Origin of the sequence: Chryseobacterium formosum (genome assembly GCF_026460885.1) — a bacterium.
In the GTDB taxonomy this organism is placed as follows: Bacteria; Bacteroidota; Bacteroidia; order Flavobacteriales; family Weeksellaceae; genus Chryseobacterium; species Chryseobacterium formosus.
Window position 1 is genome coordinate 1 of the sequence record NZ_JAOVZW010000002.1, and the last position, 57,671, is coordinate 57,671.

51 protein-coding genes (1 of these 51 running past the window's edge) are annotated in these 57,671 nt (G+C 33.5%); 17 read left to right on the top strand and 34 right to left on the bottom strand.

Translation table 11 applies throughout. From position 1 onward, the window contains the following. Window positions 1-51: 51 nt before the first annotated feature. From trpS to ileS, 7 genes are all read right to left on the bottom strand, one after another. Window positions 52-1,020: a tryptophan--tRNA ligase gene (gene trpS, locus OF897_RS03045; RefSeq protein WP_267264221.1), complete on the bottom strand. Its 969-nt coding sequence runs from the start codon at window positions 1,018-1,020 to the stop codon at window positions 52-54. Between the two features lie 171 nt (window positions 1,021-1,191). Then, complete coding sequence (locus tag OF897_RS03050) at window positions 1,192-1,836, bottom strand: SanA/YdcF family protein (protein WP_267264222.1); 645 nt, start codon at window positions 1,834-1,836, stop codon at window positions 1,192-1,194. Window positions 1,837-1,877: 41 nt separating this feature from the next. Beyond that, window positions 1,878-2,516, bottom strand: coding sequence for a lipoprotein signal peptidase (locus OF897_RS03055; RefSeq protein ID WP_267264223.1), 639 nt, complete (start codon window positions 2,514-2,516; stop codon window positions 1,878-1,880). Then, window positions 2,516-2,710, bottom strand: coding sequence for a DUF2683 family protein (locus tag OF897_RS03060; RefSeq protein WP_267264224.1), 195 nt, complete (start codon window positions 2,708-2,710; stop codon window positions 2,516-2,518). Before OF897_RS03060 ends, OF897_RS03055 begins: the two co-directional genes overlap by 1 nt. A 61-nt stretch (window positions 2,711-2,771) precedes the next feature. Continuing rightward, on the bottom strand, window positions 2,772-3,017 hold the full coding sequence (locus OF897_RS03065) for a DUF6576 domain-containing protein (RefSeq protein ID WP_267264225.1): 246 nt from the start codon (window positions 3,015-3,017) through the stop codon (window positions 2,772-2,774). Window positions 3,018-3,103: 86 nt separating this feature from the next. After that, complete coding sequence (locus OF897_RS03070) at window positions 3,104-3,484, bottom strand: TraR/DksA family transcriptional regulator (RefSeq protein WP_129535779.1); 381 nt, start codon at window positions 3,482-3,484, stop codon at window positions 3,104-3,106. Window positions 3,485-3,543: 59 nt separating this feature from the next. Further along, window positions 3,544-6,933, bottom strand: coding sequence for an isoleucine--tRNA ligase (gene ileS, locus OF897_RS03075; protein WP_267264226.1), 3,390 nt, complete (start codon window positions 6,931-6,933; stop codon window positions 3,544-3,546). 356 nt (window positions 6,934-7,289) lie between these two features. Here ileS and OF897_RS03080 point away from each other — a divergent pair, with 356 nt between their 5' ends. Then, a complete protein-coding gene (locus OF897_RS03080) occupies window positions 7,290-8,582 on the top strand; it encodes a phenylacetate--CoA ligase family protein (RefSeq protein ID WP_267264287.1) in 1,293 nt (430 codons plus the stop codon). 88 nt (window positions 8,583-8,670) lie between these two features. Then, window positions 8,671-9,264, top strand: a complete 594-nt coding sequence (locus OF897_RS03085) for a hypothetical protein (RefSeq protein WP_267264227.1) — start codon at window positions 8,671-8,673, stop codon at window positions 9,262-9,264. A gap of 36 nt (window positions 9,265-9,300) precedes the next feature. Here OF897_RS03085 and OF897_RS03090 read toward each other — a convergent pair whose 3' ends face one another. Further along, window positions 9,301-10,545, bottom strand: coding sequence for an NAD(P)/FAD-dependent oxidoreductase (locus OF897_RS03090; protein WP_267264228.1), 1,245 nt, complete (start codon window positions 10,543-10,545; stop codon window positions 9,301-9,303). An 85-nt stretch (window positions 10,546-10,630) separates the two neighbouring features. Between OF897_RS03090 and OF897_RS03095 the strand changes: the two genes are divergently transcribed. The 9 genes from OF897_RS03095 (at window position 10,631) to OF897_RS03135 (ending at window position 22,484) form a co-directional block, all read left to right on the top strand. Then, entirely contained in the window at window positions 10,631-12,151 is a 1,521-nt protein-coding gene (locus OF897_RS03095) for an HAL/PAL/TAL family ammonia-lyase (protein WP_267264229.1), read from the top strand. A gap of 44 nt (window positions 12,152-12,195) precedes the next feature. Continuing rightward, a complete protein-coding gene (gene fabG, locus OF897_RS03100) occupies window positions 12,196-12,927 on the top strand; it encodes a 3-oxoacyl-ACP reductase FabG (RefSeq protein ID WP_267264230.1) in 732 nt (243 codons plus the stop codon). 74 nt (window positions 12,928-13,001) lie between these two features. Next, entirely contained in the window at window positions 13,002-14,222 is a 1,221-nt protein-coding gene (locus OF897_RS03105) for a beta-ketoacyl-[acyl-carrier-protein] synthase family protein (RefSeq protein ID WP_267264231.1), read from the top strand. A 4-nt stretch (window positions 14,223-14,226) separates the two neighbouring features. Further along, window positions 14,227-14,481: an acyl carrier protein gene (locus tag OF897_RS03110; RefSeq protein ID WP_267264232.1), complete on the top strand. Its 255-nt coding sequence runs from the start codon at window positions 14,227-14,229 to the stop codon at window positions 14,479-14,481. A 105-nt stretch (window positions 14,482-14,586) separates the two neighbouring features. Further along, the gene (locus OF897_RS03115; RefSeq protein WP_267264233.1) at window positions 14,587-15,471 is read left to right on the top strand and encodes an LpxL/LpxP family acyltransferase; all 885 of its coding nucleotides are present in this window, start codon (window positions 14,587-14,589) and stop codon (window positions 15,469-15,471) included. 371 nt (window positions 15,472-15,842) lie between these two features. After that, complete coding sequence (locus tag OF897_RS03120) at window positions 15,843-17,387, top strand: phytoene desaturase family protein (RefSeq protein ID WP_267264234.1); 1,545 nt, start codon at window positions 15,843-15,845, stop codon at window positions 17,385-17,387. Next, complete coding sequence (locus tag OF897_RS03125) at window positions 17,371-19,128, top strand: C45 family autoproteolytic acyltransferase/hydolase (protein ID WP_267264235.1); 1,758 nt, start codon at window positions 17,371-17,373, stop codon at window positions 19,126-19,128. The genes OF897_RS03120 and OF897_RS03125 overlap by 17 nt, the downstream gene beginning before the upstream one ends. 231 nt (window positions 19,129-19,359) lie before the next feature. Further along, the gene (locus tag OF897_RS03130) at window positions 19,360-20,454 is read left to right on the top strand and encodes a hypothetical protein (RefSeq protein WP_267264236.1); all 1,095 of its coding nucleotides are present in this window, start codon (window positions 19,360-19,362) and stop codon (window positions 20,452-20,454) included. A gap of 14 nt (window positions 20,455-20,468) precedes the next feature. Next, window positions 20,469-22,484 carry an FG-GAP-like repeat-containing protein gene (locus tag OF897_RS03135; protein ID WP_267264237.1) on the top strand — a complete coding sequence of 672 codons (2,016 nt, stop codon included), beginning with the start codon at window positions 20,469-20,471 and terminating at the stop codon, window positions 22,482-22,484. 54 nt (window positions 22,485-22,538) lie between these two features. Here the strand turns inward: OF897_RS03135 and OF897_RS03140 are convergent, their stop codons facing one another. From OF897_RS03140 to OF897_RS03225, 18 genes are all read right to left on the bottom strand, one after another. Then, window positions 22,539-23,720, bottom strand: coding sequence for a DUF2062 domain-containing protein (locus OF897_RS03140; protein ID WP_267264238.1), 1,182 nt, complete (start codon window positions 23,718-23,720; stop codon window positions 22,539-22,541). Between the two features lies 1 nt (window position 23,721). Next, a complete protein-coding gene (locus tag OF897_RS03145; RefSeq protein ID WP_267264239.1) occupies window positions 23,722-24,207 on the bottom strand; it encodes a hypothetical protein in 486 nt (161 codons plus the stop codon). Window position 24,208: 1 nt separating this feature from the next. Continuing rightward, window positions 24,209-24,583, bottom strand: a complete 375-nt coding sequence (locus OF897_RS03150) for a hotdog family protein (protein ID WP_267264240.1) — start codon at window positions 24,581-24,583, stop codon at window positions 24,209-24,211. A 1-nt stretch (window position 24,584) separates the two neighbouring features. Continuing rightward, the gene (locus tag OF897_RS03155) at window positions 24,585-25,232 is read right to left on the bottom strand and encodes a hypothetical protein (RefSeq protein WP_267264241.1); all 648 of its coding nucleotides are present in this window, start codon (window positions 25,230-25,232) and stop codon (window positions 24,585-24,587) included. Continuing rightward, window positions 25,198-25,824: a LolA family protein gene (locus tag OF897_RS03160; RefSeq protein ID WP_267264242.1), complete on the bottom strand. Its 627-nt coding sequence runs from the start codon at window positions 25,822-25,824 to the stop codon at window positions 25,198-25,200. Before OF897_RS03160 ends, OF897_RS03155 begins: the two co-directional genes overlap by 35 nt. Next, entirely contained in the window at window positions 25,817-26,572 is a 756-nt protein-coding gene (locus OF897_RS03165; RefSeq protein WP_267264243.1) for a polysaccharide deacetylase family protein, read from the bottom strand. Before OF897_RS03165 ends, OF897_RS03160 begins: the two co-directional genes overlap by 8 nt. A 173-nt stretch (window positions 26,573-26,745) precedes the next feature. Continuing rightward, window positions 26,746-27,807 (bottom strand): beta-ketoacyl synthase N-terminal-like domain-containing protein, encoded by a 1,062-nt coding sequence (locus OF897_RS03170; protein WP_267264244.1) that lies wholly within the window; start codon window positions 27,805-27,807, stop codon window positions 26,746-26,748. Then, entirely contained in the window at window positions 27,804-29,003 is a 1,200-nt protein-coding gene (locus OF897_RS03175) for a beta-ketoacyl-[acyl-carrier-protein] synthase family protein (RefSeq protein WP_267264245.1), read from the bottom strand. Before OF897_RS03175 ends, OF897_RS03170 begins: the two co-directional genes overlap by 4 nt. A gap of 72 nt (window positions 29,004-29,075) precedes the next feature. Then, on the bottom strand, window positions 29,076-29,333 hold the full coding sequence (locus OF897_RS03180) for a phosphopantetheine-binding protein (RefSeq protein WP_267264246.1): 258 nt from the start codon (window positions 29,331-29,333) through the stop codon (window positions 29,076-29,078). A 97-nt stretch (window positions 29,334-29,430) separates the two neighbouring features. Beyond that, on the bottom strand, window positions 29,431-29,970 hold the full coding sequence (locus OF897_RS03185; RefSeq protein ID WP_267264247.1) for a 3-oxoacyl-ACP synthase: 540 nt from the start codon (window positions 29,968-29,970) through the stop codon (window positions 29,431-29,433). A gap of 229 nt (window positions 29,971-30,199) precedes the next feature. Next, the gene (locus tag OF897_RS03190; RefSeq protein ID WP_267264248.1) at window positions 30,200-31,111 is read right to left on the bottom strand and encodes a hypothetical protein; all 912 of its coding nucleotides are present in this window, start codon (window positions 31,109-31,111) and stop codon (window positions 30,200-30,202) included. A gap of 171 nt (window positions 31,112-31,282) precedes the next feature. Beyond that, window positions 31,283-32,422, bottom strand: coding sequence for a beta-ketoacyl synthase N-terminal-like domain-containing protein (locus OF897_RS03195; RefSeq protein WP_267264249.1), 1,140 nt, complete (start codon window positions 32,420-32,422; stop codon window positions 31,283-31,285). Then, entirely contained in the window at window positions 32,419-32,853 is a 435-nt protein-coding gene (locus OF897_RS03200; RefSeq protein ID WP_407648268.1) for an acyl-CoA thioesterase, read from the bottom strand. Before OF897_RS03200 ends, OF897_RS03195 begins: the two co-directional genes overlap by 4 nt. After that, window positions 32,828-34,090 carry an ABC transporter permease gene (locus OF897_RS03205; RefSeq protein ID WP_267264250.1) on the bottom strand — a complete coding sequence of 421 codons (1,263 nt, stop codon included), beginning with the start codon at window positions 34,088-34,090 and terminating at the stop codon, window positions 32,828-32,830. Before OF897_RS03205 ends, OF897_RS03200 begins: the two co-directional genes overlap by 26 nt. Then, window positions 34,080-34,832 carry an ABC transporter ATP-binding protein gene (locus OF897_RS03210; protein ID WP_267264251.1) on the bottom strand — a complete coding sequence of 251 codons (753 nt, stop codon included), beginning with the start codon at window positions 34,830-34,832 and terminating at the stop codon, window positions 34,080-34,082. Before OF897_RS03210 ends, OF897_RS03205 begins: the two co-directional genes overlap by 11 nt. 1 nt (window position 34,833) lies before the next feature. Beyond that, window positions 34,834-35,829: a BtrH N-terminal domain-containing protein gene (locus tag OF897_RS03215; protein ID WP_267264252.1), complete on the bottom strand. Its 996-nt coding sequence runs from the start codon at window positions 35,827-35,829 to the stop codon at window positions 34,834-34,836. Between the two features lie 2 nt (window positions 35,830-35,831). Then, window positions 35,832-36,236, bottom strand: a complete 405-nt coding sequence (locus OF897_RS03220) for a hypothetical protein (protein ID WP_267264253.1) — start codon at window positions 36,234-36,236, stop codon at window positions 35,832-35,834. A 178-nt stretch (window positions 36,237-36,414) separates the two neighbouring features. Beyond that, window positions 36,415-36,618, bottom strand: a complete 204-nt coding sequence (locus tag OF897_RS03225) for a hypothetical protein (RefSeq protein WP_267264254.1) — start codon at window positions 36,616-36,618, stop codon at window positions 36,415-36,417. A 110-nt stretch (window positions 36,619-36,728) separates the two neighbouring features. Between OF897_RS03225 and OF897_RS03230 the strand changes: the two genes are divergently transcribed. Then, window positions 36,729-39,641, top strand: coding sequence for a M16 family metallopeptidase (locus OF897_RS03230; protein ID WP_267264255.1), 2,913 nt, complete (start codon window positions 36,729-36,731; stop codon window positions 39,639-39,641). Between the two features lie 41 nt (window positions 39,642-39,682). Here OF897_RS03230 and OF897_RS03235 read toward each other — a convergent pair whose 3' ends face one another. The 7 genes from OF897_RS03235 to OF897_RS03265 form a co-directional block, all read right to left on the bottom strand. Next, window positions 39,683-40,141 carry a hypothetical protein gene (locus OF897_RS03235; RefSeq protein ID WP_267264256.1) on the bottom strand — a complete coding sequence of 153 codons (459 nt, stop codon included), beginning with the start codon at window positions 40,139-40,141 and terminating at the stop codon, window positions 39,683-39,685. Window positions 40,142-40,209: 68 nt separating this feature from the next. Continuing rightward, window positions 40,210-40,476, bottom strand: a complete 267-nt coding sequence (locus tag OF897_RS03240; protein ID WP_267264257.1) for a hypothetical protein — start codon at window positions 40,474-40,476, stop codon at window positions 40,210-40,212. A gap of 92 nt (window positions 40,477-40,568) precedes the next feature. Then, window positions 40,569-41,009, bottom strand: coding sequence for an ABC transporter permease (locus OF897_RS03245; protein ID WP_267264258.1), 441 nt, complete (start codon window positions 41,007-41,009; stop codon window positions 40,569-40,571). Window positions 41,010-41,042: 33 nt separating this feature from the next. Further along, window positions 41,043-41,474, bottom strand: coding sequence for a hypothetical protein (locus OF897_RS03250; protein ID WP_267264259.1), 432 nt, complete (start codon window positions 41,472-41,474; stop codon window positions 41,043-41,045). Then, window positions 41,474-42,613, bottom strand: a complete 1,140-nt coding sequence (locus tag OF897_RS03255; RefSeq protein WP_267264260.1) for a beta-ketoacyl-ACP synthase III — start codon at window positions 42,611-42,613, stop codon at window positions 41,474-41,476. The genes OF897_RS03250 and OF897_RS03255 overlap by 1 nt, the downstream gene beginning before the upstream one ends. Before the next feature lie 2 nt (window positions 42,614-42,615). Then, window positions 42,616-43,530 (bottom strand): dialkylrecorsinol condensing enzyme DarA, encoded by a 915-nt coding sequence (locus tag OF897_RS03260; RefSeq protein WP_267264261.1) that lies wholly within the window; start codon window positions 43,528-43,530, stop codon window positions 42,616-42,618. Between the two features lie 42 nt (window positions 43,531-43,572). After that, window positions 43,573-47,226, bottom strand: a complete 3,654-nt coding sequence (locus tag OF897_RS03265) for an MMPL family transporter (RefSeq protein ID WP_267264262.1) — start codon at window positions 47,224-47,226, stop codon at window positions 43,573-43,575. Window positions 47,227-47,407: 181 nt separating this feature from the next. Here OF897_RS03265 and OF897_RS03270 point away from each other — a divergent pair, with 181 nt between their 5' ends. From OF897_RS03270 to topA, 5 genes are all read left to right on the top strand, one after another. Then, window positions 47,408-48,397 (top strand): hypothetical protein, encoded by a 990-nt coding sequence (locus OF897_RS03270; protein ID WP_267264263.1) that lies wholly within the window; start codon window positions 47,408-47,410, stop codon window positions 48,395-48,397. After that, entirely contained in the window at window positions 48,398-49,537 is a 1,140-nt protein-coding gene (locus OF897_RS03275; protein WP_267264264.1) for an EpsG family protein, read from the top strand. It begins immediately after the preceding gene. Between the two features lie 277 nt (window positions 49,538-49,814). Then, on the top strand, window positions 49,815-53,270 hold the full coding sequence (locus OF897_RS03280; protein ID WP_267264265.1) for a T9SS type A sorting domain-containing protein: 3,456 nt from the start codon (window positions 49,815-49,817) through the stop codon (window positions 53,268-53,270). A gap of 167 nt (window positions 53,271-53,437) precedes the next feature. Next, entirely contained in the window at window positions 53,438-54,583 is a 1,146-nt protein-coding gene (locus OF897_RS03285) for a hypothetical protein (protein WP_267264266.1), read from the top strand. Window positions 54,584-54,629: 46 nt separating this feature from the next. Continuing rightward, entirely contained in the window at window positions 54,630-57,200 is a 2,571-nt protein-coding gene (gene topA, locus OF897_RS03290) for a type I DNA topoisomerase (protein ID WP_267264267.1), read from the top strand. A 174-nt stretch (window positions 57,201-57,374) separates the two neighbouring features. Here the strand turns inward: topA and OF897_RS03295 are convergent, their stop codons facing one another. After that, a protein-coding gene (locus OF897_RS03295; protein WP_267264268.1) for a DUF6705 family protein crosses the window boundary here: on the bottom strand, window positions 57,375-57,671 show its 3' portion. The gene runs 279 nt beyond the window's last position; the window shows 297 of its 576 coding nt (coding positions 280-576); its start codon lies off the right edge, out of view — the gene reads right to left on this strand; its stop codon occupies window positions 57,375-57,377.

Here is a 57,671-nt window from a genome sequence, read left to right on the forward strand (position 1 = left end):
GGCGGCACCTTTGGTGCCGCCGAAACGTTATTTATTAGAGCATATCCAAAATTAAATTCCCAAACTTTCTCTCACTCTCTTAATGGTTTGTGTAGCAATTGCTCTTGTTTTTGCAGCTCCTTCCTGAAGTTTTGCTTCTAATTCATCAAGATTATTCATGTAGTAAGAAAATAATTCTCTTTCTTTTTCAAATCTTGTTAAAATTAAATCTAAAAGTTCTTTTTTAGCATGACCGTAACCGAAATTTCCGGCTACATATTTTGCTCTTAATTCTTCGGTTTGTTCGGGAGTTGCAATTAATTCGTAAATCGCAAACGTCTTATCTGTAGACGGATCTTTTGGCTCTTCTAAAGATTTAGAATCACTTTCGATGCTCATTACCTGTTTTTTCAATTCCTTTTCAGGTAAGAAAATATTGATGATATTTCCTCTGGATTTAGACATTTTGTGTCCATCAACTCCGGGAACATATTTTGTGTCTTCCTGCAATTCAGCTTGAGGTAAAACTAAAACTTCACCCATCTGATTATTGAATCTTGAGGCAACGTCACGGGCAATTTCCAAATGCTGAAGCTGATCTTTTCCTACAGGAACGATTTCAGCATCATACAATAAAATATCTGCAGCCATCAAAATTGGATAGGTAAACAAACCGGCATTCACATCCTGCAAACGGTCTGCTTTATCTTTAAATGAATGCGCTAAAGTCAATCTCTGATAAGGAAAAAAACATGATAAATGCCAAGAAAGTTCACAGGTTTCAGGGATGTCGCTCTGTCTGTAAAAAAAAGTTTTTTCGGTATCTAGTCCACAAGCAAGCCAAGCCGCAGCAATTTCGTAGGTGTTATTTTTAAGTTCTTTTGCGTCTTTAATCTGTGTAAGAGAATGAAGATTCGCAATGAATAAAAATGATTCATTTCCTGACTGCTTAGAAAGCTCTACTGCAGGAATAATTGCACCCAATAAGTTTCCAAGGTGCGGAGTTCCGGTGGCTTGAATGCCGGTAAGAATTCTTGACATTTGTTTAAGATTATTTTAAAAATTAATGAATTGCAAATTTACTGAAACTATTTAAGTTTGTTTATACAGAAAGTATATTTACTCTGTTTGTCATCCTGAAAGGATCTCAGCATTCTTTTAAACTTAAACTGTCTAGATTCTTTCAGAATGACAAAAGAGAGTTTAAAATTTTTAAGGAATCAAAATTTTCTCCCCACCAAACTTCGGTTCAACTCCAAAAATAAAATCCCAGAAAACCTTCGCTCTTGCTAGTTTCTCTCTTGCATTGGTTTTTATTCCGGCATATTTGTTTACATCTGCAGCATTGTAACCCCAAGCTTCAATTCCGTTTTTTCTTGCAAGGTAAACTGCTCTTTCATTATGAAATCTTTGAGAAATAATGATGTATGAATTTTGCCCAAATATTTCTTTGGCTCTTAAAACAGAATCCAAAGTTCTGAAACCTGCAAAATCTTCAAAAATTTTATCGGTAGGAACTCCGGCTTTGATGAGCTCGTTTTTCATTTCTTCAGGTTCATTGTAATCTTTGTTGGAATTATCTCCACTTACAATAATATTCTGAATTTTTCCTGATCTGAATAATTCTGCAGCTGCTTCAATTCTGTTAAAAAAATAAACATTTGGTGCTCCGTTTGATAGAGTTTTGCTTGTTCCTAAAAGAAGTCCGGTTTTTTGGATCGGTAAAGTTGAAATATTAGAAGTTATGTAATCTTCCGATTGATCTTTAATGGTAAAGTTTGACCAAACGATAAAAATAATTCCTGCCACTAAAAGTAACAGGAAAATTTTGATTGTATTTTTTATAAATTTTCTCATACATTTAAAACCCTGAAGGTTTCATAAAAGTATGAAATATTTTAAAATTCAAGTCCGTTCGGGAAAGCTTTTTTTCTGAAAATTAATAACAAAGCTGCTCCAACTGTAATAGCAGAATCTGCTACATTAAAAATGTATTTAAAAAATTCAATATGTTTTCCACCAATCAAAGGCCAACTTTCAGGAACATACCAATCTACTAAAGGAAAATGAAGCATATCAACAACGCAGCCTTTCATAAAAGTAGAATAACCTTCACCGAAAGAAACAAGTTTAGAAACTCCGCCATAACCAATCCATTGGTTTACGCTTTCGTCATAGACCATTCCGCTGTCGAAAATTAATCCGTAAAACATTCCGTCAATTAAATTTCCAATCGCACCCGCAAAAATAATAGACATAGGGATAATCAGATAATTAGATTCGCCTCTTTTAAGCCATTTATTAAACAGGTAAATCATTCCTCCAATCAGGAAAATGCGAACGATAACCAAAAAATATTTACCAAGCATTCCGCCGAAATGAAAACCGTAAGCCATTCCAGGATTTTCAACAAATGTTAATTTAAATCCCGGAAAAACAGAAATACTGTCATTAAGATTGAAATTCGTTTTAATATAAATTTTTGATGCCTGATCAATCAATAAGATAAGAAAAGTGATAAGTACAATCTTCTTCATTACAAATTCGGCTTTGGTTTGTCTTTGAAATTTCTTGCAGGTTTTTCCTTATTTGCAGGAGTTCTAGGCTCGAAGGTTTGAGTTTTTGCGCCTCTAGTGTGAAATTTTTCGTAACGAATTCCCATGTCTTTCATTACACTTTTCAGTGCATTCAGCTCCATTTGATTTTTTGGGTGTACAATTAATGCTTCCATTATAGTTGGTTTGTAATCGAAGTTTTAACTTAATAAAGCTTTAACAACGATTTTATTTAAATTAATGTTTAGAAAGTTCGTCGAGTCTTTTTCTGTCTTTTGCAGACAAATCGTTGATTCCGTTTTTGCCCATTTTACTCAGGAGGTGATCGATTTCCTTTTCTCTTTCTCTCTTTTCTGAATTAAATTTATCGTCAATTGTATAGTTTTTTTCCTTTTCAGGAAAGAACTTCTGCTTTATTTTTTCTCTGTTGAAAAACCATAAAACAGCAAGTACAGTCACCGCTAAAATTAAAAATTCGGTCATAGATATAATTAAAAATTAGGTTTATAAAATGTCGTAAAACAAATTATAAACCCAATTAATTATTTACAAAAATAAGATAAAAATAATTATCTCTGCATATTTTTAGCTTCAATGCTCAAAGTAGCGTGCGGAACTGCCAAAAGTCTTTCTTTCGGGATCAGTTTTCCGGTTACTCTGCAAACACCGTAAGTTTTGTTTTCGATTCTGATTAAAGCATTTTTCAGATCTCTTACAAATTTCTCCTGTCTTCCTGCCAAAATAGAGTTTTGCTCTTTGCTCAGCGTTTCAGCACCTTCTTCAAAAGCTTTGAAAGTTGGTGATGTGTCGTCAGTTCCATTGTTTTGATCGTTGATGAAACTTTCTCTAATCAACTGCAGATCTTTCTCTGCTTTTTCTATTTTATCTTTGATTAACTTTTTAAATTCCTGTAAATCAGAGTCGTTATATCTTACCCTTTCGTCTTGCATTGTCTTTTTCTTTTTTAATAAATTTATGAAATGGAATTTGAAAAAACAACAACTATATGTTAATTTTTTTCAACATTTACTTTAAAATTAAGGTCATCGATGTCGATTTCATTAAAATTTGAAAGTGAAGATACAATTTCTATTTTATTTGACAAGACCTCAGATGAAATATATTCTTCATTTTGTTTGATTTGCTCCAAAAACGGGGAGTTTTCTTCCAAAATAATGCTTATTCTATCTGTTAATTCAAAATCTTTCTCTTTTCTAAGATTCTGGATCCTGTTAATAAACTCTCTTGCGATACCTTCAGATTTTAATTCTTCTGTTAGCGTCAAATCTAATGCCACAGTTGTTTTACCATCAGAAGTTACAGTCCATCCCGGAATATCTTTTGTAGAAATTTCTACATCGTTCATAGTAATTTCATATCCTTGAATTTCAATGCTTCCATTTTTCTCTAAAGAAGAAATCTGCTCTGTTGAAAAATTAGTAATTTCATTACCAACAACTTTCATGTCTTTTCCAAGTCTTGAACCTAAAGTTTTGAAGTTTGGCTTAATCTGTTTTACAATTAAATGAGAAGCTTCTTCAGCATTAATCAATTGTAATTCTTTAACATTAACTTCTTGTTTAATTAATTCTGCAACTGCTAAAATCTGCTCTTCAGTTTTAGAATCCAACACAGGGATTAAGACTTTTTGTAAAGGTTGACGCACTTTTATATTTTCTTTCTTTCTTAGAGAGAAAACCATACTTGTAATGTTTTGCGCTAAATGCGTTTTTTCAACCAAATCCTGATCGATCAAACTTTCGTCAGCAACCGGAAAGTCTGTTAAATGCACAGATTCTGCGCTGTCATTTCCTGTAACTTTGTTTAAATCCTGATATAATTGATCCATAAAGAACGGAGCAATTGGTGCAGATAATTTGGCAACAGTTTCAAGACAAGTATATAAAGTTTGGTAAGCAGAGATTTTGTCATCAGAATAATCTCCTTTCCAGAAACGTCTTCTGCATAATCTCACGTACCAGTTACTCAAATTGTCGTTCACAAAGGTGCTGATTGCTCTTGCAACTCTTGTTGGCTCGTAATCTTCGTAGAATGCTTTTACTTCTTTAATTAAAAGGTTTAATTCAGATAAAATCCATCGGTCGATTTCCGGTCTGTTTTCAACGTCTTTTTCAGAATAATTAAATCCGTCAACATTCGCATATAAAGTGAAGAAAGAATAGGTATTGTAAAGCGTTCCGAAGAATTTTCTTCTCACTTCGTCAATTCCATCTTTGTCGAATTTTAAATTTTCCCAAGGATTAGCATTTGAAATCATGTACCAACGCGTCGCATCCGGGCCGTAATCTGAAAGCGTTTCAAACGGATCAACCGCATTACCTTTGGATTTTGACATTTTTACCCCGTTTTTATCCAAAACAAGTCCGTTACTCATTACATTTTTATAAGCGACTGAATCAAAAACTGCTGTTCCAATTGCATGAAGTGTATAGAACCACCCACGAGTTTGGTCAACTCCTTCAGCAATGAAATCTGCCGGGAAAGCTTTATGATTATCTATTAATTCTTTATTTTCAAAAGGATAGTGCAACTGTGCATAAGGCATTGAACCTGAATCAAACCAAACATCAATCAAGTCACTTTCGCGGTTCATTGCCTGTCCTGAATCTGAAACTAAAACGATTTTGTCTACAATGTTTTTATGTAAATCAACCAAAGAATAGTTTTCTTCAGACATATTTCCGATTTCAAAACCTTTGAACGGATTTTCTTTCATCAATCCTGCTGCGATAGATTTCTCAATCTCATTGTATAATTCTTCTACAGAACCAATGATGATTTCTTCTTTTAAATCTTCTGTTCTCCAGATTGGCAACGGGATTCCCCAATATCTTGAACGGGAAAGATTCCAGTCGTTTACATTTTCAATCCAGTTGGCAAAGCGACCTTCACCTGTAGATTTTGGTTTCCAGTTAATTTCTTTATTTAATTGTACCAACCTGTCTTTTACAGCGGTCATTTTCACAAACCAAGAATCCAATGGATAGTATAAAACCGGCTTATCAGTTCTCCAACAATGAGGATAACTGTGAACATATTTCTCTACTTTGAAGGCTTTGTTTTCTGTTTTCAACAAAATTGCCAATTCTACATCCCAAGATTTTTCAGGTGCAGTTCCTTCGTCGTAATATTCGTTTTTAATATATTTTCCAGAGAATAATTCAGGAACATTATTTCCTTTGATAAATCTTCCTTGAAGATCAACAAGCGGAACTAAATTATCGTTCTCGTCTTTGATCAACATTGGTGGAATTTCATTTTCCTTCGCAACTCTCGCATCATCGGCACCAAAAGTTGGAGCAATATGAACGATACCTGTACCGTCTTCCGTAGTTACGAAATCTCCGATGATAACTCTGAATGCTTTCTCGGCATTTTCATTAGGAGTAAACCAAGGAATTAATTGTTCATATTGAGTTCCTGCTAATTTATCTCCAGTAAATTCTTTTACAATTTTAAAAGGGATCGTTTTACTGTCTGAAGTGTAGTTTGCTAAATCTTCATCAGTTCCTTCCACATATTTTTTACCGAAATTTTTCTCCAATAAAACTCTTGCCAAAACTACAGTTACAGGCTCAAAAGTATACTGGTTGAAAGTTTTTACTACATAATATTCAATATCTCTTCCAACCGCCAAAGCTGTATTTGAAGGCAAAGTCCAAGGAGTTGTCGTCCAGGCTAAAATGCTTACATCACCGTCAACATCGTTAAATAATTCTGAAGAATCTTTTTTAACTTTAAATTGAGCAACAATCGTTGTGTCGGTAACATCATGATAAGTTCCGGGCATGTTTAATTCCGCAGAAGAAAGTCCGGTTCCTGCTTTCGGAGAGTAAGGCTGGATTGTATAACCTTTATACAACAAATCTTTGCTGTACAATTGTTTCAACAACCACCAAACCGTTTCCATGTATTTTGATTTGTATGTGATATATGGATCTTCCAAATCTACCCAATATCCGATTTTTTCGGTAAGGTGATTCCAAACATCAGTATAACGCATTACCGCTTCACGGCAAGCTTTGTTGTAATCTTCAATCGAAATTTTTTTGCCAATATCTTCTTTAGTAATTCCGAGTTCTTTTTCTACACCCAGTTCTACAGGAAGACCATGTGTATCCCATCCTGCTTTACGAAAAACCTGCTTTCCATTCTGCGTCTGGTAACGACAGAAAATATCTTTCAACGCTCTCGCCATAACGTGATGAATTCCGGGCATTCCGTTTGCTGAAGGTGGTCCTTCGTAAAAAACAAACTCAGGTTTTCCCTGACGTGTTTCCACGCTTTTTGCGAAGGTGTTGTTAACTTTCCAGAATTCCGAAACTTGTCCGGCGATGTCGATAAGATTAAGGTTTTTATATTCTTTAAATTGGCTCATTGTAATTTCTCAATTTCGTTGATTAATCAAGTTGGCAAATTTAGTGATTTTTGTCGGTTTATAATATATGTTTTATTTCGATAACGTCTATGAAAAAGTTGTTTAAAACTTTAAGGCGGAAAATTGTGAATGGTCAATTGTGAAATGTGAATTTTACGATACATTTACGAAACAAAAACTGACTTGTTATTCAATAGAGATGAGCTTTAGCCCGGCTTCAATATGGTCTGTCTGAATTGGCTTTAGCTAAAACTTATTTTCCTCTCGCAGATCAGAATGACAAAATGAACTTTTGATAAAACTTAAACAGGCTCTTAATTTTAAATTAAATAAATTTGTCTTTTAAAAATAAACCTTTGGAACTTTATCCTTCAATCGAAAAATCTAGCATTCAGGAAATAAAAACTTTTCAGGAAGAAAAACTGAAAGAACTTTTGAAATACCTAGAAAATCATTCACCTTTCTATCAGAAATTATTTAAAGAAAATAATATTGATATTTCTGAGATTCAGACTCTGGAAGATTTGCAGAAAATTCCAACTACTGCAAAGAACGATATCCAACAGAATAATGATAGTTTCTTTTGTGTTCCAATGACCGAAATTGTTGATTTTAGCACAACTTCCGGAACTTTGGGTGATCCTGTAACTTTCGGACTTTCAGAAAAGGATATGGAAAGAATTGCGTACAATGAAGCAATTTCTCTTGCGTGTGCCGGAATTTCTAAAGGCGATGTTGTTCAAATGATTACAACGATTGATAAGCGCTTTATCGCTGGTTTGGCGTATTTGCTTGGATTAAGAAAAATTGGAGCCGGAGTCGTTAGAATGGGGCCCGGAATTCCGGAATTGCAATGGGATTCTATTTTTAGATATCAACCAAAATTTTTAATAACCGTTCCGTCGTTTTTGTTGAAAATGATTGATTACGCTGAGAAAAATAATTTAGATTATAAGAATTCGAGCGTAATTGGTGCGGTTTGCATCGGTGAAAGCATCAAAAATCAGGATTTTACGGATAATATCCTTTCACAGAAAATAAAAGAAAAGTGGAATATTGAATTATATTCTACTTACGCTTCCACCGAAATGAGCACAGCATTTACAGAATGTGAATTTCAAATTGGCGGACATCAACATCCAGAATTAATTATTACAGAAATTCTTGATGACGAAGGAAATCCAGTGAAAAGGGGTGAAAGTGGTGAATTAGCAATTACAACTTTAGGCGTTGAAGCAATTCCTTTGCTGAGATTTAAAACCGGTGACATTGTAAAAGCACATACCGAACCTTGCCAATGCGGGAGAAATACAATGAGATTAGGTCCGGTTATTGGCAGAAAACAGCAGATGATAAAATATAAAGGAACGACCTTGTATCCACCTGCAATGAACGATATTCTCAATGATTTTAATGGAATTTCATGTTATCAAATCGTTATTCAATCCAACGAAATTGGTTTGGACGAAATTATTATCAAGTTGAGCACAGAAAACAACGAAGAGAATTTTGTGAATGAAGTTCGAGATCATTTCCGCGCAAAATTGAGAGTCAGTCCGAAAATTGAGATTATAGATTTTGATGTCTTATCTAAAACAGTTTTTCATCCGAACAGCAGAAAACCGATTACTTTTATAGATTTAAGGTGAGTTTTATTCTATAAAGATGGAAATATTGTTATTTAATTATGCTGAATTTTCTTTTCTAATATTATCTTTGCGGAATTATAATTAAACTATGAAAAAAATATTTTTGCTTTTGTTCGTGGCAATTGCAACAGCAACTTTTGCTCAGAACCTTACGGTAACTTCTGGAAATCTTAGCTTTTTAAAAGGTCAATCGGAAGTTAATGTAGAGCGTAATTACGGAAGTCCGCTTTTTCAGGCTGAAAATTTTTCGGAAACCGAATATCTTGAAAGAAGACAGAAAGAAACAGTCGCTAAAAAAGGAGAAGCCTCTTGGAAAACCTGGATTGATACTTGGGAACAACATGTAGAAACAATTTGGACAGAAAAATTTATTGAAGGTTTAAATAAATCAAAGAAAATTAAATTTGCCCAAAATATTGAAGCTAAATATACTTTAATCATTCATCCAACATGGATGTATGCTGGCTGGAGCGGTTTTGTAACGCAACCTGGAAAATTGTCTGCAGAAATTACAATCGTGGAAACTGCAAATCCTTCAAATGTTTTAGCAACAATAAAAGGCGATAAAATTGAAGGAATAGGTAGTAAAGTTGATTACGGAATGGAATATGGCAGAATTGCTGCAGCTTATGAAAAAACAGGTAAAGAAGTAGGAAAGGAAATCAAAAAAGCTTTAAAATAAAACAAAAACGGTCTGAGAATTTTTCAGACCGTTTTTTTATGCTTGTTGTTTTTCTGTTTTGATGAAATTTGCCAGATTGACAATTGCCGTGTCGTGTATTCTTACAAATGTATTCTTTTTGTCCCAAACGTAACCTGCTAAAACTGCGCAGATTTTTCTTTTTACGTCAGGATTTTCGGGTTGATGGAAAAACAATTCCTGAAGATTTCCGGTGTACCATTCTTTTACATAAGTTGTGAAAACATTGACGCCGTATAGAATGTAATCTGCAAATTCTGTCTGCCAATCGACTTTTTCGCCATTTAATTGTCTTATTGCAAGCTTTGCGGCAGTCATTCCACCTTCGGTGGCAAACGCCATTCCGGAAGAAAAAACAGGGTCAAGAAATTCTGAAGCATTACCGGTCAAAGCAAATCCGTCTCCGTATAATTTTTTTACTGAACAGGAATAATCTTTCAGATGTTTTGGTTCAAATAAAAATTCAACATCTCCGAAACGTTTTACATAATAATCAGAAAGAGAAATTGCTTTTCTAAGAGCTTCTGTAGTGTCTCCATTTTCAGATAATTTGTCGATATATTCAGTCGGGCCAACAATTCCCACACTCGTATTTCCATTCGAAAAAGGGATTACCCAAAGCCAGACTTCTGTTTCAATAATATCAAAAGAAATTAAAGTTCCTTCTTCGCCTTCTTCTCTGTTAATGTCCTCAACATGAGCAAAAATCGCAGAATGCGGAGACAGTTTCGAAGGTTTTTCTAAATCTAAAAGTCTAGGCAAAACTCTTCCGTAGCCGCTAGAGTCGATTACAAATTTTGCATGGATTTCCTTTGTTTTTCCGTCTTTGTTTTTTACGGTTGTGACAGAATCTGTTCCGTTAAATTCAATGCCGATAACTTCGGTTTCAAATTCAAGGTCAATTCCTTTATTAATAACTTCCTGAGCCAAAGTATTGTCGAAATCAGCTCTCGGAACCTGCCACGTCCAGTCCCATCCTTCGCCAAATTTATTGCTGAAATCAAAAATACAAACTTCATTTCCTCGCATAAAACGAGCTCCCAATTTCTTTTCAAAGCCCATTTTATCTAAAGCAGGAAACAGTCCGGCTTCATTAAAATGATCCATCACTCTCGGAATCAAGCTTTCTCCGACGACAAGTCTAGGGAATTTTGTTTTTTCAACCACTTTCACATTGATGTTATTCTTCTTCAGATAAGCAGAAGATACGCATCCGGAAGGTCCAGCTCCAATTACTAAAACATCAACAATTTCTTTGTCCATTTGTTTAATAAAACTTTTTATCTTTGCGCAAAATTAGTGACAATTAATTATATCTTACAAAATTATATACTATTACTTTTAATTGATGAAAATAAATAACTTTTTAGAACTGAGAGATTTTCAGAGAATTATTATCGAAAATGAAAGCATAGAATTAGATCAATCACTTCTCCAGAGAGTGAATGAGAGTTTTTCTTTTCTGAAAGAATTTTCAAAAAATAAAGTAATTTATGGAGTAAATACGGGTTTCGGACCGATGGCTCAGTTTAAAATCAGTGATGAAGATACGCATCAACTTCAATATAATTTAATCAGAAGTCATTCTTCTGGGATTGGAAATCCGCTTCCTGAAGATGAAGTGAAAGCTTGTATGTTGGCAAGATTGAACACTTTGTCATTAGGAAATTCAGGAGTTCATGAATCTGTCGTGAATTTACTTAAAGAATTAATAAACAGAGATATTACGCCGTTGATTTTCGAACACGGAGGAGTAGGAGCAAGTGGCGATTTAGTTCAATTGGCACATTTAGCTTTGGTTTTAATCGGTGAAGGCGAAGTTTTCTATAAAGGAGACAGAAAATCTACGAAAGAAGTTTTCGAAACTGAAGGTTTAGAACCAATTCAGGTTGAAATTCGTGAAGGTTTAGCTTTAATGAACGGAACTTCTGTGATGTCAGGAATTGGAATTGTAAACGCATATAAAGCCAATCAGTTAACTGAAATTTCAATTAAATTATCGTGTGCAATTAACGAAATTGTTCAGGCTTACGATGATCATTTATCTGAAGCTTTAAATGGAACAAAACTTCACATTGGTCAGCAAAAAATTGCCGAGAAAATGCGTAATCATTTAGCCGACAGTAAATTAATCAGAAAAAGAGCCGACCATTTATATACTCATTTCGAAGAACAGGAAAAAGTTTTCAAGGAAAAAGTACAGGAATATTATTCTTTAAGATGTGTTCCTCAGATTTTAGGTCCGGTTTTAGATACTTTAGAATACACTGAGAAGGTTTTGGAAAACGAAATTAATTCAGCAAACGATAATCCGATTATCAACGTTGCAGATAAACACGTTTACCATGGCGGAAACTTCCACGGAGATTATATTTCTTTGGAAATGGATAAGCTTAAAATCGTTGTAACAAAGTTGACTATGTTGGCGGAGAGACAATTGAATTATCTTTTAAATTCGAAAATCAACGAAATTTTACCTCCTTTTGTCAATTTGGGTAAATTAGGATTTAATTTTGGGATGCAGGGTGTTCAGTTTACAGCGACTTCTACAACTGCGGAAAGCCAGATGTTGTCGAATCCAATGTATGTTCACAGTATACCTAATAATAATGATAATCAGGATATTGTAAGTATGGGAACAAATGCTGCTGTAATTTGCAGAAAAGTAATTGAAAATGCTTTCGAGGTTCTTTCGATTGAAGCGATTACGATTGTTCAGGCGATTGAATATCTTAGTTTTCAGGATAAAATTTCATCAAAAACAAAAGAATTGTATGATGAAATAAGAATGATTATTCCTACGTTTTCAAATGATATGGTGATGTATCCTTATTTGGAACAAGTGAAAAAATATTTAAAGACAACGTAATTATTGACTGCTTTGACTTGTCAATATATAAATAAACAAAACACATGAAATGTGCAATCATAACAGGTGGTTCAAGAGGAATCGGAAGAGCAATCTGTATAAAACTGGCTGAAGAAAAAAATTATCATATTTTAATTAATTATACTTCAAATGAAACTGCAGCAAAGGAAACTTTGGCTAAAGTTGAAGAGCTAGGCTCTACAGGAGAAATTTTGAAATTCGATGTAGGAAATGCTGAAGAAACTCAAAAAGTTTTAAGCGAATGGCAGGATAACAATCCAAAGGCTATCGTTGAGGTTATCGTCAACAATGCTGGAATTACAAGAGACGGATTATTCATGTGGATGCCAAGTGAAGACTGGAACTCTGTGATTAACACGAGTTTAAATGGTTTTTATAACGTGACCAATTTCTTCATTCAGAAATTGTTGAGAAACAAATACGGCAGAATCATCAATATGGTTTCAGTTTCTGGGGTGAAAGGAACAGCCGGACAAACCAATTATTCAGCTGCGAAAGGAGCTTTGGTCGGAGTTACAAAAGCTCTCGCTCAGGAAGTTGCCAAGAGAAATATCACAGTGAATGCAGTTGCACCAGGTTTCATTAAAACAGATATGACGCAGGATTTCAACGAAGATGAATTGAAAGCCATGATTCCGGCAAATAGATTTGGCGAAGCGGAAGAAGTGGCAGACTTGGTCGCATTTTTAGCATCAAAAAAATCTTCGTACATCACGGGAGAAATTATTAATATTAACGGAGGAATTTATTCATAAATCAGGTGGCAGGTAAAAGATAGCAGTTGTTAGCTGTAACCTAAAAATCTGCAACCTACAACCTAGAATTTTAAATGGAAAATAGGGTAGTCATTACCGGAATGGGAATTTATTCTTGCATCGGCACTTCTTTAGAAGAAGTGAAAGAATCCCTGTATCAAGGTAAATCTGGAATTGTTTTAGTCGATGAGAGAAAAGAATTTGGTTTCAGGTCTGGTCTTACAGGTGTAGTTCCGAAGCCCGATTTGAAAAATCTTTTGAATCGCAGGCAACGAGTAAGCATGGGCGAGGAGAGTGAATATGCTTACATCGCAACTTTGGATGCTTTAAAGCAGGCAAATATAGATCAGGATTTCTTAGATAATAACGAAGTTGGAATTTTATACGGAAACGACAGCGTGTCCAAAGCGGTAGTAGAATCTATTGACATCGCAAGAGAAAAGAAAGATACAACATTGATGGGTTCAGGAGCGATTTTTAAATCGATGAATTCTACCGTTACGATGAATCTTTCCACCATTTTTAAATTAAGAGGAATTAATTTAACCATCAGTGCAGCTTGTGCAAGCGGTTCTCATTCTTTGGGATTGGCTTATATGATGATAAAAAACGGTTTTCAAGACATCATCGTCTGCGGTGGCGCTCAGGAAACCAATAAATATTCAATGGCAAGTTTTGATGGATTAGGTGTTTTTTCCACAAGAGAAGACGAACCTCAGAAAGCTTCCAGACCATTTGATTCTGAAAGAGATGGCTTAATTCCAAGCGGTGGAGCAGCTTCTTTGATTGTTGAAAGTTTAGAATCTGCCCAAAAAAGAGGGGCGAATATTATTGCAGAAATCGTCGGTTACGGATTTTCTTCCAACGGAGGGCATATTTCAACCCCAAATGTTGACGGTCCGGCTTTGGCTATGAATCGAGCTTTGAAACAATCTGGTTTTGATGCAAAAGATATCGATTATATTAATGCTCATGCAACTTCTACTCCAATTGGTGATGCGAATGAAGCAAAAGCCATTCACGAGATTTTCGGAAGTGAAGTTCCTGTGAGTTCTACAAAATCGATGACGGGCCACGAATGTTGGATGGCAGGTGCGAGTGAAATTATTTACTCAATCTTGATGATGCAGAACGATTTTGTAGCTCCAAATATCAATTTAGAAAATCCTGATGAAGACGCAAAAAAGATAAATCTTATCGCTGAGACAAAAAATCAAAAAATTGACGTATTTTTGTCAAATTCTTTTGGATTTGGCGGAACCAATTCAGCATTAATAGTTAAAAAATTTGATTAAAAACATGGAAAGAGAGAAAATTATTACTATTGTTAATGATTTTTTGGTAAACGAATTTGAAGTTGATGGTGACGAAATCAGCAATGAAGCAAATTTTAAAACAACTCTGGGCTTAGACAGCTTAGACTATATTGATATGGTGGTTGTAATCGAATCTAATTTCGGAGTAAAATTAGGCGAAGCAGACTTCAAAAATATTATCACTTTCAATGACTTCTACTCAACCATCGAGAACAAAATCGCAGAAAAAATCGCATAATTATCGACTAAACTTTACTAATGTAACAATTTATCAATCTAGCAATGTATCAATATCTTTAAAATTGTTGCATTGCTAGATTGGCAAATTGGTAAATTGAATTTTATGAACAAATGGAAAGGTAAATCCAAAGGCACGATTCTGGGATACCAAATTTTCGTCTGGTGCATTAGAAATATCGGAATCCGAAGTTCTTATTTTGTCCTTTATTTTGTGGCTTTCTACTATTTTTTATTCGAAAAAAACAGCAATAAATATTACCGATATTACTTTCAAAAAAGACTCAATTATGGATTTTGGAAGACAAAACTTTCTCTATTTAAAAGTTACTTTACCTTTGGAACAATTCTGATTGATAAAACTGCCATTTCTGCAGGATTACGAAAAAAATACACCTACGAATTTGACGGAATCAAAAATCTCAGAAACCTTTTAGCTGAAAAAAAAGGAGGTGTTCTCATCAGTGCGCACATTGGAAATTTCGAAATTGCAGAACATTTTTTTGCTGACATCGATTTCGATTGTCAAATTAATTTAGTCACTACAGACCAGGAAGTTACCGTCATCAAAGAGTATCTGGAAAGTGTCTCTGTGAAAGCGACAAATATGAAATTCATTTATGTGAAAGACGATATGTCGCATATTTTCGAGATTAATGAAGCCTTGTCGAAGAACGAACTTATCTGTTTTACAGGCGACCGTTACTTCGAAGGTTCTAAATTCTTAGAAGGAGATTTGCTTGGGAAATCAGCGAAATTTCCGGCTGGACCATTTATGATTGCCTCAAGACTGGGCGTTCCAGTGGTGTATGTCTATGTGATGAAAGAAAAAAATCTTCATTATCATCTCTATGCAAGAGTTGCACAGCAAATCAAAAAACGAGATGCACAAGGGCTTTTGAATTCGTACACCCAAAATCTTGAATCGATGATTAAAAAATATCCGCTTCAGTGGTTCAATTATTTCGATTTTTGGGATGATGTAGACTGATTTTTCTTGGGCAGCTAAGAACTTCGTTCGTAAACTTCGACAAAGCTATGCTTTTTCTCATTTATGCCTTCCACTCCCGCTTTTTTGTTCCGCTTCGCTACACAAAAAGAGCTCCGTTCAAGTCGGGCTGCGTTTAAATGCTTGTCAGGTTTCAAGCCTTAACAAGGATAGGCAAGCTCATCTTTAAAAAGAAGTCTTTGCTGAGTGAAACGCTTTTGCGAACGAAAAATATTTTCACCCATTTTAAAGAAAAAACTTTGCGCCCTTTGCGTTTAAATTATGTAGTTTTTAATAGACATTTTTAGACGCATTTTTCTCAAACAATTTAATAAACTTTTGTACCTTTTGCCGTTGAAAACTGTAATCATAATTTGAAAAAACACTACGACATATTGGTTATCGGAAGCGGTCTTGGTGGTCTTGTTTCTGCACTTATTCTGGCAAAAGAAGGCTTAAAAGTCTGTGTGCTGGAAAAAAATAACCAATATGGAGGGAATCTTCAAACCTTTTCAAGAGATAAACTTATCTTCGATACCGGAGTTCACTACATTGGCGGACTTTCAGAGGGGCAAAATTTACATCATTTTTTCTCTTATTTAGAAATTATGAATGACCTCGAACTTCAGAAAATGGATGTCGATGGATATGATAAAATCACATTCGGTGAAGACTCTACAGAATATCCTCATGCTCAAGGTTACAAAAATTTTGTTGAACAATTGGTGCAGTTTTTCCCTGATGAAAGACAGAATTTAGAAATATATTGTCAGGAAATTCAGGAAATATGCAATCATTTTCCTAGATATAATGTTGTTGGAAAAGAAAATTACAACGAAGAAATTTTGCATTTAAATACCAAGCGATTTATAGAATCCATTACTTCAAACGAAAAACTTCAGGCAGTTTTATTGGGTTCAAATTTCTTGTATGCGGGAGATTCTGAAAATATTCCGTTCTACGTTCATGCTTTGACGGTGAATTCTTATATTCAAAGTGCTTACAAATGTTCAAAAGGCGGAAGTCAGATTTCAAAATTGTTGATTAGAAAACTGAGAGAATATGGAGCTGAGATTTTTAAGCATTCTGAAGTTTCTGAAATGATTTTTGATGAAAAAGATATTTTAAGAGGTGCGAAAATAACTTCTGGAAAAGAATTTCATGCAAATCTTTTTATTTCAAATATTGAAATCCGTTCAATGATTGAATTAATCGGAGAAAAGAGACTGAAAAAATCGTTTTTAAATAGAGTTTTAAGCTGGGAGCCGATTTCGTCATGTTTCAGTGTTTATTTGGTGTTAAAACCTAATGAAATTCTCAATCTTAATTATAATATTTACCATTATTCCTCAACAGATTTAGTTTGGAAAGCTTTTAAATACAAAAAAGAAAACTGGCCAGAAACGTATATGCTTTCGTCAACGCCATCAAAGAAAAATGCTGAATTTGCAGAAAGCTTAACGGCTATTTCCTACATGAGTTTTGAAGAAGTAAAAGAATGGGAAAAGACCTTCAATACGATTGCAGACGAACACGAAAGAGGAAAATTATACGAGAAATTTAAGCTTGAAAAAGCTGAAAAAATGATTGATGCTTTAGAAAAGAAATTTCCTGATTTAAGAACGTCAATTAAAAATATTTATACATCGTCTCCACTTTCATATCGTGATTATATTGGAAGTTTTGAAGGAAATATGTACGGCTATTCTAAAGTTTCTGAAAATCCTTTAAAAACGATGGTTTCTCCACGAACGAAGATTAATAACCTTTTTCTTACTGGACAATCCGTGAATATACATGGGATTTTGGGTTGCACAATTGGTGCTTTCAATACCTGTGCAGAAATTTTAGGAAAAGAACTTATTGATGAAAGATTAACACAATTGATTAATAAAAATAAAGGTGAAGAAGGGAAATAATATGCAGTTTTTTGTCATTTTGAATGAAACGAAGCATAATAAAGAATCTAAATTTTTGAGAATAAATTTCTCCTTCCGGCGAAATGACAGAGTTTTAATCTTAATCTTTCTTTGCTTTATCATCACATCTTGCGGAATTAGAAAATCCATCAAACATATTCCTGAGGTACAAAAATATTCGCTTGAAATACCAAAAGTTGACAAAATAAACGATTCTACTTTTAGTTTTAATCAAAATTATTTAACGAAAAATAAGCAGCAGCTTTGGGAATTGTATATCAAAGGAAATCCTTTACAATTAGGTTATAATAACGGAGCTTTGACGCAAAATTTAATGCAGAAACAGGAAGAGATTTTCTTTTCAAAAGTAGAAGGTTTTGTTCCGTCTAAGTTTAAGCAAAATCTGTTGAGAGGCTTCTTGAAGTGGTATAACCGAAAAATGTATCTGAATGTACGAGATGATTTTCAAGCCGAATTGTATGGATTGTCTCAATATTCTTCGGATAAATATAATTTTATAGCTCCAAAATTTCAAAGAGCTCTATACTTGCACGGCGCTCATGATATTGGTCATGCGATGCAGGATTTGATGATGGTAGGCTGCACGTCTTTGGCTGTGTGGAATGAAAATTCTGAAGACGGTGATTTGTTGATTGGTCGAAATTTCGATTTTTATGTCGGTGATGATTTTGCCAAAAACAAACTCATAGAATTTGTCGAACCTGAACAAGGAATTCCTTATTTATCTGTAAGTTGGCCCGGAATGATTGGGGTTGTTTCCGGGATGAATAAAGAAGGAATTACGGTAACAATTAATGCCGGAAAATCTAAAATCCCCTTGACCGCAAAAACACCAATTTCGCTTGTTACAAGAGAGATTTTGCAATACGCTAAAAATATTGATGAAGCGATTGATATTGCCAGAAAACGAAAGGTTTTTGTTTCAGAATCTATTTTGGTTGGGAGTGCAAATGATAAAAAAGCTGTGATTGTTGAAGTTTCACCTAAAAACCTCGGTGTTTATGATGTTGCTAATTCAAGCAGGGTTTTTTGTACGAATCATTTTCAGTCAGATGCTTATAAAAATGATAAAAAAAATCAGAAACATATTGTAGAAAGTCATTCTGAATACCGTTATGAAAAACTTCAAGAGCTTTTGCAGCAAAATAAAAAATTGAATCCTGAAAAAATGGCTTCAATTTTACGCGATAAATCAGGACTGAAAGGTGAAAAGATCGGTTACGGAAATGAGAAAGCAATCAATCAGCTTTTGGCACATCATGCTGTGATCTTTTCGCCTCAGAAAAGGTTGGTTTGGGTTTCTTCGAACCCTTATCAATTGGGAGAGTTTGTCTGTTATGATCTGAACGAAATTTTTTCTGATAAAAAATTAAAAGATGGTGACTTTGCAAAAACGGAATTCAATATTGCTAAAGATCCTTTTATTAAATCTAAAGAATTTGAGGATTATGAAGAATTTAAGTTTGCGAATGGAGAAGTTCAAAGTGCAATTGATGGCAATGATGTTCTTTTAACTGATGATTTTATTCCTCATTATCAATCGTTAAATCCTGATTTTTGGTTGGTGTATTATCAAGCAGGAAAATATTATTTTAAACAAAAAGAATATTCTAAAGCTAAAATTGAATTTGAAAAAGCGTTGAAGAAAGAAATTACAACAATTCCGGATAAAGAAAATGTTGAAAAATATTTGAAGAAAGTAAATAAATACTTGAAATAAACTTCCTCACAAACAAAATGAAAAACGGCTGTAAGATTTGATTTTTACAGCTATTTTTTTGTAAATCCTCTATTGTGTTTATTGAGTCATTGTATTTGTTTTATTAAATAATATTTTATAATCTGTATGTTTGGTTAAATTATTTTAGTTAAAATTATTTAATTGATATGAAATTGTTTGGGAGTGAATGATTTAAATATTTATATTCGTTTTTCCTAAACTAATGAATTAATGAAGAAAATATATTTTTTAATTTTATCTTCTTTTTTACTATTTACTTCCTGTAAAACCGATGAAAAAATTGAGGCTGTAGAAGCAGAAAGTCCGTTTGTGAACTTTAATATTGATGCAGTTCCTTATGCTAAACTTTCAACGTATTCTTTTTTTACGGGAGATCTAAAAAATCTTAATCCTTCCAAAAAGGTGATTCCTTACGAACCTGCAAGTTCACTTTTTACAGATTATGCTCTAAAAAAGAGATTTATTTGGATGCCAGAAGGTACAAAATCTGTCTATGACGGAGATGCCAAAACCCTGAATTTCCCTGTAGGAACTGTGCTGATAAAGAACTTTTATTACAATACGGTACAACCAAACAATACGACAAGAATTATTGAAACCCGCTTAATGATCAAAAAATCCAGCGGTTGGATTTTTGCTGAATATTTATGGAATGATGAGCAGACTGAAGCAAATTTGGTAACTGGGACAGATTTTACAAGTGGAAGCTCAAAAAGTATCACATTTAAGAAAAGTAACAATGATGTGATTACCACTGATTACAGAATTCCATCAGAATCCGAATGTTATGCGTGTCATAAACTGGATAATCAGCCAATTCCGATCGGCGTAAAACCGCAAAACCTTAATGTTTCTTATAATTATCCCAATGGCATGAAAAATCAGCTACAAAAACTTGTAGATGAAGGTTATTTACAGGGTTATCCTGCGAATATTGTTTCTACTGTTGATTATAGAGATACAAGTAAGCCTTTAGATTTACGATTTCGTTCTTATTTAGATGCTAATTGTGCGCATTGCCATCAAGATAATGCGCGTTGTGATTACCGTGCTATTCGATTAAATTTTAATCAAACCACCAATCTTGCAAATCTTGGAGTCTGCGTTACAGCAGATGAACCTGTAGATGCTTCTCTTCAGAAAATTATCAGTCCGGGAAATCACAATAAATCTGTAATGAATTATAGGCTGACTTCTGTAGACGAAAGTAACAGAATGCCTCTTTTGGGAAGAACGGTTGTACATGATGAGGGTGTTCAGCTTGTGCAGCAGTGGATCAATTCACTTACCCAACCATGTAACTAAACTAAACTAAAATCATGAATAAAAAAATTTCTTTTCTTATAATGCTGTTGAGTGCAACCTGGGCAATGGCTCAGTTAGCTTGCAGTACGGCAATTAATCTTTCGCTCGGAAGCCACAGTGCACCTGCAGTTACCGGAACGCCTCCAACCGCAGTTTGTGGATTGACGAGTGCAGCCGGAACAGCAGGATTATGGTATAAATATACTGCTGCTACAAATGGTAATATTACAGTTTCTACAGTAATTTCTGGGCAAAATGTTGATACAAGATTAATCGTTTATAAAGGAGTTTGTGGCGCACTTACTTGTGTAACATCTAATGATGATTTTTCAGGATATTCTTCTGAGGCTACCTTTGCTGTAACTGCAGGATCAACTTATTATATAGTTTTTGATAATAAATGGTCGAGTTCGGCTTTTAATTTTACAATAAATCAAGCAGTTGTATTGCCAAGCAGACTTTCGTTTACTAGTACACCGGTAAGTGTTGCAGGTAGTTTTAATCACTGTATTGTTGATATGAATGGTGATTATCGTGACGACATCGTATCTGTAGTAAGCGCAACACAAATCGTTATATCGTATCAACAACCGGGAGGAGGATTTACTAATGTAACATATACCATTCCTTCTACAACCATTACACCAAGTTGGAGTATCGCGGCTGGAGATTATGACAACAATGGTTTTAATGATTTAATTTACGGTTCAGGAAGCGGAATTGCCTTTGTAAAAGCTAATTCCACAGGAACGGGATACACTTCAGATAGAAAGACTCAGTCATTTTTAGTACAGCGAACCAATTTTATTGATATTAATAATGATGGAAAATTAGATGCTTTTGTATGTGATGACAATTCGCCTAATAGATTTTATTTGAATGACGGAACAAATATGAATCATAATCAGGGTGGATTGGGAGATTTCCCTTCTGGTGGAAATTACGGTTCTATCTGGATCGATTATGATAACGATGGTGATTTAGATTTATTTATTGCTAAATGTAGTGGCGGCGGTTCTGGTCCTGGCGGAAATATTGATGAACTTCATAGAAACAATGGAAACGGAACCTTTACCAATGTTGCAGCAACAGCAAATATGGCAAATCCGGTTCAGACATGGTCTTCTGCATGGGGAGATTTTAATAATGACGGATGGATGGATGCTGTTGTGGGAATCAATTCTACATCAAACGGATTAAGTAAAGTAATGAAAAATAACGGAAATGGAACGTTTACTGACGTTTCAGCAGGTTCTGGATACGATCTAACTTCGGCTTCGAGCAGAGAATATGTTGCTTATGATTTTGATAATGACGGATTTTTAGATGTTTTAGGCGCCGAGAACAATATTATGTTCGGTGACGGTACATTTAAATTTGTAAAAAACGCAAACAGTTACAATCTTTCGATATACGACAGACCAATTGGTGATTTAAATAATGATGGGTTTTTAGATATTCAGAACGGAAGCAATATCCTTATGAATAATGGAAATACAAACAAATGGTTAAAAGTTACTTTGCAGGGAACTTTGAGCAACAGAAATGGAATTGGGGCAAGAGTAGAAATCTACGGAAGTTGGGGAAAACAGATTCGTGATGTACAAAGTGGAGTAGGTTTTCAAAATATGAACACATTAAATACGCATTTCGGGATTGGTCAGGCAACAGCAATTACAAAAGTAGTGATAAAATGGCCTTCCGGATTGGTAGATACCATTAATAACGTGACACCAAATACAACTCTTCACGTTGTAGAAGGAACTTTTTTAGGAACCAAAGATGCAGAGAATGCTCAAGATTTATTTACAGTTTATCCAAACCCTGTTCTTGATGTTATTAATTTTAAATCTAATAAAAACTTTATTCCGGTTGACGCAAAAGTTTATGAACTTAGTGGAAGAATGGTTTTACAAACAAAAGTTGATAAAGAATCAGTTTCTGTTAAGCAATTAAATTCAGGCAATTATTTATTGATTTTAACCGATAAAAATGGGAAAATACATTCTCAAAAAATAATTAAAAAATAAGATTTCAATCGTATACCTAAATTAATCATGCAAAGTCGAAAGGCTTTGCATTTTTTATGGAGTTAATTTTTCTCCGGGATTTACTTTATTCAGAAATAAAAATGTTCCAATTCCTGCAATGACAGACATTGAACTTGCCAAAATCAAACTTCCAATCACATATTGCAGGACGTTATTTTTCACTAAATCAAAATTCCATTCCTGATTAAAAATATCGCTGTCACCTTGAACGAAAGGTGCTCCCAAAAATAGTGAAGCAACGATGATAAATGGAATGAAAGGCGGCAAACTTACATTTGATGCAATAAATGCCAAAACCTTATTCAGTTTAAATAACACAGATAATGAAATCACAAGCAAAGTATGATAGCCTCCGAAAGGTAAAAACCCGATAAATACACCTAAAGCAATTGAGAACGCTTTTATTCGGTTTGTGCCTTCACTTTCTAAAATATCTTCTTTAATGAATTTTTTAAAACTTTTTTTTTTGAAATTGAGCACAAAATTTCTCGGAATAATATAAACCAAAGCGATAAACACCAAAATCGTATTTAAAATACTGATTCTCGTAAAATCTTTAAAAGGTCTGAAGTGCGAAACTCTTTCCGCAGGATCATATAAAACCTTTATCGGAATATTTTTTACCGGAACGTGTCGCCAAGCTGTTCTTACAATAATTTCAATCTCAAATTCAAACTTGGGAGTATAATATTTTTTTGGAATTTTATGTAAAGGATACAATCGATAACCAGATTGTGTGTCTTCAAGTCTGATTCCTGTCTCAAACCAAAACCAAAAATTAGAAAAACGGTTTCCAAAACTACTCTTCTTGGGAATTCCGTCTTGTGACATATTTCGGTTCCCTATCAATAAAATATCTTCTTTCTCGTTAAGCAAAGCTTCCACAAAAACTGGAATATCATCAGGATAATGTTGCCCGTCAGAATCGATAGTTATTGAATAATTAAAACCAAGATCTTTTGCTTTTCTGAAGCCGATTTTCAGACCATTTCCTTTTCCTTTGTTTTCGGGAAGATTTAAAACGGTAATGTGAGTATAATTTTTTAGAATTTCTGAAGTAGAATCGGTAGAACCGTCATTTACAACAATAATATTTTCAGTGTATTCCAAAACACCGTCAATCACTCTTCTCAGTGTTTTTTCATTATTGTAAGTCGGAATTAAAATGCATATTTTCCTTTCAGAAATTGCATTTTGTACTTCAGAAAGCATCATTTTATTTCAATGAATTTTTTTCCGTTGCGGTCATTGTTTTAGACTGCATCGCAAATTTTTTGATGTATACTTTTAGCGCTGCATTTTGTTTCGTATAGTTGCTTAAAATATATGTTTTATCTTCTTTTAAATTTTTAGAATAGCCTACAATTTTCGGAATATTTTCCTGAACACTCATTCTGATTAATCTCAACTCAACGTTACTTGGATTAGCTTTAATAACACTCTCCAAACTCGATGCACCAGATTTTACAAAAGATTTTCTTTTGTTTTTTTCAGTCGTTACTTTGGCTTCCAAAATTTCTGCAGCAGCTTTATAACCTATAATAATCGGATCTGATGAAGATTTGTTATCAGCAACTTCAATGAAGTTTTTTGCTCCTTCATTTGATGAATTTGCTTTAGAATAAGCATTTCTCAAAACTTCTAAATCAGAAGATTGAAAAAAGAAAAATAGTCCAGCGAAAAGAGATAATATCAGTTTCATGCTATATTTTTGTATAATTAACTGACATTTTCAATGCAATAGTCTCGCCAAATGAAGTCACATTTTTTACTTTAACTTCAGTTTCATTTTCTGTAATATCAAGAATCATCGTCAATTCAGGCGTTTCAAAAGGATTGATAATCGCCATGAATTTTACGTTTGACGCTGTTTTTAAAAATAATTTTCGACCGATAAATTCTTCAGTAAGTTCTTTAATAATCTGCATCATACAAACTCCTGGTGTAACAGGATTTCCGGGGAAATGTCCTTTGAAAATATCATGATCTTTGTTCAACAGAATATTTGCCGAAAAACTTCCGTTATCTGCTTTTTCATATGATTGTAGAGTGTAAAAATCTGTAAGTATAGTTTGCATTTTATTCTGTTTCTTGTTCTGTTTCAGTGATTTGAAATAATTTAATATTGATTTTAAAATCTTTGTGTTGAATTTCAATCGTTTCAGCAAAAGTAGGTTTTTTAGCCTCAAATGTAAAATCGATTTTCTCTTTATTATTTTTGGTATAAACGATTTGTTTAAGTAAACTATTTTCTTTGTTAAAGCTTAGATAATATCCATCTTTATCAGTTTTTGAATAAAATATTTTTGTTGAATCATTTTCAAAGCTTTCATTCACAGCGTATTTTTGTTTTAAAAGTTTTTGAAAATCGTTCTTTAGAAAATTAATGACAATTTTTTTATCAAGATCAGGAAGAACATAATTCAACTTAAAATCATTTTCCGAGATTTCAAAATCAATTAATTTATTTCCAAAATCGGAAGTCATAACAACACGGTGCGTCGTTTCGTTGATTTTTTTAATAATTAAAATTCCGCTAATGTGATTTTTATAAATATCCATCTGACATTTATAAACATAATCTTCCTTCGAAGAAAAGTATAGATTTTCAACCGTTTTTTCAGTATTGGAAATCGGAGTCGCATCTATTAAATGATATGTTTTACACGAAACAAATGATAAAATAATCAGACTATAAAGAAAACTCAGAAGCAGGAATCGGCGCATTGATTTTGGTATTTTTGAAAACAATATTCGTCGTATCTCCCGAAGCTTCCGTCATGTTCACTTGAGAAACTGTAGATTGACTTTTCGGAAAGTGCAGTTCGATTTGCTTAATATATTTCAACAATTGAGCAGATTTAGGAGTGAATCTAGCAATATTTGAAGTTCCATTTTTAAAATAAGCTACAGAAAATTCAGGATCGTTAAACATCTGTCCGTTTGAACTTCCGACAATTAGTTTATTGATTTTCTCAAATGTTTTACTCTTTGCATCAACAGAAGATTTTTTTCCCTGATCGTTGATGAAGATTTTGTTTTCTTTAAAGACAATGCTGTACTGATAAGGTTTTGTGTACTTCCAGCTAAGCATATTCGGTGTTTTTAATGACATTTTACCAGATGTGATGATACTTTTATCCAAAAAATCCATTTTTTTGGTTTGGGTAAAATCGCTTTGTAATGTTTTTATTTCTTTAGTTTCCGATGAAACCTTAGCTACAAATGCTTTAGCTTCGGCTCCTGACATTGGCGTATTTTGCGCAAAAAAGAAGCTTGAAATTAGTAAAAATGCTCCGAAAGCAATATTTTTAATCATTTTTTTGATTTTTTATCATTGAATCAACCGTAAAAGTTGAATAATTTTTAGCATTCAAAAATACTAATAAATCTACCAACACATTATACGTTTTTTCTGAAGTATCGTGAAGAAGAATGATGCTTCCTTTTTTTAATCCTTTAGTAACTTTTCGGTAAATTTTTTTCTCATCGTCCGTAATTGTGTCTAACGAACGAACATTCCATCCGATGCTTTTTTTGTGAGTTTTTTTGATGGCTTTTGCGATATTCGGATTGGTAACTCCAAAAGGAGGACGGTATAAATTGGTTTTGATATTTCCAATTTTAGAAATTATTTCATCACATTTTTCAATTTCTTCAATCATTTTAGTAGTTGATAAAAATCCGGTGTTATTGGAATGGAAATAGGTATGATTTCCAATCGTATGTCCTTCTTCAATAATTCGTTGGAACGTTTCGGGATATTTTTCAATCTGTTTTCCGATGCAGAAAAACGTAGACTTTACGTTATTTTCTTTTAATATATCTAAAAATTTTGGAGTAAATTCAGTTGGTCCATCATCGAAAGTCAACGCAACTTCCTTGATTTTTGTTCTTTTGTGGGTAATACTGTTGACAAAATATCCAAGTTCAATATCAAACGAACCCCAAACTACAACAAAAGAAAATAGTAAAAAACAAAACAAATACACCCAAAAAGTCCCATGAAACGCATAAATAAAAACGTTACAGAAAAGATAAAATAGGATAAATGGGTAATGTTTCATCTTTTTATAGTTTTTGAATTTCGGGTTTAAAATTTCAGATTATTAGAGCATCAGACAGTATGTTTGTCATTCTGTAGGAATCTCGACAGCGTTTTAGATTGCTTAGATTCCACGCTCCACTTCGTTTCGCTCTGAATGACAAAGAGGCTGATTAACTAAAATTAGTTAAATAATTAAACTCTTTCTAACAAAACCAAACTATGATCATTTCCTCCTAAATGATTGTAAAGAAGGATATTTTTAATCTCTCCTTTTTTCAAATCATTAATCATCATCACATTCGGAATTTCTTGATTTTTAAGAATATGACAAGCCATAAATGTTGAAAAACCACTTGCTGTATTGAACTCTCCGCTTAAATGTTTGTAATATAATAAAGAAGAACTTGTAAATAATTCTGAAGCTTTTTGATAATAAACATCAGATTTTGCATCTCCGCTGAAACCTAACATTACAACATCAATATCATTAGTTTTCAAATTATTTTTAACTAAAAAATCTTCAATAAATTTTGAAGTTTCATCTAAATCTAATCTGTTAATGATTTGAATATCTTTCAATTGAGCATAAGCGCTTTCCGTTTTATCTTTTCCTAAGACAAAAAAACTGGCTCCTTCTCCCCAAATCGCACCATCTGTTGTTGAATTCAAATAATCAGCGGGAAGATTTTCTTCTTTTTTAATGGTTTCGTTTAATTTATACAATTCCATTGTTCGTTCGGTTTGTTCGTCTGTTGAACCTACCAGAACGTTTTCAGCATCACCATCATTAATCTGCAATTTTGCATCTAAAAATGAAAATTCCAGTGATGAAGAAGTATTCACATATGTGAAGTTATAACCGTGACATTGTAAACCGAGAGCGATTTGTCCTGCGACGGTATTATGCGTAGACTGAATAAAAAAGGTTGGAGTTAAAAACTCTTCATTATTATCCAATACATTTTTTAAGAATTTTTCAGAATCCTGAGAACAGCCTATTCCTGTTCCGACAATAATAGCGTCTGGTTTTTCAATTTCCGCTTCTTTTAAAGCCTGATTTGAGGCTACAGAACTCATTTTTACGGTTTTAGACATCCTTCTAATCATTGCAGGAGGAATGAATTCTTTGTAAATCGGTTCGATAGCTTTTAAAACTTGTGGTGAATAAACAGGTTGTAAATTTTGGAAAAATTGATCATTTAAAGTATCCTGAACTGAAATACAGGCTGCACTATTGATGTAAACTGCACTCATGATTTAGAAAAAATTAAAGTTGAACAATTTCCTCCAAAACCAAATGAATTGGAAAGAACGTGATTGATACTTTTCTCTTTAAGTTCAGTGACAGGAGTCAAATCAAATTCTTCCATCTTATTTTTAAAATTCAGATTAGGGAAAATAACATTATTTTGAATTGCTAATAACGAATATACGGCTTCAATTCCTGCTGCAGCAGCCAAAGTATGGCCTGTAAATGCCTTTGTAGAACTGAATTCAGGAACATTATTTTCGCCAAAAATCCTGATCATTGCAATTCCTTCTGATAAATCATTGTTCGGAGTAGCCGTTCCGTGAACATTGATGTAATCTATATTTTCTTTCTCTAAACCGGAAACCTTCAAAGCTTTTTCCATCGCTAAAAAAGCACCTTGTCCGTTTTCCGAAGAAGCGGTTTGGTGATGTGCATCATTTGCATTTCCGTATCCTGAAAGATAACCCAAAACTTTTTTGTTCTCTTTTTTCACGACCTCATCAGATTCCAAAACTATGAAAGCGGCTGCTTCACCTAAATTCAGCCCTTTTCTGTCGTTATCGAAAGGTGTATTGTAAGAATCGGTAAGAATCATCAGTGTATTGAAACCGTTCAATGTAAATTTTGAAAGAGAATCTGTTCCACCGACAATTACGCGATCTAAAACTCCATTTTTAATGAGTTTTGCGCCCATCATAATGGCATTTGCAGCAGATGAACAAGCTGTACTGATCGTAGAAACCATGCCTTTTAAGCCAAGATAATCCGCAATCAATAATGATGAATTTCCCGCATCGTGAGAGTCGATATATTTTTGCTTTTCAGGGAAATCTTCGTAGGTATAGAAATATTTTTCGGTGATATCCATTCCGCCAACGCTTGTTGAGGAAATCAGACCGGTTTTATATTCGTTAATATCCGAAATTCCGGCACTTTCTACAGCTTCTTTTGCAGCAATCATTCCTAATAAAGAGGTTCTTGTAGCTTTGTTGTCTTCATTTAACTGAAGTTTTTGTACAAGCTCTTCATTAGACAATTTTATCTCGCCCGTTTTGATATTTCCAGAGTGACGGGTTTCAAACAATTGAATGTCTGAAATTCCGTGTTTACCGGTCGTCAGCGAAATAAAATTTTCCTCGACATTGTTACCAATGGAGGAAATAATGCCCATTCCTGTAATGGCAATTTTTTGACCCATCTTTTAATAATGTACCAATATATCAATTTAACAACATTGGACATTGCTAAATTGATACATTGTTAGATTGAATTATTTTGTTCTGTTTTCTTCGATGAACTTTGCCATCACTACGATAGATTGGAAGATTTCTTTACCTTTTTTAGGGTCAGATAATTTGATTCCGTATTCTTTATCAAGAAGAACGATCAATTCCAAAGCATCAATAGAATCTAATCCAAGACCTCCTCCAAATAATGGATCTGTATCTTTGATTTCTTCTACTGCAACATCTTCAAGATTAAGGACTTCAATGATTTTTGTTTTTAATTCTAATTTTAAATCTTCCATATTTCTAAATTTACCAATGTATAGATATACCAGTTTATCAATTGAGACTGAACACTATCGTTACATCGTTACATTGTTGTACTGTTATATTGTTAAATTACCTAGTTAGCAAATATACAAAAGCTTTATAACTTTCCTGATATAGTTCGACCCAGCCACACAAGACTTTTTCAGCTTTTCCTGATTGCAGAATCTGTGCCGCGTATGAGTTTAAAAATTCTTCATCAAATTCGTCTAATACAAAAAACGCATTCTCAGTCTGCATTTTATGTTTAATACTGATTTCACCCACGCAAATATTGGGTAAAGTGTACACAAAAACAGCGGGACTCGGGAAATAATTTTCCTGAGAATTAATGCTTTCCTGATATTTAAAATCGGTGTCTAAACTAGATGATTTATTAGCAAAAACTAAGGCTGTTTTGCTGTGATCGTCATTTTTCAGAATCATTTCGGAAGCTAAAAAAGCCAATTTACTCAGATTATCCATTTTATGAAATTTAGGATAATTCAGTTCTAAACTTTTGTAGCCTTCTTTCGCAAAGTCTGAGAAATTTTCGGTTTGGGTTTCAAAAATAATTTTTTCGTTTAGGATTATTTTTGAGTTTTGTATAGTGCAGATGTGTGTTTTCTTCATTTACTGTTCTTTCTTAAAGAATAAAAGGCAATAGTTGTTTTTGAAAGTTGAAAGATTTACTATTGGAATAAGTTCAGAATAGCCTCTTAAGTCTTTTATCTACTATGAATAATCAATTTAAGAAATTCCAAAATAGATTATATAGGTGATGTCCCTTAGTTTTCGATATCACGGTAAAAAAATTATTGTTTGTCAATTAAGATTATTAGCACCTTAAAAGTTGAACTTCTTAATAAAAATCATATTCAAAAGTTGCTTTGCTTCCAAAATTCCCATTGTTTGAGTCAATTTTATTTGGAAGACCATTTAAGCTTGCGTCAGTTTCGTAATTAAAAGAATAGCTTGAAAATAATGATTCATTTACATGTGTTGTTATGCTATTTTTTGCATTTTTTGAAAAATAATCAGCATTATACTCGCTATTTTCAAGACTTGCTTGTGCCAAGTAAACTTGAAATTCGATTGGAAATGTTGAGTAAGGGTTAATTATCGAATTATTGTAAGTGTACAATCTTTTAAAATATGCGTAAGATTCAGCATTTATTACTCCTGTAGCTCTACTATATTGTCCTGTAATAAAACTTGCTTTGGTAACATTTTCATTGGAAAATTCTAATTCCGTTATATTACAGTTATTTAGAGTGTCATTTATATAATCCTGTGGAGTATTATAAGTGGTTCTAATAAGGCGATATATTTTAGAATTTTTATACTGAACAGTGTAACTTGTGTTTAGCAAGAAATTACCACTTGTATCTTTGTGTAGATATACAATTTCTGAAAGCAAATTGTTTTCATATTTAAATTGTGCTTCATAATAATTAATAGAGGAGGAATTAGAAATTGATATTTTATCAATTTTACCCATTGAATTATATGTTACCGAATGTATCACTGCATTGTAACTAGCATTGTAACTAGTATTCCATAAATTTACTTTGCCATTAGAACTTTGAAAATAGTGTGTAGGATTACTATAATTAAAAGATTTAATAAATTTCAATATTTTATTGGAATTTTGCGCAGGGTTCTGCAAACTAGTGTTGGTTGGAGTTGTTTGTACTTCATCTCCATTGGAACACGAATTGTTGAAAAAGAAAACAAAGGCCAATAACAAAAATGTAAGGATTTTAGAATTCATAGAAATTTTATTTACAAACAAATATATTTAAAAGTTTACTAAAACCCCATTAAAAAACTATAGTTTTCATTGATGTAGATAATTTAATGAATTTGAAATTGCTAATAATTCAGATTGCAAGAATTTATTATAAAAAATATTACTTAACACTTAACTGTTATAAATAAGCTTTTATAAATGTTCAAATTGTAATATAATCGCCGCATTACATCCACCAAAACCCGAAGCCGTTTTCAGAATATATTTAATTTCTGCAGATCGATTTTCCTTAATAATATTCAAAGGTTGGGAAATTCCCGTTTCTTCGAAGTTTTTTGATGTAATTAAAGTATTATTTAAAGCAGATTCCATAGAAATAATACTTTCCAATAATCCTGAAGCTCCTAAACAATGTCCGTAGTAAGCTTTCAAACTATTCAAAGGAATATTTTGCAAATCCATTCTGTTGAATGCGATCGCTTCCATTTCGTCATTATAAATTGTCGCCGTTCCGTGAGCCGAAATGAAATCAATTTGTTCTGATGAAATCTTAGCTTCCGTCATTGCATTTTTGATACTTGCAAATAATCCGTCACCAGTTCTTGATGGTCCGGAAATATGATTTGCATCGTTAATCGCTGAGTCGCCTAAAACTTTAAATTTGAATTTTTCGTTTTCTAATGGAGTAGAAGTTATATAAATTGCTGCGGTTGCTTCACCCAGATTAATTCCATTACGATTTTTGTCGTAAGGTTTGCAAGGTTCGCTTCCTATTGCCTGAAAAGAATTGAAACCTGAAATCACAAACTCTGAAATTTCGTCTCCGGCAACCACGAAAGCATCTTTATATTTTTCTGCCTGAATCATATTCTTTGCAACAGCAATTGCCATTACTCCGGAAACACAGGCATTAGAGACAACGATTGGTTTTGTTTTAAATCCAAAAAAATCAGCAATTTTTTGAACTAAATTGGAAAGGAAAACTCCTTCCGGTAAATCTGTTTTATTTTTTAATAAACTTATATTTCCTTTCGTTGTTGAAAGAATAAAAGCGGTTTCATCTGAAATGTGATGTCTTTCAACTAAAGGCTTTAAGCTCAACAAAAACATTTTCTCAAGTCTTGTAAAGTCTTGATTGTCGAAGAGCTTATTAAATTCCTCGTCCAATTTTTCAGAATTAATCTTAGAAACAAAAAAAGCTTCGTGATTATCGATAACTTTATGCAAAGCAACGCCAGATTTTCCTTCCAGAAGTGCTTTCCAGTTTGATTCCACATCAAAACCCAAAGGTGTGACGCAGTTGTAATCTGTAATATAAATTTCTTTCATCATAAACCCATTTTATCTTTCCAAGTTTGAAAAAACTCAGGATTGTACAGGCATAAATTATTTTCAGAATCCAGAAAAACCTGAATAGTTTCACCACTACAAACCAATTGATTATTCTGATTGAAAATCTCGTATTTATAAATCAATTTCGCAGAAACGGAATTTACGAAAGTAGTCACAATATTGAATGTTTCTCCATATTTTAAAGGAAGAAAATGTTCACAGGTACTTTTCACAATCGGTGTTACAAATCCTGCTTTCTGAATATCAAGATAAGTCAAACCGTGCTGTCTTCCGAAAGCTTCTCTTCCGTCTTCAAAATACACGATATAATGACCGTGCCAAACAATTCCGAGTGGGTCAGTTTCATTGAATCTTACACGAACTTCTTCGGTACAAGTTAAATCTTTAGACTGCATTTTGTTTTCTTTCATAAAATAATGAAATAGCTACCATTGCTACATAAAATAAAAATAGAAAAATCAATTCTTTGGCAATTTCGCCAATGCCGCTGTTTCTTAAAATAATATCGTAATACGCATTCAATCCCCAATTCATTGGAGAAAATGCTGCGATTTTCTGCATAAATTCAGGCATCAGAAAAACGGGAACCCAAATTCCGCCAATCGCTGCCAAAACCACCACGGAAGTTGCTCCAAACGGCGCCGACTGTTCCTGAGTGTCGGATACGGTGCCGATCAAAACACCAAATCCAATCGCTGCCAATCCTGCAAATAAAGTGACAATGAGAAGGTGGAACATTTTTCCTGTAACATTAAACTGAGGCAAATCCATTAGCGGGAAAAGCCAGATTCCTACGGCAACCATCAGCAAAAACTGGATGACGCAGATGATGAGATACGTGAATGTTTTTCCTAAAATGTGGATGTAGTACGGCGTCGGGCTCACGCGGACTCTCACGCTCGTTCCCTGACTTTTTTCTTTGACTAGATTAATCGACAACGGCACGACGATAAAGAAAATCGCAAACAGCGCCCACGCCGGAACGTTGTGCTGAACGGAATTTGGCATCAGTTCTTCTTTGCCTTTGTTCGGTGTGATTTCTTTGAAGGTAATCAGGCTTTTATTTTCAAGGTCTTCCGTCGTTCCGAGTTGGTCCTGGAAGGCTTTGTAGATTTTTTTATTTTCGATTTCAAAAACCATTTTGTTGATGGCATTCATCACAGAATTTTTGAAACCAGCGTTGGTTGCGGGGTCGAAATAGAGATGAATGTCTTTCGTTTTTGATGCTACAGCTTTTGTCGCCGTAGAGTCGATTTCCAAACCAAACGAACTTACGACGGTCTGAACTTTGGAATCAATATTTGAATTTAAATCTTTCGTTAAATTTTCCGGAATGACGATGGCCATCTGATAATCTCCCGTAAACACAGCTTTTTCAGCCGATTTTTCGTTGTAATCCGTGACGAGTTCAAATGTTTTGCTAGTTTCCAGTTCTTTTTTGATGACTTTAGAAACTTCAGATTTGTCGTTATCAATAAAAATAATCGGAATTTTTGAGCCTTCAAGATTTTTGAATGTCGAATCCTGAATTAAAGTGATGGTGATAATCAACAGCAAAGGCATCAGAAATATGATGACAATTCCGCCTGAATCGCGCTTCAATAACTGAATTTCCTTGATAAAACTTCTCCACAATTTATACAACATCTCTCAATTCTTTTCCGGTTAATGAAATGAAAACATCCTCCAGGTTTTCTGCATTGGCAACTCTTTCCACCAGTTCTTTCGGCGTTCCCGTTGCGTGGATTCTTCCGTGGTCGATAATAGCGATTTTTGTACAGAATTCCTCCGCTTCCGAAAGGTGATGCGAGGTGTAGATAATGCACGTTCCTTTTTTATTTAAATCTAAAAGATAATCGATTATGGCTTTTTTGGATTGAACATCTACGCCAACGGTCGGCTCGTCCAGAAACAAAACTTTCGGGTTGTGAAGTGTTCCGGCAATCAGATTGCAACGGCGTTTCATTCCGCCTGAAAACTGGTCGACTTTTTTGTTGGCAAATTTCGTCAAGCCCATCAATTCCAAGGCTTCGTCGATTTCTTTGTGAAGATTTTTATGTTTTAAACCATACAGACTTCCGAAGAACAACAAATTTTCTTTCGCCGTCAAAGTCGGGTAGAGCGCGTATTCCTGAGGTACAACACCAATGATTTGTTTGATTTTCGAATTGTCTTTTTTCGGCGACAATCCGTTGATGGTAAAACTTCCTGAGGTTGGTTTTATCAACCCTGAAAGCATAGAAATCAATGTGGTTTTCCCTGCCCCGTTGGGACCGAGAATTCCGTAGATTTCGTTTTTATCTATGTTCAAAGAAATATCATTAACCGAAAAATCTTCCGAGTTTTTGTATTTCTTGTAGAGGTTTTTTATTTCGATGATATTCTCCAAACTATATCGCTTTTCTCAATTTCTTATAAAAAGCTTCCTCCAAATCAGCAATATGCAACATTGATTTTGAAAGCTGATTGTAAATATCGTTTTTTGAATTTCTGTTTTTGTAAACCCTAGCAATATCCACAGCAAAATCTCTCCAAAGGTCTCCGATTGTGGTAATTTCTTTGGATAATTCCTTTAACTCTTCATTCTTAAGAATCAGTGAGGCTTCCTGTAAAAAAGCACCATAAATAAACCTGAATCCACCACCGCCGGTCCCGATTTCTTCCTGCATTCTAATCAATTGTCCTAGATAATGATTGGTCACTTTCGTACCTTTTTTTTCAGCCCATTTCGGGATGCTTTTCGCTACCCAACGCATCGCTTTTATTCCGATAATAGGAACTGGCGCCAGCATATTTTTGCAGGTATCTTTAATTCCTTTTTTGATAGCTTCTTCCAAATTGACATTTTCCGGAATATGTGTCGGGAAATACATATGACCTTTCGGAGCGAGTGCACCTTTTGCATAACGAACTTTTTCCAGTTCAGCTTCGGTCAAAGTTGTTGCAAAGTCCATCACGGGATCGCTGATAAGGAATTTTCCGTCTTCTTTTCCATAAACCACCAAATTGTGGGCGTTGAAATGAAATTTATATTCTTCAGGGAAATAAGTCAAGTTGAAAACACCTACCTGTAAACCTGTCGGGATATTTTGCTCTAAATTTTTCTCTAAAGCTTTTTGGGCTTCTTGAGGATTTGAAAATTTTTGTCTTTTGATTTTAATTCCCATTCTTTTTGCGGCTTTGCTGAAAATAGCACCCGGCATCGGACGGTAACTGAAGCCCGGCGCAAAATTTACTTTTAAGAAAGGCAAATACACGAAAAATAATCCCGAACCGATTCCAAAAATCATTGGTTCGCTAAGTTTTAAACCTCTGTTGAGAAGTAAATTGGAGGCAACACCGTTTTCGCAGTGAGCGGTTTGATGGTGTTCAAAATTGATCTTCATTGTTATTTTCCGTCGAAGTTTTTTAATTCATCTACTGAAATTCCGAATGCATCTGCATATTTTTTCAAGGTAGAATCGCTTAGTTTTTTAAAAATGTTGGGTTTTGCGTGTCTTTTCACAGTCCATTGCCATTTGTCAACATACGCTGCAAGAACCTGCAAATCCATTTTATTCAATTCCATAAAATAGATAATGGGACTTACCAAATTGTTTGCCACATTTTGTTTGGCTTCTTCAATACGTTCATTGATAAGCTGCATCGATTCTTCGAGAGCTGCTTTTTTAGCGTCCCAACCAATACTGTTTGCTGTGGTGTAATTGTCATTTTCATCAGTTACATACAACACTTCGGTCATATTTGCTGATTGTAAATTACTTTCGTCCTGTGGAAGGTCTTGCTTTTTCACCCGAAAATTCTTTTAATTATAAGTCTTAATAATCGGCTAAAATAATAAAAATGCAGGACATAGTATTAAAGTAATTTTTTTGAGTTATTCTAATGGAATGTGTCTGAATTGATATTTGAAACAAAAAAGCGCAAAGAAAATCTCTGCGCCTCATCTAACAATTAGTTAAGGAAATTTATTAATGTATTCTCTGAAGTTTTTTTGTCAATGTACTTGCTGAAAAATAAATAGTCGATGCAAATAAAAATATCATACCCATCATCGCAAAGAATTCTGTAAATCGCATTGCCATACTTGGTTCTTTTACATCTCCGTCCATTAGAAAACCGATTGTTGTAAGAATTGCAGAAAGTGAAATAATGTTTAAAAGTGTTCGTTTCATAGTTTTGTTTTTGAATTATATATCAAACGATCGTGAGCTTACTTTATTGTGCAATTTGATTTGTAACAAAGTTAAATTTATAAAGACTTATTTTAAAATAATCAATTTATATGAAGAAATTTTTTATCTCAGTTTCACTTTTTTGCACAATCATTGCAATGGCGCAGAAATTTGAGACACAAAAACAGACCGATGCGCAAGGATACAGCTTCGAGACTGTAAAAAATGATCAGGCGGGGGTAAGAGTTTACACCCTAAAAAACGGTTTGAAGGTATATCTTGCCAAAAACGATGATGCACCAAGAATTCAAACGTATATTCCGGTAAGAACAGGTTCTAATAACGATCCTAGTGATAATACAGGTCTTGCTCATTATTTGGAACACATGGTTTTCAAAGGAACTTCACATTTGGGAACTCAGGATTGGGCAAAAGAAAAAGCTTTATTGACTCAGATTTCAGATCTTTACGAGCAGCACAAAGCTGAAAAAGATCCAGAGAAGAAGAGAGCGCTTTATAAAAAAATTGACGAGGTATCTCAGGAAGCTTCAAAATATGCAATTGCAAACGAATATGACAAAGCGATTTCATCTTTGGGAGCAACAGGAACCAACGCTCACACTTGGTTAGACGAAACGGTTTACAAAAATAATATTCCTTCAAACGAGCTTGAAAAATGGCTAAAAGTTGAAAAAGAGCGTTTTTCTGAATTGGTTTTAAGACTTTTCCATACAGAATTGGAAGCGGTTTATGAGGAATTCAACAGAGCACAGGATAACGACGGACGTTTGGTGAATTATGCATTAATGGATGCGCTTTTCCCAAAACATCCGAATGGTCAACAAACGACAATCGGAACTTCTGAACATTTGAAGAGTCCTTCAATGGAGGCAATTCACAAGTATTTTGATACGTATTATGTTCCAAATAACATGGCGGTAGTTTTGGTTGGAGATTTAGATTTCGACAAAACAATTAAAATGGTAGATCAATATTTTGGTACATTTAAATATAAAGAATTACCAATGAAGAAAATGGTTTCGGAAGAGCCAATGACTTCTATTGTAACAAGAACGGTTAAAAGTCCGTCAACACCGAGAATGACCATGGCCTGGAGAACAGATTCAGACGGAACTCAGGAAGCAAGACTGGCGAACGTAGTGGCTGAAATTTTAAGCAACAATGGGGATGCAGGTTTAATTGACCTTAACATCAATCAAAGACAATCGACTTTGGGAGCAGGAGCTTATGCTTCGGCTTTGAAAACCTACGGTTCATTCAACATGTATGTTACTCCGAAAGAAGGGCAGAGCTTTGATTCAGCTAAAAAATTACTTTTAGACCAGATCGATTTAGTTAAAAAAGGTCAGTTCCCGGATTGGATGTTGAAAGCAATCGTTAACGATATGAAAGTTCAGCGTATGAAAGGTTGGGAAACTGCAGATGGTTTGGCAACCACGCTTTACAGTACTTATATTGGTGAAAGAACTTGGCAACAAGAGCTTGATGAGATTAATCAATACGAGAAAATCACAAAAGCTGATGTCGTAAAATTTGCAAATAATTTCTTTAAAGATAATTACGTTGTTATTTACAAAGAAAAAGGTGTAAATGATAAATTAGTACGTGTACAAAACCCAGGAATTACTCCAATTAAACTTAACAGAGAAGCACAATCGCCTTTCTTAAAAGATATTTTAAGCAATAAATCTGCTGAAATTAAACCTCAGTTTGTAGATTACAAAACGGCAATTGCTACGACTCAGATTAAAGATAAAAAAGTAAGTTTTGTAAACAATAAATACAATAAAGTTGCTCAGGTAAGTTATATTTTCCCATTTGGAACAGATAACGACAAAGAACTTTCTTTAGGAGTAAGTGTTCTTCAGTATTTAGGGACTGATAAATATACTCCGGAACAATTGAAAGAGGAATTCTACAAATTAGGAATTTCAAACAGCTTCAGAACTTCAAATGATCAGACTTTTATTACATTAAGTGGTCTTGAAGGAAACATGAAAAAAGGAGTTGAATTACTAAATCATTGGTTGAAAAACGTAAAAGCAGACCAAGAAATTTACAATCAAACGGTAAAAACAATTCTTGAATCGAGAGATGTTGCTAAAAAGGATAAAACCAGAATTATGGCGGCGCTTTCCAATTATGCTAAATACGGGAAAGACTCAAGAATGACGGATATTATTTCTAAGGAAAGACTTCAGAATATCAACGCTACAGAATTGATGTCTAAAATCAAGACTTTAAATAATTATCCTTACGAAATTTTCTTGTACGGAGAAAGCCAAAAGGATCTTGAAAAAGCAGTAAAACCATTTATTGCAAACGCAACGTTACAGCCTGCAAAAGCTAAAGAATACGCAGAGCCAAAAACAGGAGGAACTGTTTATTTCGCAAACTACGACATGGTGCAAATGGAAATGGCGAAAGTAGCGAAGGGAAGTGACGTAAATCTTGCGAACTTCGGGAAAATTAATGTCTTCAATGAATATTTCGGAAGAGGATTATCATCTATTGTTTTCCAGGAAATCAGAGAAAGTAAATCTTTGGCGTATTCTGCATACGTTTCTTACGCAACTGCGAATGAGAAAGGTCACGCAAACTATATTACCAATTACATCGGAACGCAATCAAACAAATTGTCTGCAGCTGTAAATGCTATGGATGAATTGATGATGCAGCTTCCGCAAATTCCTGCTCAGTTTGAAAACTCAAAAGGTTCGGCTTTAAAGCAGATTGCATCCAACAGAATCAACAGAACCAACATTTTCTACAATCAAATGTCATTGAAGAAATTGGGAGTTGATTATGATATCAGAAAAGATATTTATGCTGAAATTCAGAATTTGACTTTACCTCAGTTGACTAATTTCTACAACACAGAAATTAAGCCTGTACAATATAACACGGCAATCATTGGGAAAAGAGAAAACCTGAATATGGAATCTATCAATAAAATGGGAACTTTTAAAGAAGTGACTTTAGAAGAAATTTTCGGATATTAATTTTCATTGATATAAATTGTTTGAAGTGAGGCAGAAATGTCTCACTTTTTTTGTTTCGCACATTCTTTATTCATAAATATTTGTGTCTTACTAAAATCGTTAACATATTGGTTATTTATGAAATAAAGAGGAAATTCACGAATGATTGATTGTTTCCCTTTGGGAATGTCGCTAATATTTATTTTCTTTTCTTTAAAGTAAGTTTTGAAAAAATCTGTAATTAGTTTGTTTATTTCTCCTTGAAGGTCAAAGATTATTGTGTGACCTTTATAATCATAAGTTTTATACCTTATAGACAAGTTGTCGTTATAATTCATCGACGAAATTCCAAACAGATATTCTTTTTGACATTTTTTGATTAAATTGAGTTCAAGAAAAACAAATTTCTTTTCGGCAATAATATGATCTAAAAATTTATAGAACTCATCTTTTGTATTTGTTTGAGCTGAATATTCTGTGCTAATCAACATTAAAAATAAAATGGAAATAAGTTTTTTCATCTTCAAATTTTATTTCTCTTCCGCTCCAACTTTTCTAAGTTTACTTCTGAGGTAGATTTTAGTAAATATTATCTCCTCTTATATTTCAGCTGTATCAAAAGATAAATCTCGTTCTTTTCAAGATCATTATGCCAGGTTCTTTCAATAACTAAAGCGTTGTTGTATAAACCCAAATTTTCCATATTTTCATAGTATTCAATTCTTTCTGAAGTTTGATATTTAAAAAAAGAAATCAGGTTTACTTCGTCACCAACTTGAGGTGCAACAGGAAATTCTACAGATCTTTCAAACTCAAATTCAACATCGTAGGAATAGAACCTTACTTTTACGCTCATAATTTTATTTTCATCAAATATATCGAGAATTTAATCAATAAAAAAAGCCAACTGTAAAAGTTGACTTCCGTATCTTAAAATTAAATTTTCAATTACTTTACTTCCTGAATAAACAAACTTATTTCAGTACGAATCAGCAGTTTTTCATCTAAAAAAGTTTCACAAAAAATCTGACAGATATTTTCATACTTAGAAATTAATGAAGCTTTTGAAAAAATCTTATTTCCAGCTTCAGGCAAACCGAAAATTTCAATCTTTTTGATGTTTGTAATAAATCCAATTACTTTGGTATTTGATTCTGGGTTTGCAAAAAAACTTTGTCCGAGAATCGAAGATGAGGTTTGTGCAGAATGTTCGATCAAACCTGCTTCTACAAATTGATTGTTGTGAACAAAAATATTATCAGCTTTGATTTCAAAAGAAGTCACTACTTTTTCTGGAGTCAACTCCAGAATATAGTCAACCATCAACATTGGCTCCCGATGAGGTAAAAAATGATGAATGTTGATAAGGTTTTCTTCTTTTAATTCCATTGGCTTTTAATACTTTTTCCTTAATTCTTTTCTCTATTTTACCACAGTTTTCATCTGTGATTTTGCAATTATTTTATTGTTTAATTTGGTAATGATTTCTACTAAAGTTACACCCATCATTTCATTCAAAATAGAAACTTCGGTTTTTAAAACATCATTTACTTTAGGTAAATCTTCTGCTTCAAAAGATTTAATGGCACCAATATAACCTGTTGGAGCTTCTTTTCCTAAAAGATAAAATTTGTAACCGGTATGGAGAGCCACACTTTGAGCCTGATGTTCAATCAAACCTGAAGCCTGAAAAACTCCTTCATGTACAAAAATATTATCTTCTTTAATGGTAAAGCCAGAGATTAACTGACTTTCACTGTATTCTGCAAGTTCGCTCACCATGACAAAAGGAAATTTTTGTGGAATAAGACTTTCTACAAAATTTTTGTCTGATGTCGGTAAAGAAATTTCCATTAGCAAACCGTTAATAATGCACAAGAATAGGCAAATCTTCCGCTTTCAGGAACGCAAAGCATAAGTCTTTCTCCTTTTTTAAGTTTACCGGAATTCAGCAATTGTTCAACAGCAATAAAGATTGAACCAGCTCCGATATTTCCAACTTCAGAAAGGTTGTAAAACCATTTTTCCCAAGGGAAATCTAAGCCTACTTTAGCAAATTCCTCTTTTAGGCCTTCTTTAAAGTAGCCGGAAGAAATATGTGCTAAAACATGGTCGATAGAATCCGGATCAAGATCATGTTTAGTAAAAGAAGCTCTCAAACTTTCTGCACCTTTTACCAAAATATATTGATCTAGAATTTTAGTATCCTGTTTTAAAGCAAAAATAGATTGGTTCAGCCACTCTTCAGCAGGATATTCTGCCCAAGATTTTAAGCTTCCGTCTTCCTGCTTTTCACAACCAGAATACATACAAGCTTCAATTTCGTGTGCATAAGAATAGAAATCGATCCATTCTATTTTCAGAGACGTTTCATTTTCTCTCGGTTTATTTTCCAACAAAAAAGCTCCTGCTCCGTCAGAAAGCATCCATCTCAAAAATTCTCTTTTGAAAGCTACAATTGGTCTTTCTTCCAGAAGTTTTAAGTTTTCAGCTTCGTGATTAAATTTATCGGCAGTCATCCACGCAGACATTCTTTCAGAACCTACACAGACTGCATTATCTTTAATTCCGGCTTTTATATTTAAAAATCCATAATTTAAAGCATTCATTCCCGAATTACAAAGTCCGGTTGAGGTATTAATTTCAACAGACTTTCCGATGTTCAGTTCACCATGTACCATTGATGCATGTGAAGGCTGAATCTGGTCTGCAGAAGTTGTTCCACACGAAAGCAATTCCATATCTTCTTTTTTGAAATTTTCATCAAAGAGACCTTCAATTGCTTTTGCTGTAATCTGCGCATTGGTATGTGTAGATTTTCCGTTTTTATCTAAAGCGTAATATCTGGTTTTAATTTTATTATTTCTTAGAATCAGTGCTTTTGCTTTTGACGGTTTGTCATTTATATAGCCAAGATACGTTTCCATTTCGTCATTAGAAACCGGTTCATTAGGCAAGTATGTTGAAGCTTTTGTTATAAATACGTCGTACATTTCTATTTTAAATTAATTCCTTGTAAATATTTTCTCTGTTTTTGTCTTTTTGTCCATAGTATTGGAGCGAGCAAGATATGAAAAATCAACACAATTGGTGAAATGATCCAAATTGCTGCCATCAAATATACCTTAAAGAATTTTATCAGCAAAGGTCGTTTTTCTTTTTTCTTGATAATCAAATTAGACCAAATGGTGAAAATTTTATTCCCTACTTTTTCTACTCTTACTAAAAAAGCTCTTATTTCTACGGCTCCGTTTTTTACCAATTCAGGCTGAAGATTGGCTAAATCATTGTTTTCAAAATGTCTTTCAATAATTTTACCATATTTTCCGGCTCCATTAATTTCTTTATCTGAAACTCCGGCTGCAGGAAGAATTCCTGATTTTTCTTTTTGTCCGGTAGTCATCCACCGAAGAATCGTTAAAACACTTGTATAATTGTCTCTTCTGTCTACTAATGCAATGTTTCCAACCAGTTTAGCTTCGAAATTCTTTAAATAAACTTTCAGTTTTTCCTGTGAAAGCATCCACATATTTCTTGTTGCAGAAATGGTAACAACGGGCGTGTTTTTTAAAATGTCTGCTGCAAATCCACTTTTTAAGAAAGAAATAATTGGGATTGATGGCGTTAAATACCAAACCTGATAACCGAAAAGGATTAAATCAAATTTTGTATTGAGAACCTCTTCCGGTGGAGGAAGAATTTCACTCGGAATCTGTAAATAAGACTCGGGAAATGTGTTGAAGAAAACATCACTCGGCCACGGAAAAGGAAAATCTTTTTTAAGCTGAATGTTGTAGTAAGTTACTTTGTATTCGTCTTTTTTATCTTCAAACGGCTGTGCGATATTTTTAACAATATCTTCCAACTGTCCAGTTTGGGTATAATAAAGTACGAGTATATTTTTTTGCATTAATATTTTTTATGGATTACAAAAATAAGATATTCAATTTTATTATTTGTGCCTAAATATTTTTATTGAATCTGAAATTATTTCCTCTTTATAATTAGGATTTTCAAAATTTTGATTTTTAATATTCAGCAAAATAATGATCTCCGGAAAATCTTTTATATCATTAAGATTAAAATTTTCGTCAGAAATTAAAAACACATCTATCTTTTTATTAATTTGAGACTGATTTTCAATGTGGAAAATTTTTCTTCTTTGTACCAAATAGCTGTTTTTGGCAACCAATCTTTTTTCTTCATCATTGATTAAACTGAAAATTCTTCTCCCAGCTTGCTGAAGCGTTAGCAAAATATCTTTCTGCCCGAAATCATTCGCAATATGAAAAACAGTTGCATCTTTCGGAATGTGTTTATTTAGTTCAAAATAAACCGACTTATTTTTATTGAAATCTTCTTTTACCGGTTTGACAACTTCGTTTTCTTTGTATAAAAAGCTTAGAAATAATTTCTTTTTAAAATGATTTTCATCTTCAATTTCATTTCTCAGTTTAGCAAATTCTTCACGGAAATAAGCATTGATTTTCTTCGTTCTTTCAGAATAATCTTTACCAAAACTCAAATCTTCTTTATGAATTCGATCACCAACTTTTACTGTGATGCTTCCGTCATAAATAATAAAATCTCCTTTCGGCTGCACTTCAGAATTTCCATGAATATAAATCGGAACGATATCTAAATCAAATTGTTCGGCAATGTAAAATGCACCTTTATGAAATCTTTTTACGTCGTTTGTGTAAGAACGCTCAGATTCCGGGAAAACGACCAAAGAATATCCCTGTTCGATTTTTTCTTTCAATTGTTCCATTCCGTTTTCGATGCCCTGAGAAACCGGATAAAAACCTAAAGCTCTCACCAATTTACCAAAAACAGGAGAATTCCAAACCCAATCATTCACTAAATAAATTATTTTATGATTGACCATCGCCAAAGCCAAGGTGTCAAGAAAAGAAGTGTGATTTGCAATTATTACTGCAGGTTTGCTGAAATCTTCGTTAGGATTTGTGATGACTTTTTTCTTAACAAATGGTGTAAGATGTAAAACTGATTTTAGGAATAATGCTATCGCTTTTTTTATGTTATTCAAAGTTTTTCCCTGGGCTTTTCTTATGAAAAAATGTCCAAAAAAGGAGAAAAATAATCCACCTAAACCATAATAAATAAATGAGAAAACAGAACGTAAAAACAATCTCAAAGTAATTGGCGATAAACCTTTTTTCTGTCTGTTTATAATTAAAAATCTAAACCAAAACGGATACAAAGTCGAGGTAATCACAATCACAGAAAACATTCCGATCAAAGCGACCAAAGCTAAAGAATGTAAAGCCGGATGTTTTGCGAAAATCAAAGAACCGATGGATAAAATCGTTGTGAAAACAGCTAAAATAATAGAAATTCTATATGTTGGAAGTTCATTTTTTCCGGTTGTGTGTTCTTTCTGCATAGCTTTCGTCAGGAAAATACTGAAATCGTCACCAACTCCGAAAACCAAAGTACAGACAACGGTGCTGAAAATATTTAATTCCAAACCAAGAAAATATAAAATTCCTGCAGTCACAACTCCCGTTAAAACAATTGGGAACATCGTGAGAAGCGATAATTCGAAATTTCTGAAGAAAACGATAATGGTTAAGACAATTGCTAAAAGAGAATAATTAATCAACGTATTGAAATCATTTTTCAGTAAACCTAAAAAGTTCTCATTCATCTGTTGACGGTCGATTGCCAAAGCTTCGTGATTTTTTTCAACATCATTTATGAAAGCATCTCTTTTCTTTTCATCAACTTTTACAACATTTGAAACTGTATAAAAACCATTTTCGTTGCTCATAAATTCGGAAATTTGAAGCGCTTTTATTTTTTCGTAATCTTTTAAACTTAAAGTTGAGTAGGTTTTATTTAAATTTTCATTAAACTGATCAAATGCTGAAGAATTAAAACCAAATTTATTTCCGTTTTGAACCAATTCAGAAATTGTTTGATCTTTTTTGTTTTGATTCCAGAACTGATTCCATTTTTCAACCTTTTTTTGCTGGTCTTTTTTCGATAAAACAACATTTCCAATTGAATTGTAGCTTAAAATTTTACCTTCTTTTTTTTCTTTTTCTAAAAACTGACTCAATTGGGAGTTTCTTTCTAAAGCTTCATTTTCAGAATTTCCATAAGAAATGGTATAAATGGATTTCGAAGTGATGTCTGATAACTTTTCAAGCTTGGCCTCACTGATTTTTAAATCTTTCGGAATGTAATTTAAATCACCGATGTCTTCATTAAAACCAACGTGACGAAACCCAAAAAGACATGCAATAATCATAATTGAACAGACAATAATCAAAGGTTTGTTCTTTTCGTAAGGATAATTTCCAATTTTATCAATGAAATTCGTGCTTACTTTTCCCGATTTTTCTTTTGGGTGATATAATTGCGGAACAATAATTAAAGCTGCAAATGAGGAAAGGAAAACGGTAATCGCAGCAAAAAGCCCGAGATCTTTTAATGCTTCAGAACGGACGAAAACTAAACATAAAAATGAAACAGCCGTTGTTGCGCTACTCAAAATTATCGGTTGCGTAATCTCTTTGTAAAGCTCTTCAATATTGTTATTGTGTTTGTAATGCGTCAGAATATGGAGTGCATAATCGATCGTGATTCCGATGAGAATCGCACCAACGCTTAATGATATTGCCGAAATTTTATCTTTAATAAAGTATAAAATCATCAGTGAAATAAAAACGGCAAAAACGGTCGGTAAAAAAACAATGAGCGGCGTAAAGAAATTCCTGAAATAATACATTAGTAAAATCAACAAGACTGTCATCGAAATAATGACTGTATTCTGAATGTCTTTTTTGATCTGTTGAGCATTTGCAACCGCAATTACAGGCGAACCGAAATAACTGATTTCTGTTTTTCCTTTGAAGCTTTTGTTGATGTCGTCTTTGATTTCATTTAAATTGTTGACAAAAACTTCGTTGTTTTTGGTGTCGTTGCTTTTATTTTTCGGATCGATAAAAAGCAGAAGATTTTTTCCGTCTTTGGTAACGATGTAATTGTCTTCGAGTTTAAAATCTTTGCTGATATTTAAAGCATTCAGTTTCTTGATTCCGAGAAACGTAATTCCGAGCGGATCTTTTTTGATAAATTCTTTTGTAACTAGACTTGTCGGAGAAACTAGCGAGACGTAATTACTTTCAACCTGTTTTGCTATGCTGTCTTTATTGAGTTTTCTATCAATTTCTTTGTAATCGTTTTCATCCAAAAATAAAGGGAGATTCTGATTGACGAAATCAAAAGTCTCAGAAATTTCGTTGTCATTTACTTTCCCTTGAACCGAACCGATGTATTTTTGTAATGGTTCAATTTTATTTAAGAAAGTATCTGCAGTTTCCGAAAGCTGGAAATTGTCGTCTTTCGATTTGTTTTCAATGATGACGATAATTTTGTCTGAAAAATTGAGCTGCTTCAGAACTTTTGCCGTTAAATCAGACTTATCATTTTTCGGAATAATCTGATTAATGTCTTCCTCAAAATTAATTTTGGAAGCAAAAAATCCACAAATGACAAGAATTCCCAAAGCTGCTGCGATGGAAACAAGTCGGTTTTTAGAAATAAAATAATATAATTGGATGAAAAAGCGATGCATTGCCTTAATAAATCAAGTTGCAAATTTAAATTTTTAATGATTGGTTCAAAACAATAATGTGATAAGTTTTGTCTGAAAATCAATAAAATATTGATTATAAAATGAAAAAAACTTATACTTTTGCAAAAGTTCCCGATTCCCTTGTTCTATTTTTAGAACTGAAAAACGATTAACACGTTATATGTTGAAACCATTTGATGAAAAATTATCCGGATTTCTGTTTGTAGTAATTTTGCCGTTTCTGCTGTTTTTCATGTCATATTACGGCTTTGAATCTTCTTATGTGGGATTGAAATCAATGGAAAAACCACCCGATTTTATGTTCACTTCGGTGTATGCTTACAGGGTTATTCCAAATTTTTTGATGGTGGAAGTTTTTCATTTCTTTGAATTTTTTGTGAATAATTATTTACCATCAACTAAAGATTTTTTACTTAAAAACGGAACGTTATTTTATCATAGTATTTTTCTGATTAACGCTGTATTTTTTGTACTCTCTTCAATTATCCTAAATAAAATTCTCCATTTCAATACTTCACTTGCGAGTAAATATATCAGCAGGATTTTTCATTTATTAGCGATTTTTTTTATTGTTATTGTACAATATGTTCCGACTAACTGTGATTCTATAGCAGTGTTTTTTTATCTTTGGGGAGTTTGGTTTACATTTAAATATTTCGAAAACAGAAAAAACATTGATTTTATTTTTTTATGTGTGATAATCATTATTTCTACTTTTGTAAGGGAAACTTCATGTCTGAATATTGCTTTTTTTGCAGCACTTTTTGTTGATTTTAAAAAGATTAGAAATTTTATACATTTAAAAGAAATTTTAATATTGATTATTTCGTTTGTGTTGCCTTATTTGTCACTCAAGATTTTGATTCCGCAAAATGTTTCTTTTTTTGAAGGTGTTTATCTTATGAAAAATCTTACAAGTCCTTTCAATATCGCAGGTCTTTTGTTTGGTATTACCGGTTTTTATTTTGTTTTTTGGTTTGCGGAACCTCTTCAAAAAACATTTTTAAAGAAATATTTATTTTTTTCACTTCCATATTTGGTGATGATTGCTTTAGTTGGTCTTGTTTGGGAGACTAGACTTTTTTTACCTTTGATTCTCTCGGGAATTGTGGTGGTTTCTCATCAGTTTAAAAATATTCATACTGCTTAAATGAGTTTATTACATCCATATTATATTATTGCACTTGTTTTCATGCTTATCTTCAGCTTTCAGGAAGTGTATGGAAGGAAAGTGGAGAAGAAATGGCTATGGTTTTTAGCGGGTTATCTTATTATTCTTGCGGGTTTGAGAGATCAGGTAGGTCCAGATTATGGAAGTTATGTTGGGATTTACAATTATTCAGATACAAAAGATTATGTAAGTATTATTATGAAAGCTTTGTTTATGGAAGGGCCACAACCTGTGGAACTCGAATGGCTTTTCGTTTTGATTAATAAGCTTGTACTCAATATTTTTAATGCGCCGTTTTATATGTTAACACTTGTTGTAGCGGCGATAACTATTATTTTGAAAGTTAAATATATTGATGATAATACCTTCTATCCTTTTACCTTCATTCTGTTTATGTTTATACCCGGTTTCTTTATTGGGGAAAGTGGGCAGATCAGGCAATGTTTGGGATCATTTATCGTTTATTATGGAATTAGATTTATAAAAGAAGAAAAACTTATTCTGTATCTGCTGTGTATTTATCTGGGAGCAGGAATTCATAATGTTTGTTATGCGTTTTTACCTATGTATTGGATAGCACGGGTTCCGATAAATAAATTTTGGATGTTGCTTTTTATTATTGCATCAGTATTTGCATCACCATTTGAGGTTTATCGTATTTTGGGTACTTTTATGGATGGTATTGCTGGAGATAATATGCTTGTGGAAGGTTTTAATGGTTATGTAGATGAATCTATCCAGCGATTGAATGGAGGTTTCGGTATCCCTGAAGCAATGATGGCGATTCTCACGTTTTTCCTCTTCTATTTCGATACTCCGATGAAAGAAAAATTTCCATATTATGAGTATCACCGGAATTATGCAGTAATCGGAATTTGTTTTTATTTTATTTTTAGAAATAACCCTGTTTTTTCTTCGAGATTAGCAGGAGCGTTTATTGGTTTTTCTTATATCATTATTCCTAACGCAATGTATGTAGTTTCGGATGGAACCAAAAGATTGATTCATACTTTCATTATTGCACTTTTCTTCTTTAATTTTATCGTATTTGCAAGCTTTAGAAATATTGTAAACGGAAGATTTACTGCAGAAGCTTATAAAAATTATTTACTTCCATAAGTGATACGCTCTAAAAAGCCTTTAGATACTCATTATTTTCTTGTTATTTAAATTTTATTAATCATTAATGAAAATTAATTAAGACTCATACATTTTATGTGTCAAATATTGTATTTTTGCTTCCGAAATAATTTAAACGAAATTCTCACACATATTTGAATATATTTAGATATTTATCAAGATAATAGATTTATAATTTTTTATTTGATTGGTATTTTTGTTGTTTTGTTATGTTTGTGGAAATTTTGTTTGTGAATCACAAAAATCAAATCACAATATGAATAAAAAATACTTTTTTAGTATTGCAGCGCTATTCTGTTTATTTTCTGCTGATGCTTATTCTAAAAACGTTTTAGAATCAAAATTTAATTTTTCTAAAGTTCAATTTTCGGCATTGAAAATAAAAACAGACACTTTAGGCGATAAATTCCTTGATAAAAGTAATGGGAATGTAGAAAGAGTTGCTGTAAAAGATTGGATGAAGGCACCCAATAGCTATATTTTTGAGCCTTCACAAGCAAGTGATGGAATTTATATTCCTGTAAAAAAAGCTTATGCTATGTGGAGTGGCTATAAGTTTTTAGGCTATTCTAGTGTTCCAAGTGGTACTATTACAGCCGATGTTCTTTGGGAAGATAATCATGGATTGATAAAATCGGGTTCAAATTATGCTCTGGAAATTGTTAATTCAGGAGAAAGTGCCAAAATAAAAGTACCTATTAACAAAAGCAAAGAGGGAAATGCGGTTGTCGTTTTTAGAGTTAACGGAGAAATTTTTTGGTCATGGCATATTTGGGTAACCGATGATCCAACCAACGGATCGACTTATAAAAGTTTTGCCGGTGTAAAAAGAGAAAAAAGCGACGGAACAATAGAAGTAATTCCTGATGTAGAATGGAAGTGGATGGATCGGAATTTAGGCGCTTTAAGTAATTCAAATACTGCCAACGATTGGAATAAAAACGGTGGACTGCTTTATCAATGGGGTAGAAAAGATCCTATTCCGCCATTAGCCTATAAAGGAAATGATTTCTATGAGGTTTCCGGGTCTATCGGAAGAGTTCGCCATAGAGGTGCGAAAAATTTCACGAATGCTCAGAACTTCGATAATCTAAGACAATTTGTACCGCTTTCTAATGCGACAGTTGATAACAATATTAAGCTTTCAGTAAAAAATCCGTTAAGTCTTATTTATGTTAATAAAGATGACAATTCCGGACCTGCTTATTATAACAATAACGCCAACCTAATGGTTAACTGGTTTGGAAAAACCGTTTCTTTAATTGATAGTAGACTTACAGAACTGAATTTATGGTCAGATAATTCACGGGGAAGATTAAATACAGATTACAGCAGTGATGCAAGTACGGCTCCATATAAAGATAAATCGTCTTTTGACCCATGTCCGAATGGATGGAGAATTCCTTCCATGTTGGTGGCAAATCAGGCTTCGGGATCTTATGTAGATAATATAAGAGTAGATTTTTCTCCATTTGGAGTAAGAACAAATGTTGGAAAAACAGCTTTTGAATCAAGTGGATATCACATTATTAAACCTAATGATACGAATGTTCCTGCATTTATGACAGGTTTTAAGGTTTATCCGAATGTAGGTTTCGATTTATCTAATGTGGGTGGAAATAATATGGGAACTTTCCCGGGAACAGGTCAACTTGTTATTAATTCCCAAGCCGGGCAATACACAGATCAACATCAGGTTGGTTTATGGACGGCGACAATGACTCGTTTTTATGATACAACTCCCGCAGTTGGAGCGCGACTTTTATTTATGGTTCCTGATAAATATCAAAATGATACACCAGATTCTGCTTTTCCTGCAATTAAAGGAAGATATTGGTATTTGCCGTTATCGACTTCTAAGACTTCCGATGCAAATGCTTGTAGATGTATTAAAGATCCTTTAAACTTGCTAAATAATTATGATTTTCCAACTGAATATTTTGCTGAATCAGACGAATATACAGAAGGTTTAAATAATCCAAATACGTATCAAATTGTAAAAAGTGCAACTGCTACAACCTTAGAAATTCCTGTGAGTAAAGCTTTTTCGGTTCAAAGTCAATTATTAAATAATCCTGATATTTTAAATGCTTCCAATTTTAATGACTTAAAAGCAAACGTTTTATGGTCAACAAATACAGGTTTAATTAATACGGTAACAATAGCAAATCCTTCACCCGGATCAACTGCAGATCTAGCAAATTCTAAAATTGTTTTAAACCTAAATCCCAATCAAAGCGGAAATGCTGTCGTTACATTGCATAACGGAAGTGTTGATAATCCTGTATATTGGTCATGGCATATTTGGGTAACCGATACTCCGGTTCAATCTTACAATTATACCACAGAAATGCCCAATACAAATGCAACTAATTATGTAAATTATGTTCCGAAAGGTGATGTTCTCAAAACGGAATTTATGGATAGAAATTTGGGTGCAACAGATGCTTTTCCAATTGTAGCAAACCCTTTAACTCCCACTGCGGCTGAATATGCTAAAATCAGAGCTTCTACCGGATTGCAATATCAATGGGGAAGAAAAGATCCTATTCCTTCATTTCAATATGCAGATACGAGAGCTTCCTACAATGTCTTTTTAGGAAATGTAAATGCTAATGGAGCGGTAGCTTACACAACGCTTACTCCTGCAACTTATAATAATTTATCAGGAGAATATATTGTTCCTTATGATACTTATACTAATTCTTCTAATGCAAATGTCTTAACAACAGATAAAGTTTACGAGAAAGTAGCAAAAGTTTTATCGTATTCTGTTGAAAATCCATTGGTTTATATGATTCCAAGTTCGTTTGCGCCTTACAATTCTGCGGTTCCGAATTACACAAATGGAACAGATTGGTTATTAAATGAGCCAAATGTTGAACCTGAAAGATGGGGAAGAGGTGGTGAAAAATCAGCTTTCGATCCTTGTCCGGAAGGTTGGAGGATTCCTGATCTCACGGGAGTCGCAATTATTACCAACAGGGATTTTGGAATTTCACCTTGGTATAAAAAAGATAAAAATGTAGCAACAAGCTATAATTTAATTAATGAATATGCCGGTGTAAGAGTTAGAAATACAACAACGACGACAATCGGGTACACTTTTAACGATGCAAGTTATCCTGTAGGAAATTATCCTAATTCCGGATCGCGTGGTTTCAGAAGTGTTACGGCTAATCAAACTTCTGTCGGAACTTTTAATGTAAATAATTTCCAATTTCCGGGAGTTTGGACGGGTGCTTTAAATTCAAATTACATTGGAAGACCAATCAATATCTTATTTAATGCAGCTTCTACAGCCAATCAATTTATTGCTTTCCATGATAATAATGATCCTTATTTTGGGATGAATTGCCGTTGTGTGAAGGTTAAAACGAATCAAAACGGAGATGAAGAAGGTCCGATTCCTGCAATTCCTGTGACTCCTTCGGGATCTACAAAAGCTGCAAATGTTTTCACTAAAAATGAAATCGCAGATAAGGCAAAAGAAAATAAAATTGTTCTTTTTCCAAATCCTGTGAAAGATGTTTTATACATAAAAGCGACGGATAGTAAAGATTATTATTATCAGATTTACAATGCTTCAGGTCAAATGGTGAAATCCGGTAAATTTGAAAATACAAAGACTGATGTTTCGTCATTAGTTCAGGGAATTTATTTGGTAAGAGTTAATAATTCCGAAACAGTTGTAAAGATTGTGAAGAAATAATTTTTAAATCTTTTAAGCTTAAAATAATTAAACTTTAAAAGAGAAACAGAATAGCAAAAGAATCCTACAAATTTCATATTTTTGAGAAATTAAAAACTGAGTTTGTAGATTATTTAAAAGCTGTTTTGTTTCTCTTTTTTATTTGATACGCTCACAAACACATAAGGTTGAAAAAAGTTCTGTCTTATTTTAACATCAAGATTTTTATCTATCTTCTTATTGTTGCAACTGCTTTGTTTGCAATAGTTTTTACATATTTTCATAATGCAAATTCAGACGGCTATATTTTAGGTGATTGGTTGATTAATTATCAGGATGGCGGTTTCAAAAGACGCGGGCTTTCCGGAAGTTTCTTCTTTCTTTTACAAGATTTATCAGGAATTCCGCTTCATTATTTGGTTTATGCGTTTCAGGTAATTGTAATTTCCCTTTTCTTTTATTATTATTTTAAGCTGATTCAATATAAAGAAACAACATTTCTCTATCTGTCACTTTTATTGTCTTCAATAGGATTTGTCGGGCTTTTTAATTGTGTTGATTATGTTGGAAAAAAGGAATTTATCATCTTTTTTCTTTTTGCCTATTTCGTTTATCATTTAAATAAAAACTCACTCTCAAAGCGGAAAGAATATTTAATTTCTCTGGGACTTTTTGTTGCAATGTTTTTTCATGAAATCACGCTTTTTTTTGTACCCTATTTTCTCATTGCATTATATCTAAAGACTCATAAGCTTGAATTTAAACGATATTTAAAATATATTCTTGCTGTTTTTATTCCGGCTGTTTTAATTGTTTTGTTTGGTCATGAAATTAATGAAGGCCACTCTTTAGAAATATTAAAAAACCGTGGAGTTGTGTTAACGAAAGGAATTTTCTTTTGGAATATTAATGAAAGAATTTATATTAAAGAACATCTCAACCAATACTTATTATATATAATCAGCTTGGGAATTAGCGTTTTTCATCTGTGGTATTATTTAAAATATCAAACAGAGCGAAAGGTTTTGTCTATCTGGTTGATTCTTGCGTTTTTATTCTCATTACCACTATTTTATCTGGCAATCGATTGGGGAAGATGGATGTACATTCACATGATGTTTATTATCGTGCTTTTTGCCTTATTATTAAAGGATAGCGATTCTTATTTAGCTTCAGAAAAATTAGTTTTAAATCAAAAATTTTGGATTACTTTCTTCATCATAATCATTTCATTATGCTATAGAGTTGAGATGTCTGGAAGCGGTTTTACACTCGAAGGATTCTTCTACAGAACCCTAATTGCACCGTTTGAACTACTAAATAAAATTATTTAACAAATCCATCTAATAAAAAAGCTTTACTTTTGCAAAAATTTCAGGAATGTCGAAAAATTTAGTAATCGTTGAGTCCCCCGCAAAAGCAAAAACCATTCAGAAGTATTTAGGAAAGGATTTTGAAGTGAAATCCAGTTTCGGTCACATCCGAGATTTACCTAAAAAAGGAATGGGGATTGACTTGGAGACGTTCAGCCCCGATTACGAAGTTTCGGCCGACAAAAAGAAATTGGTGACAGAACTTAAAGCTTCTGTGAAAAAAGCCGAAATGGTTTGGCTGGCTTCCGATGAAGACCGCGAAGGTGAAGCGATTGCGTGGCATTTGGCAGAAGAATTAAAACTGAAACCTGAAAACCGAAAAAGAATCGTATTCCACGAGATTACTAAAAATGCAATTCTAAAAGCTATTGAAACGCCTAGAGATATTGACCAGAATTTGGTAAATGCACAACAGGCAAGAAGAGTTTTAGACAGAATTGTAGGTTTTGAAATGTCTCCGGTACTTTGGAAAAAAGTAAAACCGGGATTGTCTGCAGGAAGAGTGCAGTCGGTTGCAGTGAGATTGGTAGTAGAAAGAGAAAAAGAAATTCGTGCATTTACACCAAAAGCAAGCTTCAAACTTGATGGAATTTTCTTAAATAAAACTTCTCAGGAAATCGCAGCAAAGCTTAAAAAAGATTTCGAGAAAGAAGAAGATGCCGAAAAATTCTTAGAATTAGCAAAAACCGTTGAATTTAAAGTTTTAAATGTAGAAACAAAACCGGGAAGCCGTTCTGCATCTGCACCTTTTACAACCTCTACATTACAACAGGAAGCTTCTTCAAGATTGGGTTACAACGTGACCAACACGATGCGTCTTGCGCAGAGATTATACGAAGAAGGTTTCATTACGTATATGAGAACCGACTCGGTAAACCTTTCTCAGGAAGCCATTGAAGGTGCTAAAAATCAAATTACATCAGAATATGGAGCAGAATATTCTTCTCCTAGAAATTATACCACAAAATCATCTTCAGCGCAGGAAGCTCACGAAGCAATCCGCCCGACAGATTTTTCTGTAAAAACAATCGGTGATGCTCAATTGAGCAAATTATATCAGTTAATTTACAGAAGAACATTGGCTTCTCAGATGGCAAATGCTAAAATTGAGAAAACAGTAATCGAAATTGGTAACGCAAAACTTCCGCAACATTTTGAAGCGCAAGGTGAAGTTATCATTTTCGACGGTTTCCTTAAAGCTTACGGAATTGTAAAAACTGAAGACGAAGACGAAGAAAACAACGAAAAATTGTTGCCTAAAGTAACAGTTGGAGAAGTTTTAGACTATAAAAAAATTACCGCAACAGAAAAATTCACAAGACCAAGCGCAAGATACACCGAAGCAGGTTTGGTAAGAAAGCTTGAAGAATTGGGAATTGGTCGTCCGTCAACTTATGCACCGACGATTCAGACGATTCAGAATCGTGAATATGTTGATAAAAGAGAAATCGAGCCACAAACCAGAGAAGTGGTGAAGATGTCTTTAGTAAAAGATAAAATTAAAAAAGAAGTCCTTGATGATAAATTCGGGGGCGACAAAAATAAATTCGTTCCGACCGATATTGGTGAAGTTGTCAATGATTTCCTAACCGATAATTTCAGTGAAATTCTAGATTTCGGTTTTACTGCAAGAGTGGAAGAAAGTTTTGATGAAATTGCCAACGGTGGTCAGAAATGGAAAGAAATGATGACCGATTTCTATTCAAAATTCCATCCGAGAATTGCTGATGTAGAAGAAAATGCAGACCGTGCCAATGGAGAAAGACTTTTAGGAGTAGATCCTAAAAGCGGTAAAAATGTTCACGCAAGAATCGGAAGATACGGTGCGATGATCCAGATTGGAGAACAGGATGATGAAGAAAAACCAATTTTCGCATCATTATTGGCAGGACAAAACATTGCGACCATCAATTTGGATGATGCTTTAGAATTGTTTAAGCTACCTTTTGAATTAAATAATTTTGAAGATCAAACGGTTTCTGTTGGTGTTGGAAGATTTGGACCTTATGTGAAATGGGGCGAAACATACATCAGTATTCCAAAAGGTGAAGATCCGCTTTCTGTAGATCAAAAACGTGCTGAAGAAATTATTGCTGAAAAGAAATTGGCAGATGCGCCAATCGCAAACTATAAAGGAGAACCTATTACAAAAGGATCTGGAAGATTTGGTCCTTTTATAAAATATCAAAGCATATTCATTAATGTTCCGAAGAGATATGACTTCGAAAATCTATCTCAAAGTGACATCAACGAATTGGTTGAAGCTAAATTAGAGAAAGAGGCAAACCGTTACATCCAACATTGGGAAGCTGAGAAAATCTCAATTGAAAATGCAAGATGGGGCCCAATCGTAAAACACGGAAAGAATATTTATAAAATTCCAAAGAAGAAAGACGATACCAAATACGAAAACGATGACCTAAAAGAAGTCTCAATAGATGAGGTTAAAAAATGGATTACCGCTCAAGATCCAAAAGCTTTCGCAGAAAAGAAAAAGCCTGCAGCAAAGAAACCAGCCGCTAAAAAAACGACTACTGCTAAGAAAGCTCCTGCTAAAAAACCGGCAGCTAAAAAATAATTAGTTTTAATAAAATAGAAAGCACAGATTTTTGGTCTGTGCTTTTTATTGCTCTCCGATGTCTCCTGACTTCGGAGTTTATTTGTTTGTGGCACAAAGTCGGGAGACTTTGCGCAGCGGGGTATTGATCTTTTTCATAATTGTGTAAGTTTAAAGCCTCCGAAGAGGCATTTTTTATTGTCTTGTTAAAAATATTTCCTGCTGTTGAGGAAAAGTTGTTGTGAAACTACTTGGACACTCTCCGACAGCAATATCTCTATCAGAACTGTATATAATCCTCATCTGATTGGGAGTGCTTGGATTTATTTTCAGAAAAATAGAACCTGAATTCATACAACCTTTTGTATATGGACCTGAAAAAAGCAGTTCATAAGATTGTAAATTGCCGGTAAGACCAAATCCTGTAAAACGGGTTTTAGCATCATCCGGTTCATTGAAATTATCGAAAATAGTAAGAGGTAAGTTTCCTGT

Bases quoted from the DNA above. Each gene is read 5' to 3' on its own strand.
- trpS (WP_267264221.1), bottom strand. From the start codon at position 1,020: ATGTCAAGAATTCTTACCGGCATTCAAGCCACCGGAACTCCGCACCTT.
- OF897_RS03255 (WP_267264260.1), bottom strand. From the start codon at position 42,613: ATGTACGACGTATTTATAACAAAAGCTTCAACATACTTGCCTAATGAA.
- OF897_RS03055 (WP_267264223.1), bottom strand. From the start codon at position 2,516: ATGAAGAAGATTGTACTTATCACTTTTCTTATCTTATTGATTGATCAG.
- OF897_RS03135 (WP_267264237.1), top strand. From the start codon at position 20,469: ATGAATAAAAAAATTTCTTTTCTTATAATGCTGTTGAGTGCAACCTGG.
- OF897_RS03175 (WP_267264245.1), bottom strand. From the start codon at position 29,003: ATGGGTCAAAAAATTGCCATTACAGGAATGGGCATTATTTCCTCCATT.
- OF897_RS03150 (WP_267264240.1), bottom strand. From the start codon at position 24,583: ATGCAAACTATACTTACAGATTTTTACACTCTACAATCATATGAAAAA.
- fabG (WP_267264230.1), top strand. From the start codon at position 12,196: ATGAAATGTGCAATCATAACAGGTGGTTCAAGAGGAATCGGAAGAGCA.
- OF897_RS03215 (WP_267264252.1), bottom strand. From the start codon at position 35,829: ATGAAGATCAATTTTGAACACCATCAAACCGCTCACTGCGAAAACGGT.
- OF897_RS03260 (WP_267264261.1), bottom strand. From the start codon at position 43,530: ATGCAAAAAAATATACTCGTACTTTATTATACCCAAACTGGACAGTTG.
- OF897_RS03280 (WP_267264265.1), top strand. From the start codon at position 49,815: ATGAATAAAAAATACTTTTTTAGTATTGCAGCGCTATTCTGTTTATTT.
- OF897_RS03070 (WP_129535779.1), bottom strand. From the start codon at position 3,484: ATGCAAGACGAAAGGGTAAGATATAACGACTCTGATTTACAGGAATTT.
- OF897_RS03160 (WP_267264242.1), bottom strand. From the start codon at position 25,824: ATGATTAAAAATATTGCTTTCGGAGCATTTTTACTAATTTCAAGCTTC.
- OF897_RS03265 (WP_267264262.1), bottom strand. From the start codon at position 47,226: ATGCATCGCTTTTTCATCCAATTATATTATTTTATTTCTAAAAACCGA.
- OF897_RS03270 (WP_267264263.1), top strand. From the start codon at position 47,408: ATGTTGAAACCATTTGATGAAAAATTATCCGGATTTCTGTTTGTAGTA.
- OF897_RS03200 (WP_407648268.1), bottom strand. From the start codon at position 32,853: ATGAAAGAAAACAAAATGCAGTCTAAAGATTTAACTTGTACCGAAGAA.
- OF897_RS03155 (WP_267264241.1), bottom strand. From the start codon at position 25,232: ATGCGCCGATTCCTGCTTCTGAGTTTTCTTTATAGTCTGATTATTTTA.
- OF897_RS03065 (WP_267264225.1), bottom strand. From the start codon at position 3,017: ATGACCGAATTTTTAATTTTAGCGGTGACTGTACTTGCTGTTTTATGG.
- OF897_RS03190 (WP_267264248.1), bottom strand. From the start codon at position 31,111: ATGAATTCTAAAATCCTTACATTTTTGTTATTGGCCTTTGTTTTCTTT.
- OF897_RS03060 (WP_267264224.1), bottom strand. From the start codon at position 2,710: ATGGAAGCATTAATTGTACACCCAAAAAATCAAATGGAGCTGAATGCA.
- OF897_RS03170 (WP_267264244.1), bottom strand. From the start codon at position 27,807: ATGAGTGCAGTTTACATCAATAGTGCAGCCTGTATTTCAGTTCAGGAT.
- OF897_RS03235 (WP_267264256.1), bottom strand. From the start codon at position 40,141: ATGAAAAAACTTATTTCCATTTTATTTTTAATGTTGATTAGCACAGAA.
- OF897_RS03250 (WP_267264259.1), bottom strand. From the start codon at position 41,474: ATGGAAATTTCTTTACCGACATCAGACAAAAATTTTGTAGAAAGTCTT.
- OF897_RS03090 (WP_267264228.1), bottom strand. From the start codon at position 10,545: ATGGACAAAGAAATTGTTGATGTTTTAGTAATTGGAGCTGGACCTTCC.
- OF897_RS03240 (WP_267264257.1), bottom strand. From the start codon at position 40,476: ATGAGCGTAAAAGTAAGGTTCTATTCCTACGATGTTGAATTTGAGTTT.
- OF897_RS03140 (WP_267264238.1), bottom strand. From the start codon at position 23,720: ATGATGCTTTCTGAAGTACAAAATGCAATTTCTGAAAGGAAAATATGC.
- OF897_RS03130 (WP_267264236.1), top strand. From the start codon at position 19,360: ATGAAGAAAATATATTTTTTAATTTTATCTTCTTTTTTACTATTTACT.
- OF897_RS03050 (WP_267264222.1), bottom strand. From the start codon at position 1,836: ATGAGAAAATTTATAAAAAATACAATCAAAATTTTCCTGTTACTTTTA.
- OF897_RS03205 (WP_267264250.1), bottom strand. From the start codon at position 34,090: ATGTTGTATAAATTGTGGAGAAGTTTTATCAAGGAAATTCAGTTATTG.
- OF897_RS03230 (WP_267264255.1), top strand. From the start codon at position 36,729: ATGAAGAAATTTTTTATCTCAGTTTCACTTTTTTGCACAATCATTGCA.
- ileS (WP_267264226.1), bottom strand. From the start codon at position 6,933: ATGAGCCAATTTAAAGAATATAAAAACCTTAATCTTATCGACATCGCC.
- OF897_RS03085 (WP_267264227.1), top strand. From the start codon at position 8,671: ATGAAAAAAATATTTTTGCTTTTGTTCGTGGCAATTGCAACAGCAACT.
- OF897_RS03185 (WP_267264247.1), bottom strand. From the start codon at position 29,970: ATGAAGAAAACACACATCTGCACTATACAAAACTCAAAAATAATCCTA.
- OF897_RS03165 (WP_267264243.1), bottom strand. From the start codon at position 26,572: ATGAAACATTACCCATTTATCCTATTTTATCTTTTCTGTAACGTTTTT.
- OF897_RS03145 (WP_267264239.1), bottom strand. From the start codon at position 24,207: ATGAAACTGATATTATCTCTTTTCGCTGGACTATTTTTCTTTTTTCAA.
- OF897_RS03275 (WP_267264264.1), top strand. From the start codon at position 48,398: ATGAGTTTATTACATCCATATTATATTATTGCACTTGTTTTCATGCTT.
- OF897_RS03180 (WP_267264246.1), bottom strand. From the start codon at position 29,333: ATGGAAGATTTAAAATTAGAATTAAAAACAAAAATCATTGAAGTCCTT.
- OF897_RS03245 (WP_267264258.1), bottom strand. From the start codon at position 41,009: ATGGAATTAAAAGAAGAAAACCTTATCAACATTCATCATTTTTTACCT.
- OF897_RS03115 (WP_267264233.1), top strand. From the start codon at position 14,587: ATGAACAAATGGAAAGGTAAATCCAAAGGCACGATTCTGGGATACCAA.
- OF897_RS03110 (WP_267264232.1), top strand. From the start codon at position 14,227: ATGGAAAGAGAGAAAATTATTACTATTGTTAATGATTTTTTGGTAAAC.
- OF897_RS03105 (WP_267264231.1), top strand. From the start codon at position 13,002: ATGGAAAATAGGGTAGTCATTACCGGAATGGGAATTTATTCTTGCATC.
- topA (WP_267264267.1), top strand. From the start codon at position 54,630: ATGTCGAAAAATTTAGTAATCGTTGAGTCCCCCGCAAAAGCAAAAACC.
- OF897_RS03095 (WP_267264229.1), top strand. From the start codon at position 10,631: ATGAAAATAAATAACTTTTTAGAACTGAGAGATTTTCAGAGAATTATT.
- OF897_RS03195 (WP_267264249.1), bottom strand. From the start codon at position 32,422: ATGATGAAAGAAATTTATATTACAGATTACAACTGCGTCACACCTTTG.
- OF897_RS03225 (WP_267264254.1), bottom strand. From the start codon at position 36,618: ATGAAACGAACACTTTTAAACATTATTTCACTTTCTGCAATTCTTACA.